The sequence below is a fragment of the Algisphaera agarilytica genome (assembly GCF_014207595.1).
Taxonomy (GTDB): Bacteria; Planctomycetota; Phycisphaerae; order Phycisphaerales; family Phycisphaeraceae; genus Algisphaera; species Algisphaera agarilytica.
On the sequence record NZ_JACHGY010000001.1, the window covers coordinates 1 to 57671 of the forward strand.

Below are 57671 nucleotides of genomic sequence, written 5' to 3' on the forward strand. Positions count from 1 at the left end.
AAAACAACTCCACACTGAAAAAGAATTGACCTGGATAACAGCGGCGAAGCATCACGCGGAGGGATCACCAAAAGGCGACAGAGCGTGGGGCGGGAGAAACTAAAAGCGATGTTGTTGATTGTTACCAATCAGGGGATTCTTAATACTTTAACTGCAAAAATGAGTTAATCCAAGTCTTTTCCGGCAAGTATTGACGCATATTGCTGCGCTGCTCAACGTTGGATCGATCCCACGCAGAGACAAACACCCATGCTGCGAAAATGCGCATAGCTGGATAGAAGACACAGCAAACTACTGCACCAGTATTGATACGTCGAAGAATCGTCACTCCGATCGCCCGTAGCACCTCAAGCAATACCTAAGTGTCTTCTCGACATATGCCTATAACGAGAGTCGCGGATTATCCCGCGACCTTTTGGCGTCCGGGCTTGGTTCAAGTCAAAAGACGACGAACCCAAGTCCGCAAAGACAAACTCTTAAACGAGAGAGGCAACCTCCGACTCAGTCCACCATCTGGGACACCAGGACCCGAGCAAGTCGCTCCCGGACCGCCTTGGATTCAGCGGTGTCGTCTTCAGGAAGAATGGGCTGCTGCTCTAAGCGGTCGGCCTTTGTATCGAACAAACGGCCGTCGTCATACAGTTTCCAACGGCAGTCCCGTGCCGAGACGTGCAAACGAAAACGGTCTTTACCCATCCCGGGGCGTGGATCGTAATAGCTGTAAATCCACTCCCGAGGTTTCGAAACACCCGTTGCGCCAATCAACTCACCGTAGAAGCTATGCCCGTCCAGACCGTTGAACGCCACCCCGGGCTGGCCCGCGGCTTCGAGGAGGGTGGGGATGAAATCGGTTGAATCCACGAGCGTGTCACTCACGCCCGGCTTAACCGTTCCGATCCAACGGGCAATAGCGGGCACATGCGTTCCAGCTGCGGTGGTTAGCCCCTTCCCGCCTCTGACCGGCCCGCTGATGGTTTGGGAGGTGTGGCGTTGGTCGGTGCCGTTGTCGCTGTAGAAGAGGATCAAAGTGTTTTCGCCGAGCCCGAGTTCATCGACGTGGTCCACGATACGCCCGACGCAGACATCCATGTATTCGACCATGTCCTTGAAGTAGAGGTTGTCGGAATCAAGACGCTTCGCAGGGTCTGCCCAATCCTTGCTCAACGGAGTCGGCACCATCGGCCCGTGGGGAAGGGCCATCGGGTAGTACACGAAGAAAGGCCCGTCCTTCTCGCGTTCAATAAAAGCGTTGATGTAGTCGACCCATTCGTCAGGTCCGTAGGAACCGGGCTTATGGACCAATTCACCGTCCTGCAGGTAGGTCGGGTCTGCGAAACGCGAGCCCTTGTCTTCGGTGTGAAGTGAGTGAAACAGGCTGTAGTGATCAAAGCCGGCATCTTTGGGGTGCATGCCGATACCCCGGAGCTGATCCGCCAAGGGGTCTGTCGGCCGTTCATAGCTCTGGAGTTGCCACTTACCCGCGATGCAGCTGGTGTAGCCCGCCTCGGCCATAAAGTGGCCGATGGTTTTTGCGCCGGGATCCAGGATGCCGAACGCGATCCAGTTGCGGTTGTTGTGGAGCCCGGTCATCAACTGAAGACGGGTGTTGGTGCACAGCGGCTGGGCGTAGGCGTGATCGAAACGCAGCCCCTCTGCCGCCAGACGATCCAAGTTTGGAGTGGCATAACCGGTTCCGCCGTATACGCCCAGTCCGTCCACCCCGATATCGTCTGCCATGATGAGGATGATGTTGGGCCGATCGGGCTCGGCAGCGATCGCCGTGGCGGTCGAAGCAAATGAAAGGACGCCAAGCATCACGGCAAACACATTATTCATACCGAATCTTCCTATTCAGAGAAATGACTGATGCGATAGACAATAGGTAACTTGAATATGCTTAAGCCACCGTGCTGGCGGCCTCGGAATCGCTCCGCACACTCTTGCGATACTGGCTGGGCGTGGTGCCGGTGTAGTCTCGAAACACACGGCAGAAATGCTGAGCGGTGCTGAAGCCACACCCAAAAGCGACATCGATCACTTTAGCGTCACTCTCGGCCAACTGCTGCTGGGCCCGCTGAACCCGCAGGCGGTTCATGAGCATCAGCGGGGTGTCGCCGGTGTGCTTGCGTACCAGGTCGGTCAGCCGAGCCCGGCCGAGCCCGCAGGCACTGGCCATGGACTCGACCGACCACGGCTCGTGGCAGCGGCTTTCCATCTGCTTGATAAAAGCCAACACTCGGTGGTCGGTCTCGAGCACACGGCTACGCGGAGTCGCTTGGGACTGTGCAATCCGCGCGAGCTCAACGAGAGTCTGTCCCGCAAGCGCTCGCCGCACCACACCCGTGCCAAGCCCGTCCGCACCACGTTGCCCCGCGATGCCACGGACTAGGTGCACCAGGTTCTCGGTGAGCGGAAGCGAACGCGACGGAGAGTCAACGAGAGCTTTTCTGATCTGACGGCCCTCGGTCGCGGTGAACGGCAGCTCCGGGTGCCAACCGAATCGATTGTTCGCCGGACGCTTCCTATAGACGCGGTCTAGGCCGATAACCGCGAAGCTCAGCTCCAGGCCGGGCGCGGTTTCGCAGGTGCTGCCGTGCCATTCCCAGGGAAACGTAAAAAACACCGAACCCGCCGGGACGCGATAGGCGCGGTCGTCCACCGACCACTCCGCGGTGCCGCCGGTGACGCAAACCACCTCTAGCCCGACGTTGCGGTGCCACGACAGCTTCCGTTGTTTGCCAGGACGCCAGACGCCAGTGACATCGATCAAATTCATGCAATCATGGTAACCCAAAAATTTATCTAAAACACCAATCGCCAATCTTGGAAGACATCGAAAAATTTATCTGTAATTTGTTTCTTGTCCCAATATCACTTCCCGTTATCCCGGAGTCTGCCACATGAAAATCGGTTGTTTTGCGTTGATCGAACCTTTTTCCGATATGGCCCGCCAGTTCCAGGCCATCGCGGAGATGGGCATCCAGTACGCCGACCTGACCGACAGCCACGACGGTGCGAGCCTGGGCTCGGAGTTTGGCTTCGCCGCAACCATCAGCCTCGACGGCCACCCGCAAGCAATCCGCCACATGATCGGCGACACGGGCATCCAACTCACCGCCGTGTGCGCCCACGCCAACCTCCTCGACCCCCCTTCCCCCGAGGCCTACGGCACCCCGCAGATCATCAAAGCGATACAGCTCGCCCACTTCATGGGCATCAAGCAAGTGGTCACCACCGAGGGCGATCCGAAGACCGCTTTCGGCGAATCGTTGGCCCCCGAACAACGCATCTTTGCGATCCGCGAGAAACTGCATCACCCCATCGCATGGGCCAAGGAACTCGGCATCGAGCTGCTGCTCGAACCCCACGGCATCGTCACCGACGACATCGACGCGCTGGACGAACTGCTCAACCAACTCGGCGAACCCGAAACCGTGGGCCTGAACCTCGACACCGGAAACCTCTGGCTGGGCGGCGGTGACCCGCTGGCGTTTATCGAACGCTTCGGGCCGCGCATCAAGCACGTGCACTGGAAAGACATGCCCGAGGAATGGGTTGAGAAACGCGGCACGATGTACGGCTGCGGCATGGCGGTGATCCCGCTCGGCGACGGCGTTATCGCGGTCAAGGAAGCGGCGGAGGAGCTCGTCCGCATCGGGTTTGATGGGCCCACGACGCTCGAGATCGCGGGAGCCGATGCGGTGAAAACGTCGGCCGAGCGCCTGATGGAGTGGACTTCGTGAAAACGGCTGCGGTGATTGGTTGCGGACGTGCCTGTGACGGCAACAAGGAAGGCTGGGCGATCGGTCACGCCCACGCCCATGGATTTCGCGCAGCGTTCCCGGACGTCGAGCTCTACGGCGTGGACATCAACGCGGACAATCTCGCGGCGTTCGGCGAAACCTTTGGTGTGCCTGAAGACCGGCTGTTTAATTCGACCGAAGCGCTCTACGCGGCGCTAACGCCCGACTGCGTGAGCATCGCGACCTGGCCGGGCCTGCATCACTCACAGGTGCTCGAAGCCGCCAAGCACGGCGTCCGCGCGATCCTCTGCGAAAAACCAATGGCCCTGGACGGCAGCGAGATCGACGAGATGATCGCCGCCTGCGAGCAATCCAACACACGCCTCGCGATCGCCCACCAACGCCGACACGACCCGTGGTTCACCAAAGCCCGCCAGCTCTTGGCCGGGGGCGTGCTCGGGGAGAAGCTCGTACTCACCGCGCACGTCGGAGAGAACTGGGACATGCTCTCGTGGACCACCCACTGGTTAGACATGGCCAGTTATCTGCTCGACGACCAGCCCATAGCGGTGCTGGCGGGCGTCGACCACACCGGCCAACGGCGATACCAGCACGCCGTGGAAGACAGCTCGGTCGTTCAGATCGATTACGCCAAGGGGGCCAAGGGCGTCTTCCTCACCCTCGATGCCGCCGGGCCGTTTGGTTATGGCATCCATATCGTCGGCACGAACGGGTTGATGCAGATCAGCGAGGGGCGAAATGAAATCCACGTCATGACCCAGGACGGCTTCACCGCATACCCCGTCGACGCCGAGGCCGAGCCTACCAGTTACGCCGGGCTCTTCGGCGAGTTGTGGCGAGGTGTCGAAGATTCCTCGACCACCGTGCGCTGCGGGGTTGAACACGCCGCCATGGCGACACGCATCGCTTTTGCCGCCCATGAATCGGCGCGGACGATGCGCCGTATCGCGCTGCCGCCGCGTGATCTGGGGTTTGCCCCCTTGGAGATCGCACAACACCCGCCGCGTCGCAAGCCGTTCCTGAAAAAAGCGGTACTCCTCGCCGACCCGCACCACTGCGACGAGAACGGCGAAGGCGGACGCGACGGCCTGACCGATGCGCTGCTGGCCGAGGTCAGCGATCAGGTACACGTGGTCCCGGTTGAACAGCGCGAACCTGTCGCCCGTGATTTCGATGGGGCCGACCTGCTGGTGATCTACCACATAGAGATGACCAGTTCGCCCGAGGTCCGCGCATTGATCGGCGATTGGATCAAAGCGGGCAAGCCGACGGTGATCGCCCACTGCGGCATCGGCGCGTATGCCGACTGGCCGTGGTTCCGCGAGCAGATCGGGCGCTACTGGGTTTGGGGAGGCGAAGCGCTCCCGCCTTCCGGCCACCCGCACGTTCCCTACAAACTTCAAGTGGTCGAGGGCAGCGGTTTCGACCCGGGTTACGACACGGCCTGGCTGCCGCGTGACGAGGTGTACATGGGGCTGGGCCTGGCCGCCCCGGTTCGTGAGCTCGTCACCGCCGAGACCTCAAAGGGCGAGGCTTACATCGCCTGGCAAGCCGAGGGCGTCGACAACGTCGCCGTGTGGGCCCCCGGGCACCGCCGTGAGATTTGGGCGCTGCCCGCGATGCGTTCGGGGCTGCGTGCCACCGCTGAGCTGGTGTGCAGTGTTGGTTTACTTGCCGACGTCAGCCGGTGACGCCCACTGAAAACGGCTTCTTTCTATAGGTATTGATTATGAATCCTTCACTTTCGCCATCGCTACGGTCCGCCCTGTTTCTCGTCGCCGCCGCTGCTTTGTTCGGCTTTGTCTTTGGCGTCATTGTTCCGTGGAACGCGAATACGGTTCAAGCAGAAGCCCAAGCCACGGCAGAGCCGGACGACTCCAACGATTCTCTCGGCCACGTTGTCTTGTTCGGCTCCATCCACTCGCACCCCGGCGATCGTTCCAAGCACCCCACCGAATCCGGGCGTGACGGGGTGCGTCATGCCCTCGAGGCGATCGGCGCCGAGTCGGTGAATATGGTTGCGATTGAGCAGCGTGGCCTGACCGCCGAAGACCTTGCCGAGGCCGACCTGCTGGTCATTTACCACAATTACCGCAAATCCACCCCGCAAGTCCGCGAGTTGATCAGCGAATGGGTCGGCAACGGCCGACCGATGGTGGTTATTCATGCGGGTCTTGGCGCCTACTCCGATTGGCCCGAGTTCCGTAACTGGCTGGGCCGCTACTGGGTCTGGGCCGACGAAGACGGTAACCCCCACCCCAAGTCACAACACCCCATCACCTCTTGCACCCTAAACGTCGCTCCCGACTCGGACTTTGAGGCCGACATCGATGGCAAGACCCTGCCCGTCGACGAGCTGTTTACCCGTCTCGCCGAGGTCAGCCCAACCGAAGACTGGGTCACGGCCGAGTCACCCAAAGGCCACCAGGCCTACATGGCCTGGGGTTCTAAGGAAACGCCGAACGTCACGATGATGAACCCGGGACACAACCGCGTGATCTGGGACGAACCCGCGATGCATGCCATGCTCAAAGAAGTGATCCGGAAGGCCAAACGCTGAAATCCTGAATCCACTGCCGCCATCGGTTTAGCCGCCCCATCCACCAATACTTAATTGCTCTCAATCTCGAATGGAGAACACCATGACCAACATTTCCCGACGTACCTTCCTTAAATCATCCGCCGCCGGTGCCGCCGCAGTGGGTTTCCCGACCTTTGTCCCCGCCACCGCGCTGGGCAAAGACGGGGCGGCCGCCCCCAGTGAACGCGTCACCGTGGGCGTGATCGGCTGTGGCTCACGTTCGAATAGTTGCTGGGCATACAAGGCAAACCCGGGGGCTCAAGTGCTCGCTACCTGCGACCCTTTCCTGAACCGCCGAGTCGAGAAAGCCGAGGCCTGGGGGGCCGAGTCGCACTACGCCGACTTCCGTGAGCTGCTGGAGCGCGACGACATCGACGCGGTACACATCGTGACCCCCGACCACTGGCACGTGCCGATCTCAATCGCCGCGGCGCGTGCGGGCAAAGACGTCTACTGCGAAAAGCCGCTGGGTGTCAGCATCGAGCAGAACCTCGCGGCCCGCGAGATCGTCGAGAAACACAACCGCGTGTTCCAGTACGGCACGCAGCAACGCTCGATGGATTCCTGCCGGCTGGGACTGGAACTCGTGCTCAATGGCCACATCGGCGAGGTCCAGGAAATCTATGTCTGGGCACCCCAGGGCGGCACCGGAGGTGACCCGACGCCCCAACCCGTCCCGGCCAACTTCGACTACGACCTCTGGCTCGGCCCCGCGCCCGAGAAGCCCTACTGCGACGCCCGCGTCGCCAACACGGGCGCCTGGTTCATCTACGACTACGCCATCGGCTTCATCGCGGGCTGGGGCGCGCACCCGCTGGACATTCTCCAGTGGTGGGCGGACGAAAACGACATGGGCATCCCCGTTGAGTACACCACCACCGGCACCATACCAACCAAGGGCCTTTTCGATTCGGTCACCCACTGGTCGATGCAGGCCACCTACGCCAACGGCCTGAAGATGCACTTCCTCGATCGCTCCACCGCGGTGAAGGGTGACATGACCTTGCCCGAAGGCATGACCAAGAGCCTCGAAAAGATTGGCAACGGCACAATCTTCCTAGGCAGCGATGGTTGGGTCAGTATTTCGCGTGGCGTGTTCACCGCCTCCTCCGAAGAACTCCGCCGTAAAGCCAAAGACCCCGGCCCGATCCGCCTCCCGGTCAGCCGACAACACATGGACAACTTTGTGGACAGCGTCCGGAGCCGTGAGCAGCCGATCTCCAACCTCGAGTCCGGCATCAAGTCCGACATCATCTCGCACATGGGTGACCTGTGCATCCGCACTGGCGAAACGCTTCGCTGGGACCCGGTCAACGAAACCGTCGTTGGCAGCGATGACGCCGTCAAGATGATGCATCGGCCGATGCGTGGGCCGTGGACGCTGTAGGAAAGGGCGATACGGTTGCTGAAAGCCGTCATAGTTCTCGTATTTGCACTGACAACCTCCGCCACCATGAGCCAGCCCTCGATCAACATCGTCGAATCGCCCGATTCCACCACGCTGGAGTTCGACGGCAAGGCCTTATGGACCCTGGTGCACGACCCGGAACAGGGCAAGCCGTACATTCACCCCCTCGCGTCGACCGGGGGGGTGGTCTTCACCGACCTGCGCCCCGAAGACCACCCCTGGCACCGCGGCGTGTGGTTCTCGTGGAAGTTCATCAACGGCGTCAACTACTGGGAAGAGGACCGCACCACCGGCAAGTCCAAGGGCGAGACGCGCCTATTGCAGACCACGGTTGACGCCCAGGACGAAGCGGTTTCAATCGCCATCGATCTCGCCTACGCCCCGGCGGGCAGCGACGAGATCGTGATGCGCGAGCACCGAACGCTCCACATCACCCACCCCGACGACGAGGGCATCTACACGGTCCACTGGTCGAGCGCATTCACCGCACAGGACAACGACGTCCACCTCGACCGCACCCCGATCCCCGGCGAACCCGACGGCAGGAAGTACGGCGGCTACGCGGGCTGGTCGGTCCGCATGAACCCGCAGATGCGCAAGGGCACCTTCATCAACAGCGAAGCCCAGGTCCTTGGCAACCGCGAACCCGCGCGGTGGCAGGCCTACCACACCCCGCAGGGGGCGAGCCTGCTGTTCATGGACCACCCCGACAACCTCAACGCCCCCGCCAAGTGGTACCTGGCCAAGGGCATGCCGTACTTCAGCCCCGCGGTCATCCACGACGGGCCGTACACCCTCCAAGCGCACGAAACGTTGGAGCTGCAGTACGCCCTGGTCGTCCACCCCGGACAGCTACAGCCCGACGCGGCGGAGCGCCGCTGGAAACAATGGGTTGCTGAATGACCCCGGCCGGCCCCGGTTCGGTCTCAACGAATCGGCAGGCGGGTTAAATCAGACCACCGGGCAGCCGGCCGCGCGGAAAATCTCGATCGCGGCTTTGGCTTGATCTGGCGTCGCCGCGGGGGTGTCGGCCAGGGGATAATCCAGGTCCAGCTTCTTCCACTTGTCCCGCCCCATCTGGTGGAACGGAAGAACCTCGACCCGCTCAACATTCGACATCGGGGCGACGAACTCAGCGAGTGCCTCGATGTCTTCTGCACCATCCGTCAGCCCCGGCACCAAGACGTAGCGCACCCAGGCCGGGCGCTGGCGCTCGGCCAGCCGGCGGGCAAAGTTCAGGATGTCGGTGTTGTCGTGACCCGTGACCACGCGGTGGTGCTCGGCGTCGAACGCCTTGAGGTCCAGCAGAAACAGATCGACATCCTCGAGGTCTTCATCGCTGAGGCGATGCCCGAGGTAGCCGTTGGTATCCATCGCGACGTGCAGCCCCAACTCCGTCTTCATGGCACGCAGCAGCTCAATCGCAAACGGGGCCTGGACCAGGGGCTCCCCACCCGACACGGTGAACCCGCCCTTCGTCGCCTTCAGAAACTGAGCATACTTGGCGACGTCCGCCACGATCTGCTCGACGGTGTGGGGCTGGCCTCGATTGACAGGCCAGGTGTCGGGGTTGTGGCAGTACTGGCATCGCAGGTGGCAGCCCATGAGCCAGACGACGTAACGGAACCCCGGCCCATCCACCGTCGACGCGTTCTCGTAGCTGTGCAACAACCCGGTGCGCGGCGAAACGCCCCTGCCGGGCTGGAGCGGGGCGGGCTCTAGCGTCGGCAGGGGCACATGCGCAGCGTCGCCCTGGGTTTCGGATTGGGAGACGTCGTGCGGGTCGTTCATGGGTTCAAGCCGATTCAGCCCGTGGGGAGCGGCTTACAGCTTGTTGTGGAACGTGCGGTTGACCACGTCCTGCTGCTGTTCACGGGTCAGCTTGATGAAGTTTACCGCGTAGCCGCTCACGCGAACGGTCAGTTGCGGGTAGTTTTCGGGGTTCTCCATGGCATCGATCAACGTCTCGCGATCGAGCACGTTGACGTTCATGTGGAAGCCCGAGGCTCCGAAATACCCGTCCAGGCAGGCGGCGAGGTTGCGGATCTGGTCCTCACGGTTCGAGCCCAGAGCGCTTGGCAGGATGCTGTTGGTGAGGCTGATGCCGTCTTGAGCGGCCTCGTAGGGCAGCTTGGCCACCGAGAGCGCCGAGGCCACATAGCCGTTCTCGTCGCGGCCGTGCATCGGGTTGGCACCGGGGGCGAACGGCTCGCCGGTCTTACGCCCATCGGGGGTCGCGCCGGTGGACTGGCCGTAGACGACGTTGGACGTGATCGTGAGCACGCTCATGGTGTGGTCCGCGTTGCGGTACGTCGGGTGCTTGCGGAGTTTTTCCATGAAGGTCTCGACCAGCCAGGTGGCGTAGCCATCGACATCGTCGTGATTGTTGCCGAAGGCGGGGTAGTCGCCCTGGACCTCGTAGTCGACCACGAGGCCGGTGTCGTCGCGGACGACCTTGACGCCCGCGTTGCGGATGGCAGACAACGAGTCGGCGACGACCGAGAGCCCGGCGATGCCGAAGGCCATCGTGCGGCGCGGCGAGTAGTCGTGCAGCGCCATCTCGATGCGTTCGTAGGCGTACTTGTCGTGCATGAAGTGGATGCAGTTCATGGCGTTGACGTAGACACGGGCCAGCCAGTCCATCGCCTTGTCGTAGCGCTCCATGACCTGGTCGTAGTCGAGCACGTCGCCCTCGATGGGGTCGAACTCGGGCATGACCTGCTTGCCGGTGAGTTCATCCCGGCCGCCGTTGATCGCGTAGAGCAGGCACTTGGCCAGGTTGACGCGGGCGCCGAAGAACTGCATCTGCTTGCCGACTTCCATGCCGCTGACGCAACAGGCGATCGCGCTGTCGTCACCGCCGCCGTCCCGCAGCAGGTCGTCGTTTTCGTACTGGATGCTGGAGGTGTCGATACTGACCTTGGCGCAGAACTGCTTAAAGCTCTCGGGCAGCGCCGTCGACCAGAACACGGTCAGGTTCGGCTCGGGCGCGGGTCCGAGGTTGTACAGCGTCTGCAGGAAGCGGAACGAGTTCTTGGTGACCAGCGGCCGGCCGTCTTCACCGACGCCGCCGATAGATTCGGTGACCCAGGTCGGGTCGCCGCTGAACAGGTCGTTGTACTCCGGCGTCCGCAGGAAACGCACGATACGCAGCTTGATGACGAAGTCGTCGATCAGTTCCTGGGCTTGCTCTTCGGTGAGCTTGCCGGTTTCCAGGTCGCGCTGGATGTAGATGTCGAAGAAGGTGCTGACCCGGCCCAGCGACATGGCCGCGCCGTTCTGTTCTTTCACCGCGGCGAGGTAGGCGAAGTAGGTCCACTGCACGGCCTCGCGTGCATCCTTGGCGGGCTGGGAGATGTCGAAGCCGTAGGCCTCACCCATCTGCTTGAGTTCTTTCAGGGCCTTGATCTGCTCAGAGATTTCTTCGCGGTCGCGGATGACGTCCTCGGTCGAATGGAGCTCGGCAAGCTGGAGTTTCTCGGATTCTTTCGCTTGGATCAGACGATCCACGCCGTAGAGGGCTACGCGGCGGTAGTCACCGATGATCCGGCCGCGGCCGTAGGCGTCAGGTAGGCCAGTGACCAGGTGGGCGCTACGGGCCTTGCGGATCTCGGGGGTGTAGACATCGAAGACGCCGTCGTTGTGCGTCTTGCGGTAGTTGGTGAAGACCTTGGCGACCTCGGGATCGGGTTTGTAGCCATAGGCTTCGAGCGAGCCGACGACCATGCGCCAGCCGCCGTTGGGGAAGATCGCGCGTTTCAGCGGGGCGTCGGTCTGCAGGCCGACAATCAGCTCGAGGTCCTGGTCGATGTAGCCCGGCTCGTGGGCGGTGATGGACGAAGGGATCTGGCTGACATCCAGCACGCCCTTCTCACGCTCGATCTTAAAGAGCTCTGACAGCTTTTCCCAGACCTTCGTCGTGCGGGGCGTCGGACTGGCAAGGAAGGCCTCGGTGCCCGAGTACGGCGAGTAGTTACCACGGATGAAGTCGCGGACATCAATGGATTGCTGCCATGGGCCGGGCGTGAATCCGGTGTGCGGATCGAATGCACCGGAGCTGGCTTCGGGGTGAAGAGTGGTGGGTCGGGGCGGGATGGCGGTGCTCATGGCAAGTGCTTCCGGTAAAGAGGGCTGATCGTTTGGATTCTAATTTACGGATAAAAAGGGGTTTTAGTCTTCTTTTAAGATCCTAGCATCAATCCGCTCCTCCGTAAACCCATATCGGCAAGATGTGAATCTCGACTTTTCTATTATATCGGCAGTAATTTCATGCGAATTCGGTGAAATGTAGATCGCCAAAAATTTCACAATATTTCTTCTGGCCGGCCGTGGCGACGTGCCGATACTTTTGTTATTCTGGAGTTTTATATCCACTATTTAACAGCCGAGCGGCCACCGTGGTGTGCCCGGCCTCAGAGTTCTTTGAACGAGAAAGTGCCCCCATGAACACCTACTCCACGCAAGCAACTTCGGTACGTATCTACGATGGCGACGGCGACGCGCTGTTCCTGGAAACCGGGCTGGCCGACAAGCTGGTCCTGGCTCCGGAGGGTCGTCCGATTGGCAGTGCCGACAAACAACCCCGCCTCCGCCTGATGTGGGGCCAGTACCTGCTCGACGACCTGCTGGCGGGCCGTTACAGCTCGCTGGTGTGCGCCGCCAACGCCGAGGACAACACCGAGGGGATTCTGGGGCAACTCGCGACGATGCTGCCCGGCAGCCAGTGGACCCCCGAGAGCGTCACCGCCCACGCCCGGCAGTTCGCCCAACGCGACGACGTCACCGTTCTGAAATACGACATGGGACTGGTCGAGGTCCTCGCCCTGCTCCGCCCGTCGCATCGGGAGGTCATGACGATGGAAGACCTCAGCCACGGGTTTGAATTGGTGTCGCAACTCCTGCGTCACCACACCCAGTGGCGGCCGACCGCGACCGTGTCCTTCCTCGAAGGCCGGGCCAACCGGCTCGAAGATGCCGAAGGCAACGAGCCGAGCTTCGAATCGATCCTGCAGGTCATGCACGAAGCGGGCTACGACGGCGACGTGTATCCCTCCCCGGCGATGTTCGAAGCGGCACCCACCGCGGTGTTTAGCCGATACCCATTCCCCGACTCGCTGGAAGCGATGCGCAGCGGCGGCTTCTGATTCCGGGGCCACCTCGGTTCGAGCCGGCCGGGCGACCGTGGGGGGTAACGCCCGGCCGGCTTTCTTTTGTGCCACACCCCACCCGACGTCAGGAAAACCATGTCCGCAAACCGCAACCGTTGGCTCGTCGCCCTCTCCGGCGTCGGCATCCACATCTCAATCGGCTCGGTCTACGCCTACAGCGTGATGACCTTGCCCCTCAAAGAAGCCCTGGGCTGGCAGAAGTCCGACATCACCATGGCCTTCTCCGTGGCGATAGTCTGCCTGGGCCTCTCGGCCGCGTTTCTCGGGCACTTCGTCGAGAAGCACGGGCCGCGCGCTTCGGGGATGCTCGCAGCGATCTGCTACGGCCTGGGCACGATCGGGGCAGGCCTCGCGGTGCGGTTTGAATCGCTGCCGATGTTCATCGCGGCCTACGGCGTGCTCGGCGGCATCGGCCTGGGCGTGGGCTACATCACCCCCGTCTCCACGCTGGTCAAGTGGTTCCCCGACAAGCGCGGCCTGGCCACGGGCATGGCGATCATGGGCTTCGGTTTCGCGGCGATGATCTTCGGCCCGGTCATGCAGAAGCTCTTCTCCACCGTCGGCCCGTCGAACACCTTCTTGATCCTGGGCAGCGTTTACTTTGTGGTGATCTTCTGCAGCGCCCTCTACATCGCCCCGCCGCCCAAAGGCTGGAAGCCCGCCCAACTCGACGAAACCGAAGGCGTTTCCAAACCCAAGCGAGTTCAACGCGAAGACCTCGCGCAGCTCACCGTCTTCGAAGCCATCCGCACCAAGCGGTTCTACTTCATGTGGACGATGCTGTTCATCAACATCACCTGTGGGATTGCGTTGATTTCGGTGGCCTCGCCTATGGCCCAAGAGATGGCGGGCATGTCCGCCGCCGCCGCCGCTGCGATGGTCGGGTTCATGGGGCTGTTCAACGGCATCGGCCGGATCGGCTGGGCCTCGCTGTCGGACTACATCGGCCGACCCGCAACTTACGCCGCATTCTTCTCGATCCAGATCGTGGCATTCTTCCTGCTCACCAAGTCGCCAGCGCCCTGGCAGTTCCAGGCGCTGGTGCTTCTGATCCTCACCTGCTACGGCGGAGGATTCGCCTCCGTGCCCGCGTTCCTCGGTGACCTGTTCGGCACCAAGCAGCTCGGGGCGATCCACGGCTACACGCTGACCGCCTGGGCCGCCGCGGGCCTCGTCGGCCCGACACTGGTCACCCGCGTGCAGGAAGCCACCGGCAACTACGCCACGACGCTCTACGTCTTCGCCGGCCTCTTCGTCCTCGCCCTGGCCGTCACCGGCCTGATGGCCTTAGACATCCGGGCCAAGCGCGCAGCCATGGGCCACACACCCCCCACCGCAGGCCCCGGCGTGATGGGTCAACCCGCAGCGGGATGAGGCGTTTCACCCAACACCGCTCGGACGCTTAGCGCGTTGGCGTTTGGGTAAACACCCGCATGGTGACGGTGGTGAGGTGGCCGCCGGGCTTGTCGAACTCGACCTGCACCTCGTTCTCGGTTTTCATCAAGTCTTCGGGCACCGGGATTTCGAGGACGCCGAAGAAGCTCGCCCGGGTACGTTGGTCGATGCCTCGCCAGTCGTTGGGCACATCGAGCGGCTGACCGTTGAAGAGCACCGTGGGCTGCAGGGCCATGTCGTGTTCGCGCGAGATACCAATACGCAGCGAGCCGCTCGAACCGTCCTTGCCGGGAATCTTGAAGGTAAGCGGTTGCTCGCCGATTTCGTGCAGGTAGCTGTCGCTGTATTGCTTGGTTTCTTGCACCAAGGCTTTGGGCGAAGGGGCCTGGTCGTAGTGGAGTTCGAGGATGGCGGTGGCTTGCGCCCCGATCTCCAGCTCCGCGGGGACAGCATCGAGATCGATCTCATCGAAAACCGGCTTACCTTTGGGGGCGTGGAGGTGGCGGAGGGTGACTTTCTGCGGCTGGGCATCGACGGGCAGGTTGATCTGCACCGGCACCGGCTTGAGGTCGAGGCTGTTGACCACGAGGTGGATCGTGTTGCCATCCACAAACGCGGCGGTCTGGATGTCGGGGTCGCTGGCTTGGGTCCATAGGCGTTCGCCGTTGACACGCGACCACAGCTCGTAGAAGTGGGCGAGTTCGGTGTAGATCCATTCACCGTTTTCCTCACGCAGCAGGCGGGTGCGGTAGGGATTGCCGGCTTCGTGGTTCCACCACAGGGCCTTCATAATCATGAACGGCATGCTCTTCTCGACGATCTGAGGGCGTTCCATTAGTCCCATCGTGTAGCCCGAGTAGGCATTGAGCTTGTGCCAGTCGCGCTCGGGGCTCCACGCGTCCAGCCGGGAGTCGACACCGGTCATGCCAAACTCGGAGATGAGCAGCGGCTTGACTTCACCGAGCTCGATAAGCGATGCCTGTTCGAGCATGTCGAGGACGGCTTCCATGCGGGCCCCCTTGGTTCGGTACTGCAACCCGCGGTCCCAGCCCTTGTCATAGAAGTGAACCGCGAAGAAGTCCATGTTGTCCCCGGCGATCTCCATGAAGCTGCCCCAGGTGCGGTCCCACTCCTCGAAGTTGTCTTCTTCCGGGTCGGCCGAGGCCTGGCAGAATCCGCCGATTTTCATGTCCGTGCCGGGGTTGAGCTCCCGTACCTTGTCGGCGACCACGTTGTGGAAGCGGAAAATATCCTCGCGAGTGACATCCTCTTTGGCGTGAGCGGAATCAACGAGGTCCCAGAGCGGCTCGTTAAGGACTTCGAAGTACTCGGGCATCGGCGGGCCGGGCTGGTCTTCGGATTGTTGATAGAAGTGTTTGAAGTAATGCCCCGTAAACGTCGCACTGGCTTCCATGTTGGCGAAAGCCCAGCCCATATCCGTGGGCGTGCCATCGGGGAAGAACGGATGAGGGTGCATCGCAACGATCAGCTCGGTTCGATCTTCGTACTGGTGGATGGCGGTGTTTTCTTCGTAGGCTTCACGCAACTCCAAACCGAACTGTTCGATGTGTTCGACCGAGGGGTAGCCGGGTTTGTCTGGGTCTTCCGGGGTCTGGTCGACGTAGAGTCGCGGCTGACCCGCTTCCCGGCCGAGATAGACATCCCAGCCGTTGAGGAACTGGTCCATCATCTCCGGGCTGTCCCACTCGCCTTCGGTGGGCGAGGAGTGCATATTGATGTATTTGGAGCGTTCGAATCCGGTGACATCCCCGATGTGGTGGCGGACCGTCGGGTCAACTTCAACCACAACGGTGGATTGCTGAGCGCAAGACACCAAAACCGGAGACAAGACCATCAGCGAGCAAGCAGCGGACAGTTTGGGGCTTTGAAATGAGATCATTTTTTTCATGGGATATGCTTTCGATTCTGGATCACGGCCAAGGCGGCAGTACGAAATCGTTCAAAAAAACTGAGTTAACGGCAATACGAATCAATCAAACCAATCAGAGGACACCGCATCGCGTTGCAACTCGAGAAGCTCGTCGATCAGAGCATCCGTGTCGCCAACCGAATACGTCAGCGGGTCGGTCAACAGCGCCCGGCGAAGCAGGTCGCGGTCGGTGTGGAACGCGGCGGCGGCGGTGAGTTCGTGGGTGTCGAGCACCTGCTCGCAGAGCCCGCGGATGCCGCGGGGCATCTCGGGATACGGCAGCGGACGCGGGCCGTCCATATCGACCTCGCAGAGCAGCTCGAGGAAGGCGTCGTCCGCCATATTCGGCACCGCCCCACCGTTAGCGGTATTGATGTGCATGGACTTGCCCAGGCCCGCCCACATGTTTTCGATCAGGTCGGTCGCGGGGTCGGGGCCGAACTCGGTGTCGAACTCGGCGATATCAACGCTGCCCGAGACGTAGTCGTCCACACGTTGCCAGACCTCGTCGGTCCACTTCAAGCGATCAGGGACTTCGAAGATCTTCAGCGGCGGATGCGTGTCACGGCCGACGGTGCCGGGGCGTTGGTAGAAGCGGACGTATTCCTTGGTGTGGGCGATCACGGCGGGCAGGTAGCCGAAGGCGTCGTGCAGCTCGACCGCGATACCGTTGTTGAGCCAGCCCTTGGCCTGCGTGGCATAGCCTTGGGCCTGTTGGTTGAGGTCGTCGTCCGCGTTCTTTCGCACGTGGTCGACGATATCGGGCAGGATGTCTTTGCCGTCGTACGACGCTTCGAGCAGCCAGGTGAAGTGGTTCGGCCCGCCGCTGCGCAGCTTGAGCTTGTCGTCGAACGGGACGCCGGCGGCCTTGGCGTAGTTCTCGTGCAGCGTGAACTGCGCATCGCAGAGAGCCATTGACTTCAAGTCGGGGAAGAACCGGGCCAGGCCCATGCCGTGGACCGCAGCGGGGTTGATGTAGTTGATCACCCAGGCGTCCGGGCAGAGCTCGAGCACGTCGCGGGCGCTGCCGGCGATCTCCGGCCACTCACGCAGCGTGCGGAACACCCCGCCGGGCCCGATGGTGTCGCCCGAACACATGCGGATGCCGTACTTCACCGAGGTGTCGCAATCCACACCGCGGAAGTGAGCGTTACGGTCGGCAAACGAGAACACCACAAAGTCGGCGTCCTTGAGCACCTCGCGCCGATCGGTCGAGGCTTCGAGCTTCAGCGGCGCATCGTTGTGCGCGATGGCTTTCTCGGCCAGCGTCTTCATCTTCGCCAGGCGATCCGCATCGGTATCGACCAGGGCGAGCGTGCCGGTACGGAGGTGCGGGGAGTGGATCATCTGCCACACGGCCTTGCGGCCAAAGAACAGGCTGCCTGCTCCGAGGATGACGACTTTGGGGGAATGAGCCATGAAGGAATCTCTGGGGCGGGGGCGCAAAAGAGGGTTCGAGACAGATTGCAGGGACATGGTAGTTTGCTAATTGTCTACAATTTTGGCATTTCAGGCCAACGTCAACCTATTGTGTCCGGCTTGGATAAATCTCCGTTCAACTTTAAGAAGTAGCATGCGCGTAAGGGGTTAGTACTCGAAGAAATGCTTTGCACCGAGAAAGCATCCCCCCCGCCGTTTCACTTTCACCCCCCGGATAAACCCATGAACACCCTCCTCGTCGGCACCGGCGAATACACCACCGGCTACGTCCACGGCCAGGAAAGCCAATCCGACAAAGGCGCGGGCGTCATCGGCCTGAGCGCGTTTTACCAGCGTGCCCTCGGCCAGATCGACCGCGTCCTGATGGCGGGGACCAACGGCACCAAGTTCCCCGGCATCCGTGAACACCTGGGCCGGGTGCTCGGCGAACGCTACCGGGACCTCAGCACCGACTTCGAGAGCTTCCCCGCCGACGACTGTGCACGTGACCCCGAAGCCTATCTCAAGGCGATGGACGAGCTCTCACCCGGCGACACCGTGATGGTCTTCACCCCCGACGACACCCACTTCACCATCGGCATGGCCGCGGTCGAGCGTGGGCTTCACGTCTTGATCGCCAAGCCGATCGTGCAGACGGTCGCCGATCACAAGGCGTTGATCGAGGCGGGCGACCGCAAGGGCGTGCTCGTAGCGATGGAAGTTCACAAGCGTTGGGACCCGATCTACGCCGACGCCCGCGACAAGATCCGCGATCTGGGCGACTTCAGCTTCTACAACGCCTACATGAGCCAGCCCAAGTCACAGCTCGAGACGTTCCGCGCCTGGGCGGGCAAGTCCAGCGACATCAGCTACTACCTCAACGCCCACCACATCGACTTCCACAACTGGTCGGTCGGCCACCGCGCCCGGCCGGTGTCGGTGACGGCGCTCGGCGCGACCGGTGTGGCACAATCGAAAGACATCGACACCGAAGACACCATCACGCTGGCCGTCAAATGGGAAAATACCGAGAGCGGCAACCTCGGCACCGCGCTCTACACCTCGTCATGGATCGCCCCCAAGAGCGACGTCCACTCGCAGCAGCGCTTCCACTACATGGGCCACGAAGGCGAGATCCAGGTCGACCAGGCCCACCGCGGCTACCAGATGGCGACCGACGCCGACGGCTTCCGCTCACCGAACCCGCTTTTCATGAAGTACCTGCCCAACGACGAAGGCAAGTTCGCCGGGGCGTCGGGCTACGGCTACCTGAGCATCGAAGCGTTCATCCAGGCGGCCCACTCGGTCAACGACGGCAAGACCACCGCCGTCGACTGGGACGGCAAGCTGGCCACCGCCCGCCAGACCCTCCCCGTCACCGCGATCCTCGAAGCGGGCCGACGGAGCCTCGACGCCAACGGCGCAACGATCCAGATCGACGAGCTCTGAGGGTTGGTGATGGATTAGACTAAGCCGGTCGTCGCGATCACGAATCTTTTTTCGTAAGGCTTGTCTATGTCTGTTCACCTCAGCGCCGCTTCCAAACGCGCAGCGTCGTACCCCGCCCGCGGCCCGGAGTGGTCCACCAGCTTCAGCTTCCAGACCGTCACCGGCATCGGGCATGAGGCCGGGGTCAACCGACGCGACCCCAGCAGCATCCTCCGCATCGACGATCTTTACTACGTCTGGTACACCCGCTCCGAGGGGCCGAGCTCGTGGCGCAAGCCGGGCTATGACCCCGCCCAGCGGATCTTCTCCTGGGACATGGCCGAGATATGGTATGCCTCTTCACCCGACGGCTACGACTGGACCGAACAAGGCTGCGCCGTCGACCGCGGTGAAGCCGGGGCTTACGATAGCCGGACCGTGTGCACGCCGGACGTGATGCACCACGACGGGCGTTTCTATCTCGTTTACCAGGCGGCGACCGAGCCGTACGGCGGGAGCGAGGAAACCGTGGGTATGGCGGTGGCCGAGTCGGTCGATGGCCCGTGGGAGAAGACCCCCGAGCCGATCCTCCGGCCGATGAAAGGCGGCGAGTGGTTCGGCGACCCCGACAACTACAACAAGGGACACTTCCGCGGCCTGAACCACGACCCGATGCTCCTGTTTTTCAAAGGCAAGTACCACCTGTACTACAAGTGCGGCAGCTCGCATCATCCGGGTAAACCCAACGAGAAATACGCGGGACGTGACACACGCTGGGGCGTGGCGATCTCTGACAACCCCACCGGGCCCTACGATCACTCGCCCTACAACCCCGTCACCAACAGCGGCCACGAGACGCTGCTCTGGCCCTACAAAGACGGCCTCGCCGCCCTTCTCAACCGCGACGGCCCGGAACGCGACACCGTGCAGTACACCACCGACGGCGTGAACTTCGAGCCCATGGGCACCGCGTGGAACACCCCCTGGGCCGGGGGTGCCTGCCGTTGCGAAGATACGGACGCGCACCCGCTCAAGGGGATAGAGTGGGGCCTGGGCCATATCGACGAAGGCGGGTCGGAGTGGAACTACATCGTCCGCTTCGATGCCGATCCCCACAACAGCTCCACCTGCCCGTCGTACTACCCGCGCAAGCTGTAATGGCTAGGTGAAACCAACTCCCTGTATTCCCTGGATTCAGCCGTAGCTCAGACTGGTCTCGGAGAGTTGGAGGTCATCCTCTAACGCACGGCGCGGCGCGAGTCCGGCCTGGGTGAGCCGGTCGTGATACAACCGCACGGCTTCTTCGGGAGCTAAGCCTTCGCCCACAATCAGACGCAGGCATCGGATGAACTCCAAAGGCGCTTCCGCGTCCTTGATCTTCCGGCCGAACAAGGCCACGCGGGCACCGTATTTCTGCGCCTGCGACAGGAGCGTGAATGCGTCGCAAGTGGTGCCGCTGGACCCGCCGAGGACGCCGACGATCAGCGACGGGTCGTAGGCGACGAGTTCTTCTAGCGCCGCCGGCCCGAGGAAAGGTATTTTCAAGAACTGCGGCCGCTCATCCAGCGCCACGCCGGCCAGAGATCGGCAGATCATGTCGTTGACGTAGGCGGGGATCTGGTCGGCCGGGATACCGCAATCCACATTGGGCGCAAAGACCTCAAGGAAGTAATCGAAGTCGGCCTCGGCAGCCCGGGCGCGGAACGCGTGGAACGCTTCGAGGTTGGCCAGGTCGAGCTCAAGATTGTTATTGAAAGTAATCGAATACAGCCCGAGGTTCACCGCGGGCTTTGTGCCGAGCTCGGGGTGGAGCGTGCCGTACTGCGCCTCGGTGATGTAGCAGGAGCTGAAAGCGCGCGACGGCTGCTCGCAATACGAACCCCCGCGCACCGCCCAGACGTCGGTGGTGTCGTTGGCACGGATGGCGGGCGTAACGTTGCTGGACTCGAACAGTTGTTCCTGGTGCGCCAGCCGGCTCATCGCCGAGACGGACGAGAGCATGATGTCCACCTCGCCCTGCTCGACCACCTGTCGGACCTCGTCGAGGAACGTGGGCATCGAGCGATACGGCGTATCGTCGCCGCTGGGCCAGCCGCGGCCCGGGCTGGGCACGCCCCAAGCCATGTCGGCGTCCTTCGCATCGGCCAAGATGAATTCGCCGCACATCAGGTCGCCGCGCAGGGCTTCGAGCTTGTTCTTCAATCGTTCATGCATGGCAAGTGTTCCGCAGGTGGTTCAGTAAATCCGCCGAGGTTTTCGACAATTCCGACTCGGCCATTTCTTCTCGCGTGGGCAAGGCGGTACGTCCGCCGAGCTGAGTAGCGACGTGGGCCGCCACCAATGCGGCCATCTCCAAACGCAGCTCCAACGACAACCCGTCGAGCAACGCGCTGGCATAACCCGCGTGGAACGAGTCGCCGCAGCCCGTGGTGTCCACCGCCTCGACAAGAAACGCGGGCTGATGGATCACGCCCTTGGGTGTCAACGCCCAGCTGCCGTGCGTGCCGTCGGTCACAACCAACTGGCCGTCGGTCGATTGAGCAAGGCGGCGCATCGCGGCGTCTGGTTCGCTTTCACCGCTGAGTTGCTGTGCCGCGACCAGCGGCAGGATGCAGTCCGTGCCAAGCTCAATCATCTGGCGCATCACCGCGGGGTCACCCGCTTCGATGTCGAGCACGCTCTGCACCCCCGCTTCGCGTGCCGCTTCAAGACCACGCAGTCCAACGTCGGGCTCGTAACCATCGGTCAGCAGCAGCCGGGCGTTCTGAATCGCCTGGACCGGAACTTCATCGGGCTCCAAAGGAAGATAGCCTTCGAGCGAGTAGAACACCGTGCGTTCACCGTCGGCCGGGTCGATCTGCACCACCGCCGCGGCGGGCTGAGCGTCGGGGGTGTGGACGAACAGGTCGGGCTGAACGCCGTAACGCTGGAGGTCTGCCCGGGCGGTCGCGCTCAGGGCGTTGTCGCCCAGCCGTGTGGCGAAGCCGGTGCGCCAACCCAGCCGTGCCAGACCACACGCCGCGTTGCCGGCGGGCGCGCCGCCCTGGATGACCAACTCGTTGACTTGGTGTTTCTCACCAGCCTGAACCTCGCGTGGCAGACGTACCAGCACGTCGACGACGTTCAAGCCCAGCACCACGACATCCAGCGGTTTGGAGAGCGTTTCGGAGGTCATCGCGCTGCTCCGTTGGTATGCGCTTCAGCGGGGCCGAAACCCGAGAGGCGGTGGTGCTTGGAAACCTCCAGGGTCTGCACGCCCAGGAAGAAGTTGAGCATCGCCAGGTCTTCGTGCCAGTGGCCGTAGCCCAGCGACCAGTGGTGGTCGAGCCCGCCGCTGAGGATGGTGCCCATGATCTGCGACGCGGTGGCCCGGGCCTTGGGGATGAGTTCGCCATACACCCCGCGGAACGGCATGGTGCAATCCGCCATCTCGCCCTCGAACGCAAACATCCGCCCCGCGTCGGGAGACTGATACCGAACCAGCGTCGCTGGCCCGAGAGCTAACGGGAACTCGACCATCATGCCCACTGCGGTCTCGGGGTCAGCGTTTTCGAGGATGGAGTGCTTGCGCAGGTCGAAGTTGTGGCCCGCGTGCAGCAGCCGGGTGGGCGAAGCGCCGCAGTGCCAGATGCCGATGCGGTTGGCCTGCGGGTTGACCGCCGAGAGGTCCATCATCGTGGGGATCGCGTCGCCCTCGGAGAGCAGGTGCATCGTCAGCGACGAGATCAGCCCGTTCATCTCGCCTTCTTCGGTGGTGCACAGACCCCAGTCGTTGAGCATGGACACCGAGCCGTCGCAGGCGCAGCCGTACTGATTGAACAGCTCCGGCCAGCTCTTGATCGTGCAGCCGATGTATCCGCCCTCGGCGGCCATGTGCGCGATCGCAAGGCCCAGCCGCAGCGTCTGCATGGCCTGCTCGTCGGGGACATCATTGACCGCGCACCGCGACGACCGCGTGATCGATTCGAGAAGGCTGCGGATGGCGCGGTCGTCGAGTTTGCGCGAATAATCAAACGCCGCTTGGAGGTCGATGCGGTCGAAGCGTAAGCCGAACTGCCGGATGACCGAGAGTTCATCGGTCTCGCCGTCGTAAAACGCGATCACGCGCGAGCCGCCGACGTGCAGCGCCTTGCCGAACCGCAGTCGTTGCCGGGCGCGGGCCACCCGGCAGAAGCGGGCGATCTCTTCGGGCAGCGTGTCGGTGACTTCTTCGTGGAGCCAGGCGTAGCGGACGTCCAGCCGGTTGAGCATGTTCAGCAGAAAGTTCTGGCAGCACAAGCTGTTGGCGCTCAAACGCTCGGCGGGCGGGTCGGGGAACGACCAGCTCATCAGCGGCAGCCCCTGCTCGGTCAGCCAACGACCGAGGTACGCGCCGATCTCACCCGCGGTGTAGGCGGCGTGGAACAACAGCACGCCGTGAAGTTCGTGTTCGGATTCACGCGACAGGAAGCGGATCAGGGCGTCGGGATCTTCGAAGGGTTCATCAGCCCGGACGATCTCGAATTGTTCGGCCGGCAGGGCGCTGCCGAGCAGGTCTAGCACTTGCTCGTAACGCTGACAGGCCGGCTCCCAGGGGAAGTGGATATGAAGGCCACACGCCACGACCGCGATCCGGGTCGGCGCGGCTGTGGGCAGCGGCGGAGCCAATTCGCGGAGGATCTGGGTAGTGACCCCTTGATCAGGCAACGCTTGGGGGGGTGAAGGAGCAATCATCGCAGTGGTCTCCTAAAAAAGAGGGAGGCTTTGACTACGACGAAATTGTCCGACGACGAGCAATCCCGGACTACATCCAAGACCGCCATTATTGATACTATTATGATATAAAAAGGTCCCCATCCACCCAGGCTGGCATTATAAAACCATATGCAGCCCTCTTTCGAACATGTCGTATATCCCGAAGACGCCTCGTTCGCTGCCCTGCATTTTGACGGCGAGGCGTTCGATTGCCCCTATCACATCCATCCTGAAATCGAGTTGCTGTGGATCGAAAGCGGCCGGGGCCGGCGATTGGTCGGCGACCACGTGGGACGGTTCGAGGAGGGCGAGCTCTACCTCTTCGGCCCCGACCTGCCTCACATGTTTTACAGCGACCCGCCGCGCGACCAGGCGGTGCCAGCCAAGTCGCGTTACGCCCAGTTCCGCCCCGACTGCCTGGGCGAAGACTTCTTTGATCGTCCCGAAATGAAACGCCTCAGCGAATTGCTGAAGCGTGCCGATTCAGGAATCGTGTGGCCACGCCAAGCACACCAAGGCGTTGCCGAACGCCTCGGCGAGATCCAGGAAATGGATGCTGCGCCCCGCGTGGTTGCGTTGCTTGAGATGTTGATCCTCGTCGATGCGCAGTCCGCGAACGGGATCGCGTTGGCAAGCCGTGACTACACCGCACTCGCCACGGCCAACTCCGATCGGATCAGCCGGGCCATCGATTACGTCCACCGTCAACTGGAGGGCGAGGTCACGCTGGACGGCGCCGCCCGCGCCGCCAACCTTTCCCCCGGGGCTTTCAGCCGCTTCTTCCGCAAACGTACCGGGCAGCGATTTATCGACTTCGTCATCGACCAACGCCTCGGCGAAGCCTGCCGCCTGCTGGCCGAGAGCGACGAAGCGATCGGGCAGATCGCTTTGCAGGTGGGTTTCAACAACCTGTCCAACTTCAACCGCCAGTTTCTGAAGCGTAAAGGCCTGTCTCCATCGGTGTTTAGAAAAAACCTCGTGGAGGGCTGAAACACGGCCAAACCCTGGCTCACCCTCCCTGACGGGCGACCTAAATCAGCGTGTTGGCTTGGCCGATAACACTGGGGACTACCTATCCACCCATTCAGGGGAATCACGCATGATCGTCCACCCGCTCGCCTCGCCGTCGCTGACCTCCACCGTCCCGGTGATCTGCATGCCTGGGCCCGATGGGGACGGCCAAGCGATGCTCGACCGTGTCTTGCCCTACGCCAAGCGGCTCCTGGCTTTCCCCGCGTTGCTGGTGTGCCCGGATATGAGCAGCGTCGAGAAACCCAAAGTCTGGGCGCAGACATTGGCCGAGGCGGCACGCACCTACAACCTGGCCGAACGCGCCTTGGTGTTCGGCTACAACCACGGCGCGGACATGGCCTGCCGCTTCACGTTGGAATACCCCTCGGATGTGCAGGCGTGCGCTGCGTTGTCCGCACAGAATTGGTTCGAGCCCACCACCACGAACCTGGCGGCACTTTGCGAGGTCCCCTGGATGATTGGATGCGGCGACCAGGATGCGGAGTTCCTGATCCGTGATGCACGGGCGTTTCAGATTGGATTGGCCGAGCAGGGCTGCCAGGTCGACCTCCTGGATTGGGAAGGCGGCCACGACGACCTGCCCGAACACGCCCTCGAAAACGTGATGCACTTCTTCAACGACACGCAGAGCCAGCAGCGACTCGCCGCCTAAGACCGCCGAACCGGCAACACACGGTGCGATGGGCGAGTTGTTTGACCACGCCAAGAAACCTTGAGGCCCCCGGAAGATACCAAGGGCCAAGCCCAGGCAAATACGGCAGATGTCGTATAGGCCAGAATAATACGCGCATAAAACAAGGGATCTCGCTCACGCGGATCCCCAATCCAATACCCCAATATCCTTAGGCCCCCGGAAGATACCAAGCGAAAAGCCTTGGCGAATACGGCATATGTCGTATACTGTTCCAAGCTGATCCTCCTGGGATGCCAACACCTTGTCTGAACTTAATTTAGACCAATGGAATCAGGTCCACCGGGCCACCCAGGAGGTGGCACGGGTGGCCGAAGTTGACGATTTCCACCAGCATGCGATCGGTGCGGTGAAGATGCTGATGTCGCACACCCTGATCTCCTCGGAGCTGCACGACCTCTCGCTGATGCAGCTCGTCTCCTCTGCCCAGACCCGGGAAGACGACGAGTTCCAGTCACGGATGCCCGACTTCGCCGACCACCTCCACGAACACCCGTGTGTCGAAGCTGCCCTGAACACGCGGTCGCTGAACATCATGGGCGTGCTGGACAAGATGTCTTCCCGCGATTTCGAAAAGCTCGGGCTTTACAACGAGTTCTACCGCTACGTCGATATCCGCGACCAGATCATCATCGCCCGCTCGCAGGGCTTCCCCTCGCTGCTGGCCCTGGCGATCTCGCGCGACAAGCAGTTCTCCCCATCTGAACGCCAGATGTTGGAACTCTTCGCCCCGTCCCTGGCCAACGCCCACACGACCTGGCAGGCAATCCGGCGGGCCAAGGGGCACCACGCCTGGGCCCTGGGCGCTCTCGAACACCTGAACTGCGGCGCACTCCACGTCTCCACGGACGGACGCATCCTCGATCAGAACCCGTTGGCGAAGCGGCTCATCGAAGACTACTGGCCCGGCCGAAACTACGGCGACCGTCTCCCCCAAGCGTTGCATGCCTGGCTCAAGGTCAGCACCCAGGACCCGCTCAACAAACGACACCCGCTTGTGCGGCAGAGCCCGGCGGGCACGGTTTCGTTCCGGTTGGCCCAAGACATCGCCAGCGACGACTGGCTCATCCTCGGCCGAGAGAACCCCGCCGTGACCGACCTGACTCCCCTGCTGGAACTGGGCCTCACCGAAAAACAAGCCGAGGTCATCAACGTCGCCCGCCACGGCCTGACCTACTCTCAGATCGCCGAGCAACTCGGCAAGTCGGCGGGCACCGTCCGCAAGCAGATGGAGCAGATCATGGCCAAGCTCGATGTGCACGACAAAGCCGCCGCCGTCGCCAAGGCCACGCAAGCGCTAAACACCCCCGGGCTTTAACCCTCAACTCCCCGCTTCCGGGCAGACGTAATAACACCCAGCATCCTCCAAGGGATACTGGGCGCTCAAGGATATCGATGGGATTTAGAAGCTCACCACCGCGGAGAGTGTCCAGCGGTAGCCGAACAGGTCTTCATTGCTGGTGATGGGGAATTCGTAAGCGGCGCGTAACCCAACATTGCTCGCGGGCCGAACCTCGAAACCCGGAGCGAGAGTCACCACGTCTTCGCCTTCACCGCCGCCGATGTTGGCCACGTCCACCGCCGAGAACGGCAGCGGCGCGTTGTCGCCATCGTCCAGCGTCACGTATCCGTTGACCTCGGCCACGGCAGAGAACCACTCGCACAGCCAGTAGTCGGCGTGGAGGTGCCAGGTCAATCGATCCGAGTCCCCGAGGGCTTCTTCGTTGTCCGTGGGCAGCAGCAGGTTGATCGTGCCGCCCAAATGCAGGGCTTCGAAACCCTTGTTGAACGACGCCCAGAGACGCAGCTCGTCGTCGCCCTGCAGGACATCGTCGTCGCCGATGCCGAGTTGGTAACCCAGGCCGACCGCGGCGTGCATGTCGGTTTCAAAGTCCTGGAGGAACGCCCACTTCACACCCGCCGCGAGGTCGTTCCAGCCGTCGTCTTTCACAAGGCCCGAATCGAAGTCGGTGTAGCCGTCCTTGTAAGCGACGAACTGCAGCGACTCGGTCAACGCCGCGCGGATCTGCAGGGCGTAGACCTTGGCGTTGCCCCCGCCGATGGCGGACGACTTGGGGAAGTCGTGATACAGGAACCAAGCGCGGACATCGGTCGTGACGAACGAGTCTTCGTGGTAGTACGGCGAGGTCACCGGGTGCACCGCCTTACGCATCGGCTCGACCTCCGCGGCGGCGGGGTTGGGATCGCCGAACAACACGAGTCCCGCGTGCTGCGAAACGGCGGCGGGCGTCAACGCCGCCACACACAACACGGCCAATAGGGTCTTGAAACTGAGGTTCATCGAAACGGTCTCCTGAAACATGAGTCAGCGTCGACACGACGCTTTTTTAGATTTATGGATAGATTTATCTATTATTTGAGCATAGCAACGTCTCGCCGTCAATACGTGGCGAGGAAAAAGGATTGAGATCACCCGATCAGCGACGTTCGATCGGCATCAACCCGGGCGGGTCATGCTGTCGTAGTCCATCAGTTCCGCCAGGCGTTCTTCGGGCATCAGGTTCAGCTCGCCAACGAGCTGCTTGATGGTCTTGCCTTCCTTGTGGGCCTGCTTGGCGAGCGCGGCACACTTGTCGTAACCGACTTCGGGAGCGAGCGCGGTGATAGTCATGAGCGAGGCTTCGAGTAGTTCGGTGCAGCGTTCTTCATTGACTTCCAGGCCGTCGAGCAGCTTGTCGACGAAGACGTTGGAGACGTTGGCCAGGAGATCGACCGATTCGAGGAAGGCGTCGATCATCACGGGCATCGCGACGTTGAGCTCGAAGATCGACCCGACGCCGCCGAGCCCGGCGGTGGTCACGGTCGCGTCGTTGCCGATGACCCGGCAGCAGACCTGCATGACCGATTCACAAATCACGGGATTGACCTTGCCGGGCATGATCGACGACCCGGGCTGGATCGCGGGGAGGTTGAGCTCGCCGATGCCACAGCGCGGGCCCGAGCCGAGGTGGCGGATGTCGTTGGCGATCTTGGAGAGGGAGACGGCGATGGTTTTGAGGTCACCCGACGCATGGACGAACGAGTCTTTTGCCGCCTGGGCCTCGCAGCGGTCGCTGGCTTCTTTAAATGGCGTGGAGGAAAAACCGAGACGCTGGGTGAGCGTCTCGCAAACTTTGGCGGCAAACTCGGGGTGTGCGTTGATGCCGGTGCCAACGGCGGTGCCACCGATCGGCATATTTGCCACCATGTCGGAAAGCGCGTGTTTCGCACGGTGGATGCCGTGAGAGACCGCCGAGGCGTAGCCGGCAAAAACCTGCCCCAAACGGATCGGCGTAGCATCCATCAAGTGGGTGCGCCCCGTTTTTAGAATCTTGTCGTAGGCATCGACTTTGGTTTGCAGGGCTTCATGCAGATACGTCAGTGCCGGGATGAGCTGCCCGGCAATCGTTGCCCCCCCGCCGATGCACATCGCCGTGGGGAACGTGTCGTTGCTCGATTGCCCCATGTTGACGTGGTCGTTGGGGTGGACGCCGCCCTCAGCCTTGGTGGTCGCGCCGAGGCCGAGCTTCTCGTTGGCCACCGCGGCGATGACCTCGTTGGCGTTCATGTTGGTGCTGGTGCCGCTGCCGGTCTGGTAGACGTCGACGGGGAAGTGGGCGTCGTGCATGCCCTGAGCGACTTCATCGGCGGCGGCGATGATGGCGTCGGCGAGCTTGGCGTCGAGCTTGCCGAGGTCTTTGTTGGCCTCGGCGCAGGCGGCCTTGAGGTGGCCAAAGGCGTGGATGACCGCGGGGGGCAACGGGCGGTTGGCAATCGGGAAGTTGGCGACGGCCCGGGCGGTGGAGGCGCCGTAGAGGGCGTCGGCGGGGACGGGCATCTCGCCCATGGAGTCTTTTTCGATGCGGGTGGCCATGAGGGTCCTTCCGGGGTTGCGTTACAGCGTTGCAGATCACGAGGCTGGAGCGGGGAGCGTATAGCGCCCCGGGCGGGCGTGCCAGCGGGACCGGATGGGTGCGGATTTGCGAGGCGGCTTCATAGAGCTCATCAGCCGGTCGGCTACGCCGCCCCGGTCGCGCCTTGCAATAGACAGCCGCGACGCGTGGCGTCGCAGCGAGGTTCCGGAGTGTGTGGCGTTGCACTCGGGGATACGTCAAGCCGCGCGGCGGTCGGCGTCATCGACACTCGGGTCGTCCTGCAGCTTCGAGGCCGCAGCGGACATCTGATCCAAGAGCGTGGTGGCCCGGTCGCGCAGCTCCGTGAGGATCTGGTCCGCCTGGGACTCGAACAACTCGGCCAACCCCGTCATCGACTCGTCCAGCCGCTGAGCCCGGACCTGCATCTCGTTGTCGGCGGCATCGGTGAGGTTGTCCAGGAACTCGCGGTGCCGGCCCTGCTGATCATCGAGCTGAGCCTTGAACGCTTCCTGCGTTTCGTGAGCGTGGGACATAGCCTCAACGACCTGCTGACGGATGCGCTGCATCGCCGCGTCGGCCGCCGACTCGGTCCGGGCGAGGATGCCGTCGGCCTTCTCGTGGAGTGAGTGGGCGAGCTGATCAAACTTCTCCACGATCTCACGCTCGGCGACCGCGTGAGCCTCCGCAAGTTGCGTATCGAGTCGCATCCGTTGCTGGCCGAGCTCGGCCGACATCTCCCCGAGCATGGCCTCACGCATGGTCTCGAGCTGCTTCTCGAAGGTATCCCGCCCCGCCGACTGATACGCCGCGAGGTGGGCGTCAAAACGCTCGAGTTGCTCGGTGACGTGGTTTGCCAGCCCCTGCGCCTTCTCGGTCGCCTGCGCGAGGTCGCCATGGATCATCCGGCCATCGGCCAGGGCCTGGCCAAGCGGTTTCACGACCGCGGTCAGCTTGGCGTCGAGTTGTTCGAGGCGGGCGAGCTTCTCGTCGGTGATGGTGTTGACACGGTGGAGCTTGGCATCGATCTGAGCGTCGAGCGCTCCGAGCTTGGTAATCAACGCCTGAAGTTTCTGGGTGGTCTCGGCGGTGTTTCCCTCGGCTTCAACGGCCGGCGTCTCGGCCACGGTCATCGTGGTGGGCTCCGCCTCGGCCTGTGGCTTGGGCGGCTGGGTTTTCTTCAGCGTGACCTCGACCTCGGCGCGAGCTTCCTTCAGCATCTTCAGCAGGCGGAAACGCTCATCCCGGGCACGATCGAGCAGGCCGGACAGGTCGGCCTTGGTCGCCGCCGTCGGGGACGAGGCGCGAGAACTCGCGGAAGCAAACGGTTTGGCGGGGTTGATCATGCAGCTGCTCCAAGATGCGATGGAGGGATCCGAAGGGGCGTGTCCTGCGGACAAACGCACTTCAGGCGCAGGTTGGATATCGACGCTCTGCGCTCTTCGGGGAGAGGCGATGGTTATCGGGCCGCAGCAACCCGCCGGTTACATCCGATAAATTCCTGCTTCACCGGGCTGTTCAAAACGGTGGACTCCCTAGATTCGCACGCCCGCCACGTTGCCGTGAGCGATAAAAACCGCTAAAACGCTCGTCCTACATTCAGCAATTCACCGTGCAGGAGGCACCATGGCCCGTAGCAAGAACCCCGACGAACACTACTTCTTCACTTCCGAGTCCGTTTCGATGGGCCACCCCGACAAGGTCAGCGACGCGGTCAGCGACGCGGTCCTCGACAGCCTGCTGGCGGTGGACAACCGGGCTCGCGTGGCCTGCGAAACCATGTGCACCACGGGCCTGGTCGTGGTCGGCGGCGAGATCACCGTCCACAACCAGAAGGCCATCAACGCCCTGAACAACGCCGAAGAAACGATCCGCGACATCATCCGCAAGATCGGCTACACCGGCGACATCGGCATGAAGTTCGACGCCGACACCTGCGCCGTCATGCGGGTCATGCACAGCCAGTCCGATGACATCTCGATGGGTGTCAGCGAAGGCGAAGGCCTGCACAAGGAACAAGGCGCCGGCGACCAGGGCCTGATGTTCGGTTTCGCCTGCCGCGAGACACCTGACCTGATGCCGCTGCCGATCGACCTCTCCCACAAGCTGGTCGAGCGCCACGCCAAGGTCCGCCAGGACAACAAGCTCATCAAGGGCCTGCGTCCCGACGCCAAGTCGCAGGTCACCGTCGAATACGACATCAACAACAAGCCGGTGCGCATCGACACCGTCGTGCTCTCGACCCAGCACACCGAGGCGTGGAACGGCAAGGCCCAGCAGGCCAAGCTCAAGAAGGCGGTCATCAAGCACATCATCGAGCCGTGCATGCCCAAGAAGCTGTACGACCCCAAGAACGTCACCATCCACGTCAACCCCACCGGCCAGTTCGAGATCGGCGGCCCCCACGGCGACGTCGGCCTGACCGGCCGCAAGATCATCGTCGACACCTACGGCGGCCGCGGCCGTCACGGCGGCGGCGCATTCTCCGGCAAGGACCCGTCCAAGGTCGACCGCAGCGCCGCCTACATGGCCCGCTACATCGCCAAGAACCTCGTCGCGTCGCGCATCTGCGACGTCTGCGAAGTCCAGCTCTCCTACGCCATCGGCGTCGCCGAGCCGACCTCGATCCACGTGGACACCTACAAGACCGGCAAGCTCCCCGAGCCCGAGATCACCCAACTGGTCCGCGACATCTTCCCGCTGACGCCCGACGGTATCCTCAAGCACCTGAAGCTGCGCAACCCCATCTTCTCCCCCACCGCCAGCCACGGCCACTTCGGCCGCAAGCCCGGCAAGGTCAAGGTCAACGGCAAGAGCTACGAAACCTTCACCTGGGAAAAGACCGACCTCGCCGCGAAGATCAAGAAGGCCGCGGGTATCTGATTCGGCTTAACCCAAATCCCTCGAATGACTCGCAACGCCGCGGCCCCACCCGCGGCGTTGTGCTTTAACAATCGATAACCGTTTAGCGGTTATCCTATTCGTATGCTCGTGAAGAAAGGCATCGCGGTTTCGCCCGGCGTGGCGATCTATAAGGCGGTGGTCCTCGACAATGAGGACCGACCGGTGCCGCGCCGTACGATCCCCGTGGCGTTGATCGACCACCACATCCGGCGTGTCGATAGCGCATTGGAAGAATCGATCAAACAGATCACCGAGGTCCACCAGCAAACCACCGAGACGCTGGGCGAAGAGCTCGCCAAGATCTTCTCGTTCCACCTGGGCATGCTCGCCGACCCCGCGCTGACCGATCAGTTCCGGGCGATGGTGCGTAAGGAGCGGGTCACCGCCGAGTACGCCGTGTACTCGGTGATGACGACCTACGCCCAGACGTTTCTAGCCCACGAGAACAGCTACTTCCGCGACCGCGTCGGCGACATCTACGACCTCAAACGCCGTGTCCTGCGTCAGCTCATCACCTCGGGCACCAACGACCTGTCCAAGGTCGATGCGCCCTCGATCGTGATCGCCCAGGACCTCACGCCCAGCCAGACCGCGGCGCTCGACAAATCCAAGATCATGGGCCTGGCGACCGACGTCGGGGGCCGCACCAGCCACACCGCCATCCTCGCCCACGCCCTGGGCATCCCCGCCATCGTCGGCCTCGAAGACCTCACCCAACGCGTCGAATCCGGCGACACCGTCATCATCGACGGCCACCGCGGCGTCATCATCGTCGAACCCGACGCGGGACAGCTGCTCGAATACAAGCAGGAAGTCCGCCGGATCAAAAAGCTCGACGCCGAGCTTGGCAAGCTCCGCGACCTGCCGGCCGTCACCAAGGACGGCACCGAGATCTCGCTGCTGGGCAACATCGAGTTCCCCACCGAAGTCCCCGATGCCCTGGAAAAAGGTGCCGTGGGCATCGGGCTCTACCGCACCGAGTTCCTCTACCTCTCGGCCGAGCACGAACCCACCGAAGAGCAGCAATACGACAGCTACGTCGAAACGATCCGCAACCTCGGCGGCAAGCCGTTGACAATCCGCACCCTCGACCTCGGGGCCGACAAGATCCCCGAGAGCGCCGAGCTGGCTGCGCCCATGCTGAACGAACGCAACCCGTTTCTGGGCCTGCGTTCGATCCGGCTGTGCCTGCAAAACCTGCCGATGTTCCGCACCCAACTCCGCGCAATCCTGCGGGCGAGTGCCGAGGGGCCGGTGAAGATCATGTTCCCGCTGATCTCCAGTGTGATGGAGCTGCGGCAGGCGAAGATGATCCTCCAGGATGTGAAAGAAGACCTCGACGACCAGGACATCCCGTTCGCCGAGAACATCCCCGTCGGGATGATGATTGAGGTGCCCTCCGCGGCCCTCCAGGCCAAGACGTTCAGCAAGGAAGTCGACTTTTTCAGCATCGGGACCAACGACCTGATCCAGTACACCGTGGCCGTTGACCGGGCCAACGAGCGGATCGCCAACCTCTACTCCGCGGGCCACCCGGCGGTGATCCAGCTGCTCAAGGACGTGATCCGCGCAGCCGATAGAAGCGATACAGACGTCAGCCTCTGCGGCGAGATGGCGGGGCAGCCCGAATTCATTATGCTGTTGCTGGGTTTGGGGCTCCGCAGCTTCTCGATGACCCCCCCGGCGATCCCGGAGGTCAAGAGACTGATCCGGAGCGTCAGCCTCGACCAGTGCCGACGCGTGGCCCGAAAGGCCGTCGGCTTTGATTCCGACCGTGAAGTGTTGAACTACCTCAGGGATGAGGTCAACAAAGTCATGCCCAAGGCGTTCGATGGACGTTCCATCGGATTCTGACCTCGCCCCGCGAGCAGAACACGCCGAACATTAAAACTGCCAAGCGTTTCGATCGCCGGGCGAACCTGCCCGAGGCTCGAGCGAAACCAAGGCCCAAGACAAGGAAGTCGACGCGTTTCAGTGATGAATGAACAGTTCCGCGTGATTAGTAAAGATCATTCTGCGCTTGCGATGCAAATCGCGGTGTTATGTCTTTCCACTCGTCACTGATCACTGTTTACTCATCACTGGATCGCGTCGCGATCCCCGATGCCTACAACCGAAATGCTCATCAACTACGTCCCCGGCGAGGAGTGTCGCATCGCCATCGTCGAGGACGGCAAGCTCGAGGAGTTCTACCAGGAACGCGCCTCGACCGAGTCCCACGTCAGCAACATCTACAAGGGCCGGGTTACCAACGTTGAACCCGCCATCCAGGCCGCGTTTGTCGACTTCGGCCTCGAGCGCAACGGCTTCCTGCACATCTCCGACCTGCACCCGAAATACTTCCCCGGCAAAGACCGCGAAGAGTTCGAGAAGGTCGGCCACAAGACCGCCCGCCACGAACGCCCGCCCATCCAGAAGTGCCTCAAGCGCGGCCAGGAAGTCCTGGTCCAGGTCCTCAAAGAAGGCATCGGCACCAAAGGCCCCACCCTCACCAGCTACCTCTCCATCCCCGGACGCTTCCTGGTGATGATGCCCGACATGCAGCGTCTGGGCGTCTCCCGCAAAGTCGACGACGACGACGCCCGCAAGGAGATGCGCGACATCCTCAAAACGCTGAACCCGCCCAAGGAGTTCGGCTTCATCGTCCGCACCGCCGGCATCGGCCAGACCAAGACCGACCTCAAGCGCGACCTGTCGTACCTCCAGCGTCTGTGGAAGAACATCGAACGAAAGCGCAAGCAGCGCGGCAAGTACGGCGAACTCTACGCCGAGTCGGACCTGGTCATCCGCACCATCCGCGACGTGTTCAGCAGCGACATCGACCGCATCGTCTGCGACGACCTCACCGCCGCCCGCCGGGCGCGGGACTTCCTGGCCGTGGCCAACCCGCGGACCAAGTCCAAGGTGGTGCACTACGACGACCCCGTGCCGTTGTTCCACCGCATGGGCATCGAGGAACAGCTCGACAACATGAACTCACGCGAGGTGCCGCTGCCCTCGGGTGGTGCGCTGGTCATCGACCCGACCGAAGCTTTGGTCGCCATCGACGTGAACTCGGGCAAGTCCCGCGCGGCGAAAGATGCCGAGACCAACGCCTACAAGACCAACCTCGAAGCGGTCGACGAGATCGCCCGGCAACTCCGCCTGCGCGACCTCGGCGGGCTGGTGGTGCTCGACCTGATCGATATGCGGCCGATGAAAAACCGCAAGGCCGTCGAGTCGCGGTTCCGCAACAACCTCAAGAAAGACCGGGCCCGCACCCGCATCGGGCCGATCTCGCAGTTCGGCCTGCTGGAGATGACCCGCCAACGCATGCGGCCGTCGCTGGTAAAGTCGATCTACCAGGAGTGCAGCCATTGCAACGCCCGTGGCTACAGCATGAGCCCCGAATCGGTCATCCTCAGCGTGATGCGCCGCCTGGCCCTGGTCATGCACCGCGATGATGTGGCCAGCATCGAGCTGACGATCAGCCCGGACGTGGCCTTCCACATCCTCAACCGCAAACGCGGCGAGCTCGTCCAGCTCGAAGCAAAGTACGGCAAGACCGTGATGGTCCGCGTCGGCGGCAACACCGTGGACTTCGTCAAGATCACGGCGATGAACGAAAAAGGCGTCGTGCTCCCCACCGACCCCGAAACCTACAAGCAGCGGCTCAAGCCGACCACCGACACCAGCTTCCGCGAACTCGCCGAGGCCGAAGTGGTGGAGCTCGAAGAGTTCGAGGAACTTGAGGAAGAATCGGCAGAAGAATCCAACGCCGAGTCTGGCAAAGCTTCGACCGAGACCGAATCGGATGCCGCCGAGGAAGACGGCGAAAAGAAATCCTCCGGCAAGTCGTCCCGCCGGCGCCGCCGCGGCCGCAAGAAGAAATCAGAGCAAGCCGAGGAATCTACAGAGTCCGAAGCCCAGGCCGATACCCCAGTCGAAGCCGAGGCCGACGATTCAGCCGGTGAAGCGGGTGACGATTCGGATGGCGAAACCACCGAGAAGCCCAAGCGCCGACGCCGTCGTCGCCGCGGAGGCCGGGGACGGAACAAGAATAAGGACGCACAACCTTCCGCTGAAGACGACGCGCCGACGGAAGATGAAGCCGCCGAAACCTCAGAATCCGAGGCCGTAGCCGACGAGGCGGAACAGGCCAGCGAGTCCCAAGACGCCGAAGGTTCCGAAGAAGAAGCCGCGCCCAAGAAACGGCGTCGGCGTCGCTCGCGGGGCAAGAAAAAATCCGCTTCGACGGACGCCCAAGCCAATGAAGGCGACGAGGCGACTTCGGACGAAGACCAGCCCGACCCTCCGCAGCCGGACACCAATGAAAACGCTTCGGAAATCATGGTCGACGGCGAGCCCACCAAGAAAAAACGCAGCCGTCGAACCCGAAGCAAGAAATCCAGCAAGGCGAAAGAACCCGCGCTGCCCCTGGATGAATTCGGCGACGTCAACGGCAACGTGAAGGTCGCCGAGGATGGCAAGCCCGTCGCAGCCGCCTCCGAAGGCAACGCCAAGTCCAAGGGTTCGATGAAGTCCACCAAGAAGAAAAAACCCCTCAAGCCCGGCCGGGGTTACGCCAACCGTATCGTCAGCGGATAACTCCGCGTCCACGGTTGATCAACCGACAGCCCGTCGAAATCCAACACCCCTGATCCGTCAGCCCGGACCCGTATGGCCCAACCCCACCCGCCGACTTCTGCTCAGGACCCCCGCCCCGCCGACGCGTCCCCGCGTCGCGTGGTTGTGTTGGGCTCCACCGGCTCAATCGGCGTGAACACCCTGGCGGTCATCGAACACCTCACCCGCACCGGGCGGTGCCCGTTCGAAGTCGTCGGCCTCGCGGCGTCCCGCAACGCCAAGCAACTGGCCGAGCAGGCCCAGCAGTTCGGCTGCCCCGCGGTGGCCATCGCCGACCCGCTCAAAGCCTCGGCACTCTCCGCCGATCACGTCTTCGCCGGCGCCGACGCCGCTCAGCAACTCGTCGAGCACGCGAAGCCTGATCTGGTCGTCTCGGCGATCGTTGGGGCCGCAGGCCTGCCCGCAACCGTGGCCGCCATCAAGCAGGGCTGCACCGTCGCGCTGGCCAACAAGGAAACGCTGGTGGCCGCGGGTGACTGGGTGATGCCATTGGCCCGGGAGCACGACGCCGCCCTGCTGCCCATCGATTCCGAGCACTCGGCCATCTTCCAGGCCCTTGGTCAAACCACCGACACCACCGGCGTCCGCCGTGTGGTCCTCACCGCCTCGGGCGGCCCCTTCCGGGATTGGCCGGCCGAGAAGATGCGCGACGCTACACCCGAGCAGGCCCTGAACCACCCCACCTGGGACATGGGGCCGAAGATCACCATCGACTCGGCGACGATGATGAACAAGGCCCTGGAGATCATCGAGGCCCACCACCTCTTCGACCTGCCCCCGGAAAAAATCGAGGCGGTGATCCACCCCCAATCGGTCGTGCACAGCTTCGTCGAGTTTGCCGACCACAGCGTGCTGGCCCAGCTCGGCCCGCCGGATATGCGGACACCGATCCAGGTCGCCCTGACACACCCCGAACGTCTGGCCGGATGCTCGGACCAACTCGACTGGAACAAGCTCCGCCAACTCGACTTCCATCCCCCCGACGGCGAGCGATTTCCCGCCCTACCATTGGCTTACCAGTGCATCCGTGCAGGCGGTACCGCTGGAGCGGTGTTGAACGCCGCCAACGAAGTCGCGGTTCAGGCGTTTTTGGAACACCGCATCCGCTTTGGGCGTATCGTAGAGCTGGTTGGGGAAGCGTTAACCGCGATCCCCGCAGTGCCGATCAAGACCCTGACGGATGTGTTTCAGGCCGACCAGCAGGCCCGTGATTTCGTCTCCGAACAACTCAAGGCCCCCGCCACCTCCGATTCCTGATCCCCCACGCGACCCACCTCCATGATGAGCGCCATCTTCAGTAACAACATCACCGCCGTCATCGCCCTGATCCTGGGCTTCGGCTTCCTGATCTTCGTCCACGAACTGGGCCACTTCGCCGTCGCCAAGTGGGTCGGCATCCGTGCCACCCAGTTCGCCATCGGCTTCGGCAACGCGATCGTGTCGTACCGCAAAGGCATCGGCTTCCGTGCCGGCGGCACCGAGAAGGAATACATCGCCCGGGCGCTCGATGCGCTCAAAGAAGAAGGCAAGTCGATCGACGGACTAGACGAGCACAAACGCAACCAGATGATCATGGAGAAGGCCGACGAGCTCGGCCTGGGCGAAACCGAATACCGCTGGAACACCCTGCCCCTGGGCGGCTACGTGAAGATGCTCGGCCAGGAAGACATGGACCCCTCGGCCCAGTCCGACGACCCCCGATCGTTCAACCGCAAATCCATCGGCGCCCGCGCCGCGGTGATTTCCGCCGGCGTGATCATGAACCTGATCTTCGGGTTGATCTTCTTCATCATCTGCTTCCAGATGGGCGTGAAGTTCCCCGCTGCGGTGGTGGGCGGCGTTGAGATGGATAAGCCGGCCAACACCACCTATGCCGAGGGGCACGAAGGCGATCCGGCCTACCGTGGACTTGAGCCGGGCGACGTGATCACCCACATCAACGGCAAGCCGATCACCGACATGGCTGAGGTCCGCATCGCCACGGCCCTGGGCAAGGGCGGTAAGCCCGTCGAGATGACCGTGGACCGCGAGGGCGAAGCCGCACCATTGACCTTCAACATCACGGCTGTCGCTTCCGAAGCCAACGAAGGCCTGTTGTCGGCTGGAATCGTGCCAGCGGATACGCTCACCGTCGGCGAAAGCCGTGACTCAGATCGTGTCGGTGAAGCTGCCGTCACGAAGGGAAGTGTTTTCGATGGCATCGGCATTGAGCCGGGCATGGTCGTTGCATCGATCAACAGCCAACCGGTAGAAAACTACGGCCAGTTCCACCGGGCATTCCAAGGATTGGAGAGCCCGCAGGTCGAAATAGGCTTCGGGAATTCCGCGGGCAACGCGGTCGTGATGGCCAATACCTTGGCCCGTCCTTCGTTGGTCCGCACCAAGGTCGGTGAAGATCAGGTACGCAATCTGCTGGGATTGCGCCCCGTCACGAGTATTCCAGGCGTGTCCGATGACAAGCCCGCAAAGAAGGCCGGGGTTGAACCCGGCGACCAGCTAGCCCAACTCGGCTCACTAAACTGGCCCGCCGTTGAAGACATCGAGGATGTCGTGAAAGGCGCCAACGGCGAGGCGCTGGATATCGTGGTGCAGCGCGACGGAAAGCTCGTTGACCTCGGTCAGGTACAACCAAGACGCAACCTGATCGGTGTGAATTTAGCTCCTGCGACCAGCCTCCCGCGGGTTGCTTCGGTGATCCGTGGATCGGTTTTCGATCGTGCCGCAACGGACCGCCCGCTCCCACCCGGCTCGCGGCTGATCGCTGTGAACGACCGCGAGGTTGCAAACTGGACCGAGTTCCAACACGCCGTATCCGATTCGCTCCGCGCCGAGGGGCAACCGGCCAACATCGAACTGACTTTCGCGATCAACCTCGGCGACCAACAGTCGACCGAGACCTACAACCTCGCGCTCACCGAGACAGAACTCGGCACACTCCGTGAGACGCTCGCCTGGCTGCCCCCGAGCGGGTTCGCCCTCGAGCCGTTGATGACCACCGTCAAGGCAAGCAGCCCTATCGAGGCCACCCAGATCGGCATCGATAAAACCGGGCAGTTCATCCAGCAGACCTACATCACCCTGCTTCGCCTGATCCAGGGCACCATTGGCGTCAAGAACCTCCGCGGCCCGGTCGGCATCGTCGACGAGGGCTCCAAAGTCGCCAAGCAGGGCATGGCGTACTACCTGTTCTTCCTCGGGCTGATCAGCGTCAACCTCGCGGTGCTGAACTTCCTGCCGATCCCGATCGTGGACGGCGGGCTGATGGTGTTCCTGATGATCGAGAAGATCAAGGGGTCGCCGGCGAGCCCGAAGGTGCAGACCGCGGTGGCCCTGGTGGGCCTGGTCGGGCTGGCGTGCGTGTTTCTCTACGTCACGTTCAACGATATCTCGCGGATCGTGACCGGCTGAGACGCTCATTTCGGATTTCGGAGTGTGGATTTCCGACTAACCCGCCGCTCGTGGCCGGGCGCGGCTGTGAAATTCGCAATCCGAAATCCCAAATCCGAAATCGCTCCTCAGGTATACTGCCCCGCTTCACCAAGCTCCCCTGAGGTTTTGATTGATGAGACTGCTGGTCCCGATCGTTGCAATCCTGATTGGCCTCGCGTTCGCGTTTGCGATCGCCACCGGCCGCTCGGGCACCGACGCCCCGCCGATCCCCGCCGACGACGAAACGACCGAGCAGGTCGCGTCCGCCGAGGACGCCCCCGAAGCCGCCGATCAGCCGGAAGCCGACCCCGGCGACCAGCCGGAGCAGGCCGCGCCCACCGAAGGCGCGACACCCGACCCGGCGGTGGAACTGGCCGGACTCAAGGCCGTGCCGACCGACTCCCCGCAGGCCCCTGCGCTGGGCGCTACCAGCGACGAGAGCCCGTTCAAGTTCCGCATCGAGTTCACGTCCTACGGCGCGGGCCTCAAGAAGATCACGCTGACCGACTACGACCAATTCGTCGATCCGCCCAAGGAAGGCGAAGCCAAACCCGCCTACCACCTGATGGACGTCAACCAGGGCGTCGCGGAAGGCGCCGCCCCCGCGTTCTACCCCTACGCCGCCCAGGCCGTGACGATCAACGGCCAGAGCGTTCGCCTCGACGGCGTGCAGTGGGCCGCCGACGACGTGGTCCGTGGCGACGCCAGCCACTCGGTGACCTACCGCCTGCCCGTCGTGGGCGCCGACGACCAACTCGTCGCCGAGGTCGTCCGCACCTGGACCGCATCGGCCGACAGCTACGACCTGTCGCTCAAGCAGCAAATCCTTAACCACACCGACGCCCCGCTCGAGGTCAGCTTCCAGCAGTACGCTCAGGGCGATGTCCTGACCGACCTCGGGGCCTACCTAGGCGACCGCCGGATGTTCATCACCGGGCACTTCCGCGACGAGAAGCCGCCCAAGTTCGGCATCTACGTCGACGACAGCTTCATCCCCCGCAACGACCTGATCAAGCAGAAGCGCACGCTCTGGCCCAACGAAGACCTGCCGGTCCGCAAGAACCCCCGGCTGGCCTGGCTCGCCGCGGAGAACCGCTACTTCGCGGTGATCACCCACGCGCCCGTTCCCGAAAGCGCCACCGTCACCGCCGACGTGCCCGAACTCGACGGCACGTTCCCCGCGGTGTCCTACCGCGTGCTCGATCAAGAGATCGACATGCCCCAGGCCGACAAGCAGCGCATCGCGGTGCAGCTCGGCAGTGCGGCCCACACGGTCGCCCCCGGTTCGTCGCTCGCGCTGGACCTGGCGGTCTACGCCGGTCCGCGGAAGAAGGCCGTGCTCGACGAGGCGCCCTACAGCCTGATGCACTTCGACAAGCTCATCCGCTACGAGCTGGGCTGCACCTGGTGTACGTTCCAGTGGCTGGCCAAGGGGCTCTTGGGCTACCTCAAGGGCCTGAACTGGCTGGTCAAAGACTGGGGTATCGCGATCATCATCCTCGTGCTGACCGTGCGTCTGCTGCTGCACCCGATCACCAAGCGGGCGCAGACGAACATGATGAAGATGAGCAAACAGATGGGCAAGCTCCAGCCGGAGATGGCAACGCTCAAAGAGAAGTACAAAGACGACCCCACCGCGCTCAACCGCGAGACCATGAAGCTCTACCGCGAGGCAGGCATCAACCCCGCGAACATGCTCGGCTGCCTGCCGATGCTGCTCCAGACGCCGATCTGGATCGCGCTCTACGCCATGCTCTACTTCGCCATTGAGCTCCGCCACGAGCCGGCCTTCTACGGCGTCTTCCAGTCGATTTCCGGCGGTGCTTGGCACTTCCTTGAAGACCTGTCGGTGAGCGACAACTTCATCCGCTTCATCCCCCCCGAACAGCCCGCCTACAAGCTGACTTGGCTGCCCTTTATCGAGCCGGAGTTTCGTAGCCTCAACGTCCTGCCGCTGCTTATGGCCGTGGTCTTCTTCTTCCAGATGAAGCTCACCACCCCGCCGCCGCAAACCGATCAGCAGCGTCAGCAACAGATGATCATGAAGTTCATGCCCTTCATGTTCCCGATCTTCCTCTATTCAGCGCCGGCGGGCCTGACGCTGTACATCTGCTGCTCCACCTTTGCGGGCATCGTCGACAGCTACATCGTCCGCAAACACGTCCGCGAGCAGGAAGAGGCCGGCACGCTGTTCGAGAAGAAGCCGGTTAAGCCCGGCGGCTTCCGCGACCGCATGCAGAAACGCTTCGAGATGGCCGCCCAAATGGCCGCCGAGCGCCAGGCCGAGATCGAGAAGCAGAAGAAAGCCAGCGGCGGCGGTAACAAGAACTACAAGAAGCGGAAGTAACGGCGGCCTTTGGCCTTCAGTGATGAGTGAATAGTAAACAGTGATGAGTACGCAGCCGACTAAGGCCAATGATTCTGGCTCCCAGCGACTTCACTCGTCACTCGTCACTCGTCACTCGTCACTCTCGAACGACACCATCGTCGCAGTGAGCTCGCCGCCCGGGCGCTCGCCCCGGGGACTGGTCCGTCTCGCGGGACCCGAGGCGCTTGCGCTGTTAGAACAGTTGATCGGCTCGCTGCCCGAGCCCCGGCGTATTGCGTCACAGACTCTCAGCCACGCTGATCTGCCCGCAATCCCCGTAATGGCCATGACTTTTCCCGGGCCACACAGCTACACCGGCGGCGATGTCGCCGAGCTGCAACTGCCCGGCCACCCCGCCCTGCTCGACCGTGTGATCCATTCGGCGCTCGGCCTGGGCGCTCGCCTTGCCGAGCCGGGCGAGTTCACCTTCCGGGCCTACGCCGCCGGCAGACTGGACCTGACCCAGGCCGAGGGCGTCGCCGCGACGATCAACGCCATCAGCGACGGCCAACTCGCCGCCGCCACCCACCTCCGTGAGGGCGAGCTGGCACGGTTCTCCACGAAGCACGTCGATCGGCTGGGCAATCTCCTGGCTCTGGTCGAAGCGGGCATCGATTTCGTCGACCAGGAAGACGTGGTCCCGATTGCGCCGCGTGATCTGGCCCGACACCTCGGCGAACTGCAAACCGAACTTTCAAGCTTGCTGCAGCAAAGCCGATCGTGGGGCGCAGTCGAAGCGCTGCCGCGCGTCGTGTTGGTCGGCCCGCCGAGCGCGGGCAAGTCCACCCTGTTCAACTCCCTCTTGGGCCACCCCCGCGCGGTGATCGACGCCGATCCGGGCACCACGCGCGATGTGCTGGCCGAGCCGATGGACCTTGGCGGTAGCGAAGTGATGCTGGTCGATGTCGCCGGGCTGGAGTCGGCCGAGTCGTCGCTGGATCGCGATGTGCAGCAGCAGGCCCGAGACGCCATCCGCACCGCCGACCTGCTGCTTGTCGTGGGCGAGGCTGCGGAACTGGACCACGCGAACTGCCCGCAACTGAGGATTCAAACCAAGTGCGACCTCTCCCCCGAACCGATCTCCGGCAGACCAGACACGGACATGCTCCGTGTCAGCGGCATGACCGGCGAAGGTCTCGATGCGCTGCGACAGGCGATCCAACAACGCCTCGGCGAACGGGCGGTTAGTGTGCAGGCCAACATCCTCGCACTCCAGCCACGTCATGAGTCCGCGCTACGTGACGCGCTCGCCGGGCTCGAAGATGCGCTCCTGCACGTCGCTCCTGAAGCCCACGCGCTCGACGAGATCGAACTCGTCGCCGGCTCGATGCGGCAGGCCCTCGACCTGCTCGCAGGCCTCGGCGGACAGCTCACGCCCGACGACGTCATCGGCCGGGTGTTCTCAACGTTCTGCGTCGGGAAGTAACCCAATCCTCTTGTTCCCGCTCAAGGTAACGATGTTTCGGGGGCGGGTTGTTCTTCTAGCAACCAAAGCACCGCTTCTTCCAATTTCTCGGGGTGTAGCCCCACCGCGCGGATGACACCTTTGCGATCGACCAACGCATAAGTGGGCATCCACATCACACGCCACCACTCACCAAACGCGCCCGAAGGGTCCCGCGCCGTGGGGTAGTCCATCGGGTGCTGGTTCAGCACCTGGTCATATTTGTCCTGGCCCCGCTTTGATCCGCAAACACCCACGATCATCACGCCTTGATCGCCGTACTTCGCCAAGAGCGCATGGCGTTTAGGCAGCGATTCGAAGCACGGCACGCACCACGTCGCCCAGAAATCCACCAGCACAATCTTGCCTTGAAGGTCTTCCAGCGTCGGCTCGCCGTTCCGCCAGTCCTCAACCCACAGCGGCGGCATCGGCTGGCCCACCAACTCGTCCTGCAAGGCTCGTTGCTTCTCCGTCCCAAAGAAAAACGCTTGGGGCATCGACTCGACCGCGATCGGCGTCACCAACGCAGGCATCGTGGGGGTTTGTGGTGAGGGCTCCTCACACCCCGGCATCAGAAACAACACCAGGAAAATCAAGATCGTGACACGGCTCATCATGCGTAAGCGGATCGTAGCAGGCCGAACCTGTCTCCGGTGATTTGGTCCATCCTCAGGCTCCCCCTACACTCCTGCCATGCCTCTTGAACTCCTCTTTCTCGGCTCGGGCACCAGCGCGGGCATCCCCATGATCGGCTGCGGCTGCGCGGTCTGCCGGTCCGACGACCCGCGTGACAAGCGGGACCGCCCCAGCGTGCTGATCCGCTACGACGACCCGTCGCTGACCGTCGAAGACACCCACACCGAATTCAACCCCAAACAGACCGGCCGACGTCAGATCCTCATCGACACCGCCCCGGACATGCGGCAGCAGATGATGCGCGAGTCCATCAGCCGACTCGACGCCGTGATCTTCACCCACGCCCACGCCGACCACACGTTCGGCCTCGACGACCTGCGCCGCTTCAACGCCGTGATGAACACCGCCCTCGATGTCTACGCCGAGCCCGACGTCATCCATCAGCTCCAATCCACGTTCCGCTACATCTTCGAGCCGCACACCAACGTCAACAAATCCTTCATCGCCAACCTCATCGCCCACCCGATCGACGAACACGAGCCGCTGAACTTCTTCGGTGCGACCTGGACGCCCCTGCGCCTGATGCACGGCAGGCTCCCGGTGCTCGGCTATCGCATCGACTTCGCCGGACGCTCGATCGCGTACTGCACCGACGTCTCGACCATTCCCCCCGACACCTACCCGAAACTGCAGAACCTGGACGTCCTCGTCCTCGACGCCCTCCGCTACCGCCACCACCCCACCCACCTCACCGTTGACCGCGCGGTTGAGATCATCGAAGAGCTCCAACCCAAGCAGGCGTATCTCACACACATCGCCCACGACATCTCCCACGCCGAGCTGTCGCCGCGGTTACCGGAAGGCATCCAACTCGCTTTCGATGGGTTGTCGGTCCAACTCGATTAGGTGGATTCCCATCTTTGACAAAGTCGGTTCATCCTTCGAACTGAGGTGAGTGCCATCCCGTAACACGAGTGGGCAACACGCCGTACTTCAAGTTGTTGAACAGCTCAGATCACTCCGCCACGCCCACGCCGTGGGCGCGATGGTTATAGCCTTCCAACACCAGGGGCTCACATGCAAGTCAAGATGATTCTTCCGGCACTGACCGAAGCCAAGAGCCCGTACTGGCGGCCCATCAAATACTCGCTGTTTCCCCCGTTGGGTCTGGCAACCCTCGCCGCTTTCCTCGATGAAGAAGATGAAATCACTCTGATCGATGAACACGTCGAAACGCTGACGTTGGACGACGAACCCGACCTGGTCGTCATTCAGGTCTACATCACCAACGCGTTTCGCAGCTACGCCATCGCCGATCACTACCGATCCAAAGGGATCCACGTCTGCCTCGGCGGGTTGCACGTTACGTCGTTGCCCGATGAAGCCGCCGCCCATGCCGACACGATCTTCCTCGGGCCGGGGGACCACACGTTCGCCGAGTTTCTCAAGGACTTTGGTGCCGGACATCCGTTTCCTCGCTACGAAGACCGCCGGCGTTCGATCGTGGAGCTTCCTCCGATCCGCCGGGACCTGATCAAGCGATCGCGGTACCTCGTGCCCAACTCCATCGTGGTCACCCGCGGCTGTCCGCACCACTGCGAGTTCTGCTACAAGGACGCGTTCTACCGGGGCGGACGATCGTTTTACACCCAGACCGTGGACGATGCGTTGGCGGAGATCGATCGCCTGCCGGGTCGGCACCTCTACTTCCTCGACGACCATCTTCTGGGCCATCCCAAGTTCGCCCGGGAACTGTTCGAGGGGATGCGTGGGATGAATCGGGTGTTTCAGGGGGCCGCCACGGTCGACTCGATCCTGCGCGGCGACCTCATCGAGCGGGCCGCCGACGCGGGGTTGCGCAGCCTGTTCGTCGGGTTCGAAACGATCAACGAAAGCAATCTGCACCTGAGCAACAAGCGGCAGAACCTCGGCCGGGACTACGACGCCGCGATCCGTCGACTCGACAGCCTGGGCATTATGGTGAATGCGAGTTTCGTCTTCGGTTTGGATGACGACGGGCCGGACGTCTTCGACCGCACCGTGGATTGGGCAGTCAGCCAAGGTGTCACCACCAGCACCTTCCACATCCAGACGCCTTACCCCGGCACCGATCTTTTCGCTCGCATGGAGCGCGAAGGCCGAATCTTGCACCGCGAGTGGGACCGTTACGACACCCGCGAAGTGGTGTACGAAACCCGGGGCATGTCTGCGGAAAAACTCAAAGCCGGTTACGACCGGGCCTACCGCGACTTCTACAACCTGCCCAACATCTGGGAGGCCAGCCGACACCACGCCACGCTCAAGCACCGCGCCAAGCACTTTGCTTATGCCGCGGGGTGGAAACGTTTTGAGTGGTTCTGGAATTTCCTGATCAAGACCGGCACCGTCGGTGCGATGCGACCGGCGTTGGAAGGCGTGCTGTCGGCCGTTCGGCGGGACGGCAAAACGCCAGCCGTTCCGATCCGCGACCTGGTGCAACTCACGGTCAGCCGATGACGGCCGCCCTCGTTAGGCCGACTCGCCGATGAGTTCTCGGAGGGCTTCTCCGACATCGGGCTGACGCATGAGGTGCTCGCCCACCAGCACGCGGTGGACGCCGGCCTCGGCGAGGCGTTGTATGTCCTCGTTGGTGCGGATGCCCGACTCGCTGACGAGGATGTCGGTGTTGGGGACTTCTTTGAGCAGCTCCATCGTGTGGCCGATGTCGGTGGTCATGGTCTTGAGGTTGCGATTATTAATGCCCAGGAGCTGGTAGCCCGGATGGGGGAAGCCGACGTGGGACTGGACCTGGATGAGCGACTCGTAGTCGTGGACCTCGACCAGCGCGGTGAGCTTGAGCTCGGTGGCGAGGATGAGCAGGTCGATCATCTGCGCCTCGCCCAGGCACTCGGCGATCAGCAGAATCGCGTCGGCACCGGCGGCGCGGGCTTCGTAGATCTGATACGGGTCGACGATGAAGTCCTTCCGCAGAACGGGCAGCGGGACCACCTTCTTGATCTGCTGGATGTATTCGAGCTTACCCTGGAAATACTTCTCGTCGGTCAGGCAGGAAAGCGCCGCCGCTCCGTTCTCGTGGTAGGCCCGGGCGATGGCGACCGGGTCGAAGTCCTCGCGGATCACGCCGGCCGAGGGGCTGGCTTTCTTGACCTCGGCGATGACGCGGAGCTTACCCTTGGGGCGGGTCACGGCGGCGAAGAAGTTGCGCGGCGGTGCGGCGTCCTGGGCCGCGGCCTTGACGTCTTCCAGCGGGCGGGACCGGCGGGTGGTCTCGACTTCGAGGCGTTTGTCGTTGACGATCTGGGACAGCATGTCACTCATGGGCCGCACAGGATAGCCGATCCCCGCCGGGCGATCTCCGATCCGGTATCTTCCACGGATGGCCAAAGCGAAATCCCAATTCATCTGCCGCAGCTGTGGCGCGATCTCCCCGCGATGGATGGGCAAATGCCCTGAATGCGGGGAGTGGGACGGCCTGGAGGAAGTCAAAGCCACCGGCAAGGGCGCCGGGCTGGACCCCCACCGCGGGATCGCCCCCGCCACGGACGGCGAGCAGGCCCAGGCCAAGCCGATCACCGACATCGTGGACGAGGACGAGGCGGGCCCGGGCCGGATCGCGACGGGCATCGGCGAGTTCGACCGCGTGCTGGGCGGGGCCGAGTCGATGCGGGGGATCGTCCCGGGCAGCGCGACGATGCTGGGCGGCGACCCGGGTATCGGCAAGTCCACCCTGATGCTGCAAGCCGCGATCGTCTTGGCCCGACGAGGCCAGACCGTGCTGTATGTCACCAGCGAGGAATCGGCGGGCCAGCTCCGTCTGCGGGCCGAGCGGTTGGCGGCGGCTCCCAGTGGCCGCGAGGGGGAAACCGGACTACCCCCCGAACTGTTTGTCCTGGCGGACACGAACCTCGCCCGCATCGCGGCGCAGGCTCAGAAGATCAAGCCCGCGTTGCTGGTGATCGACTCGATCCAGATGGTGTACAAGGGCGACCTACCCGCGGCCCCGGGGAGTGTGACGCAGCTTCGGGCGTGTTGCCTGGAGCTGGTGTATCACGCCAAGTCCACGGGCAGCGCGTTGATGCTGGTTGGTCATGTCACCAAACAGGGCGCTTTGGCTGGCCCACGCTTGCTCGAGCACATGGTCGACACTGTGCTCTACTTCGAGGGCGACCGCTACCACAGCCACCGTGTGATGCGCGGCGTGAAGAACCGCTTCGGCAGCACGCTGGAAGTCGGGCTCTTCGAGATGACCGACCGTGGCCTGATGGAAGTCCAGGACGGCGCGGGCCTGCTCGCGGCGGAGTACCAGCCACGCAGCGGCAGCGTCGTCTGCCCGGTGTTGTCGGGCACGCGTTGTCTGCTCATCGAGATGCAGGCCCTCACCGCCACGGGGTTCCTCGGCTCGGCCAAACGGAAGGTCTCCGGGCTCGACCGGTCGCGGCTGGACATGCTCATCGCAGTGCTCGAGAAACGCGGCGGGCTGCGGCTGGCGGACCAGGACGTCTTCGCCTCCAGCGTCGGCGGGGTCCGGGTGGGTGAGCCCGCAGCGGACCTGGCGGTCGCGCTCGCCATCGCCGGTGCCCACCTGGAACGGCAACTCGATCACGGCACGTGCGCCGTCGGGGAGATCGGCCTGGGCGGGGAGATACGCGGCGTGCAGCAGGCCGAGCGTCGCATCGTGGAGGCGACGCGGATGGGATTCAAACGGATTATCTGTCCGGACGCCCGTTGGCCGAAGGTAAAGGGAGCCGAGCTGGTGCCGGTGAAGACGCTGGACCACGCGTTGCAGCAGCTAAACTAATCCCGGCGATGATTCGCACCTAGACAGGGGCACGACGATCAGGAATCAGGCGAAGAATCGAGTTTGTGCGATGGGCTTGCTTGCGATGCTGGTGGGCTTGTGGTGCTTGCCGGTGGCGGGCCAGTTTGTGGCGGGCGATTGGGTTCAGCGTGGCGAAGCCCGTATCCAGAAGTACCGCATGACGCCGGTGTCGTTTCTGGTCTTCGACGCTCAGGGCAATCTCGCCCCGAAGGCCGAGATCCACATCGAGCAACTCCAGCACGCGTTCACGGTCGGCTTTGTTATCTACGATGGATACCCGGAGCACTACGACGCCGAGGCCGAGGGCTGGCGGGTGTTCAACGCGGTGTCGTTGGAGGGCATAACCTCGTGGCGGAAGATGCAGCCGACGGGGCCGGAAGGACTATTAACCGAATCGGTGGGCGAAGCGATCAAGGCGGCCCGGGACGCGGGGATGCATGTGCGTTGGGGGGCTTTGCTGTCGGCCGACGCGTTTGATCTGCCCGAGTGGGTGGTGCCGCTGCGTGGGGAAGCATTGTTTGAATCGGCCCGGCAATACCTGCAACAGGTCGCGGCGGCTTACGGCGAGACCTTGGACGACCTCGACATCGCTGAGGAAACCCTCGACCACGACCGGCTGACCCCGGCCATGCTCCGCGTTCTTGCGATGGACGCCCAGAACGTGTGGCCCGGCGTTGCGTCTCGCTTGCAATACGACGACGCGTTGTCCGGGCCGCGCACTTTCGACTTGGTCCGTGAGATGGATAGCGTGATCAAGCAGCAGCTGAATATCGCCGGCTTCACGATCAACCAAACTTTCCCGCCCCGCCCGATTCAGCAGGACCTGATGGAGCCCGCCCTGCAACGCCTGGCCAACCAGCATCAACCGCTGCTCATCGGCTCGCTGGAAATCGCAGGGTCTCACGCCATCGAAACCGCGGTAAATACCGAAACCGTCCTGCGGACGCTGTTTGCCCAGCCCATGGTTCAGGGCGTTTACTTCTCCGGCCTGTACGCCGACGACACCGCCGATCCCTCGGCTGCTTTGTTCGACGACGAACACCAGCCCACGCCCGTTTCTCGAACGGCCGATCGCTTGTTTCGTGACACCTGGTGGACCGACGTGACGGTCCGATCCGACGAGCTGGGCCAGGCCAAGGCACGCGTGTATCTCGGCAGCCACCGAGTCACCGCGACGCTGGCCGACGGCAGCAGCGTGAGCGTCACCATCGATCTGTCCGAGAGACGAGACGATGCGCCGCAGATCGTGCTTATGCCGATTGCGGAGTGAATGAGCGTTTCGTTGGGGTTCGCGGTGGGATCAAACCGCGTGGCTGCGAGCGTGGAAGATGGCATCGATGATTGCATCCAGGCCGTCCAGGTGCTTCACGCTGCCCATGACCAGCGGCCCCTCGCCACGCATCTTCACCGCGTCGCTACGCATCACCTCCAGGTCAGCCCCCACGGCCTCGGCGAGGTCGATCTTGTTGATGACCAAGAGGTCCGACTGCGTGATGCCCGGGCCGCCCTTACGGGGCACCTTGTCGCCGCCCGCGACGTCGATCACGTAGATCGTGAAGTCGGCGAGTTCCCGGCTGAAGTGGGCCGCGAGGTTGTCGCCGCCCGATTCGCAGAGCAGCAGTTCGGGGTCGTGCTCGGCGGTGAGCTGTTCGAGTGCGACCAGGTTGGGCGTCACGTCTTCACGGATCGCGGCGTGCGGGCAACCGCCGGTCTCCACCGCGCGGATGCGGTCGGCGGGGAGCGCGCCCTGCCGGACTAGGAACTCGGTGTCTTCGCGGGTGAAGATGTCGTTGGTCACCACCGCCATGTTGGTCCGCTCGCGCAACGCTTCGCAGAGCCGCCAGACCAACGCGGTCTTGCCCGAGCCCACCGGGCCGCCGATGCCCACGGTGAACGCCCGCTGGGTGAAGTCGCGGCCCGAGAGCGCGGCTTCGCGTTCCTCAAACCGGCCGGGGTAGTCCATGGGTTCGTGGGTGTGGTCGGCGTGCATGTGCATAGGAATCAACTTTCACTGAAAAGAGGCGGAGCAGGCGGTCAGCTCTGGAACAATCGAGAATACAACCGATCTTGCCCCGACTGCAACACGTCCAGCAGCGGGCTGGCCTGACACAGATCGTCCAGCGTCGCATCGAGCGAAGCCGACACCCTCGAACGTGCCTCGGAGATCAACGATTGCTGGATCGCCTGCGACTCGAGCGGGCCGATCGCCCCCAGCCGCACCGCGGCGGACAGCGCCGAGCGAACCGTCATGAACAGGAAGAGCTCGGCGGAACGCAGGCCGTCCATGCCCAGCATCTGCGCGAGGTAGCCGAACACCGAGGCAAAATGCCCGGGGGTCCGCTCCGCCCGGCAGGCCTTGACCCACTGGGCAACCTCGGCCTGTTCAAACACACGCGTCGATGCAGAAAGCAACGCCTGGCCCTGGGCCACACTGGCCCGGTGGGCGACGTGGTTGGTCAGGGTCGCTTCGAGGCGTTGCTCTGCCTCGTGGAACCGCTCCGGCTCGCTCGCCACCGTCAGCACCGCCGGCAAGGCTCCCACCACAGTTTGGTTGATCAACGCTTTAGTCGCGGACTCCAGACTCGCCCGGTCGCGGATCAGCCCGGCCTGCACCGCCGCCTCGAAACCCGAGGAGTGGGCGAACCCGCCTGCGGGGAACGCCGAGTCAGCCAGTTGCCAGGTCGTCCAGTCCAAGTCCAGCATGGATGAGGTTATACACGCAATCCGCTGGACAAATGAGGCGGGAGAATATTTTGCGGATGCGCTTTTTTTAGGCACTCATGGTCCGGGTAACAACCCCCTGCCTGAAATCAGGGCACAAAGTCTCTCCACCCCGTTCAGCTCTGAATATTCTTCAACAAAAACTAATCCGGAACCTCAAAACGAGAAAAATAGCTGCGCTTCATAGCTAATTCTGCGTTAACTGGTTTCATCGGCCATCCCCAAGCTCCGGATAAATCAACGCGTTATCGGCTCACACCTCGCAACTGGCACATGCTTTGCCATGTGTGAGTTACGCAGTGCTTCGTTGCAAGCCCAGCGTACCGCTAGATGTTGCGTGAGCACCGTGCCACGCACAGGTTTCGAGCTGTGACACAGAACGGTCTTTGGTTGGCCGGCCACAGCATTACACACACTTATTCGGTGTTTAGGAGAGTCTTTTAGATGGGTAATCAATCTCAATATCGCTTCGTGGGCAAGGGTCTGGCAGCTGCTGCCTTGTGTGTCTCGCCGATGGCTGTCGCTCAAGAGGCCCCCGAGTCGCGCGTGAGCGGCGTTGTGGGTGCCGACATCAACTCGCACTTCGTTTCGTACGGCTTGGACGTCTGGGCTGAAGGCGACGCCTTCTCGGGCTCGGATACCTTCAACCCCTACGCCGAAGTCTCCATCGACTTTGACGCCTTCAGCCTCACCGCGGGTGTTTGGGCCGACATCAACGACAACGCCGGCGGCGGCCTGGGTGGCGACATCCAGGAAATCGACGGCTACATCGGCGTCGGCTTCGGCTACGAAGCATTTAGCTTCGGCGTGACCTACCAAGAATGGGCCTTCGCCAGCCAAACCGAAGATATCCTCGATATCTCCATCGGCTACGACGACACCGGCCTGATCTCGGACGACTTCGCCCTGAGTCCCTCGATCGTGATCCACAACCGGGTCGACAACGGTCTGGGCCTCTCGAACGGCACCATCATCGTGGCCGGCATCGAGCCCGGCTTCACCATCGTCGATTCCGAAGAATTCGCCATCGACATGTCCGTGCCCGTTAACTTCGGCTTCGCCCTCGATGACGGCTACTTCATCGCCGGCGGCGACGACGGCTTCGGCTTCTTCTCCATCGGTGCTGCCTTCGGTATGCCCCTGGACATGATCCCCTCCGACTACGGTGCCTGGGCCCTCAACGCCGGCGTCACCCTCTACTCCACCGAGAGCGACGTCTACGCCAACCCCGATGACACCTTCGTCACCTACAACCTCGGCCTCAGCCTCGCATTCTAAATTTTTGCCTTACCGACGCCTGCCCCACACGGATGTTGTTTGAACGAGCTACGGCTTCCATTCAAAACAACGTTCCGTGTGGGGTTCGGCGTTATACGGGGGCCAAAGTTTCATCAACCGACAAGTTGAATCACGAGGGGAAAGGCTCCCACCACACATTTGATTTTAACCCCTGATGTCTCTGCGCCGGTGTGGCGTAGACATTGCAAGCCGGAATTTGAGCTCGGCATTCAGCTCAAAGCCATATATGTATCTGGAGAGATGACATGAAAAGCAATCGCATTAAATCCCTGGCCAAACGGGTTTCGACCCTGGCTGTTGCGGGCACCCTGGGCCTGCTCCCCGCCATGACCCAAGCCGAAGAGACCGTCAAGATCGGCGTGCTCCACTCGCTGTCGGGCACCATGGCGATCTCGGAGACCTCGCTGCGTGACGTGGTCCTGATGGCTTCCGAAGAAATCAACGCGGCCGGCGGCGTGAGCGTCGGCGGCAAGTCGTACATGATCGAGCCGGTCGTCGTCGACCCCGCCTCCAACTGGCCCCTCTTCGCCGAGAAGGCCAAGCAGCTGATCACCCAGGACGAAGTCGCCGTGACCTTCGGCTGCTGGACCTCGGTCAGCCGTAAGTCGGTCCTGCCGGTCTACGAAGAGTACAACGAGCTGCTGTTCTACCCCGTGCAATACGAAGGCGAAGAGCAGTCGCTCAACGTGTTCTACACCGCCGCTTCGCCCAACCAGCAGCTGGTGCCCGCCGCCCAGTACGCTCTGGACGAACTCGAAGCCAAGAAGTTCATCCTCCTCGGCACCGACTACGTCTTCCCCCGCACCGCCAACCGCGTGCTCAAGGCCTTCCTGCTGAAGAACGGCATCCCCGAAGAAAACATCTACGAGGACTACACCGACTTCGGTCACAAGGACTACCAAACCATCGTCAACAACATCAAGACCCTCGCCGCCAGCGGTGACGCGGTGGTGCTCTCGACCATCAACGGCGACTCGAACGTCCCGTTCTACACCGAGTTCGCCAACCAGGGCCTAACCTCTGACGACTGCCCCATCATCGCCTTCTCGGTCTCCGAAGACGAACTGCGTGCGATGGACACCTCCAAGCTCGTCGGCCACCTCGCGGCATGGAACTACTTCATGTCGGTGGATACCCCCGAGAACGCCGCTTTCGTCGAAGCGTTCCAGAAGTACTGCGCCGACAACAACCTGCCCGGTGGTTCGGCCCGTGTGACCTGTGACCCGATCGAAGCCGCCTACTACGGCGTGTATGTGTGGAAGGCCGCGGCTGAGAAGGCTGGCTCCTTCGACGTCGACGCGGTCCGCGAAGCTGTTTACGGCCTCGAGTTCGACGCCCCCGGCGGCAAGAAGAAGATGCACGAAACCAACCAGCACACCTACAAGCCGGTCTACATCGGCGAGATCCTCGAAGACGGTCAATTCGACATCGTCTGGGAATCCGAAGGCCTCGTCGAGCCCGACTCCTACAGCTCGCTGCTGTGGGAAGGCAAAGAGTTCCCCGCCCCCTCCGGCGGCCCCAAGTAAATCCACGACGGGACTCGGCCTCGGCTGAGTCCGACGTGTAAAGAACAACGCCGAGGTGTGGTTAACGCCGCACCTCGGCTTTCCCCGACCATCGCCCCACTGTTTCACTCTTGCCGGCACGCCGGCTCCACACGGATCACGATTTGAAGTTCTCCACGGCCCCCCACCGCCTTGCGACCCGGACCCACTCGCAACGCAAAGCTGGCGTCTATTCGCTGTTGCTCCTGCTCGTCGCAACCGCCCTGTTCGTGTTCAGCGGCACGTACTCACCGACCGCGACCGCGCAGGACACGCCCGCTGAAGAACCCGCTGCCGCCGAGGCGTCGACGGATGAACTCAGCGACGACGAGCTGCTCGAGCTCGCGGTTAACCTCGGCAGTAGCAAGCTCGCCTCCGAAACCGTCGAACAACTCATCGGCATGGGCGATGCCCGGGTGCTGCGGCTCTTTGAACGCCTGATGGCCAACGAGCTCCGCACCGTGGGCGACCGATTGGTCTGGGAGCCGCCCGCGTTGGAAGGTGAATCCCCCGCCGAGGCCGGGGCACCGCTGCTGCTCAACGCGGTGGCTGCCGAGCGTGAGCTGCTGGACCTGGAAACACTCAAAGTCGACGGCGAGCTGCCCAAGTCCAAGAGCTTCCGTGGCAACCGTAAGGCCCGGAAGGTCATCCAACAGCGTCTTTCACTGATGGGGCTCGACCTCAAAGACCCCGTGATCCGCGAAGAGTCGGCCCGCAACGTCGGCAACAAACGCCAGCTCGAAGCCCTGCCCAAGCTTCTCGAGCTGGCAGAGAACGATCCGGAAAAAGCCATCCGCCGTACCGCGGAAGAAAGCGCCAACCTCATCGTCGCCAGCGGCACCGACCCCGAAGCAGACGAAGCCACCCGCGTCGCCGCGATCGCGGGACTGGGCGAGCTCAAGAGCATCCGCGGCCTGGACGTGCTCAAGGAAGTCATCAACAGCGACGACTCCACCCCCGCCATGGTCGCGGCGGCCGAGAAATCCACCGACCAGATCAACCGCCACATCTCGGTGACGAACTGGATCAAGAACGCCTTCTTCGGCATGTCGGCCGGCTCGATTTTTGTCCTCGTCGCGCTCGGCCTGGCGATCACGTTCGGCCTGATGGGCGTGATCAACATGGCCCACGGCGAGATGCTCATGATCGGAGCCGTCGCGACCTGGGCCTGCTTCGAGTTCCTCAGCACCAACCCGTTCTGGAGCGGCGACCCGATGGCCGCCCTCGGCCTGAGCCCGAACTGGGCGTACGTCGTCGCGTTCTTCATGGCGTTTACCATCGCGGCGATCACGGGCCTGCTGGTCGAAGTCTCGATCGTCCGCTTCCTCTACAAACGGCCGCTCGACTCGCTGCTCGCCACCATCGGCGTGAGCTACATCCTCATCCAGCTCGTGCGGAACTGGAAAGGCGACAACCTGCCGCTCACCCGCCCCGACTGGTCGGCGGGCGGCTGGGAGGTCTATCCCGACATCGTGCTGGGCTACAGCCGGATGTTCATCATCGCCCTGACCGCTTTCTGCCTCGCGGCGGTGGTGGTCATCTTCCGCTTCACCAAGATCGGGCTCATGGTGCGGGCGACCGTGCAGAACCGGGCGATGGCCCAGACGCTGGGCGTCAATACGCGTGTCGTCGACATGTTCTGCTTTGCCTTCGGCGCCGGGCTGGCGGGGCTCGCGGGCTTTGGGGTCTATCTCATCGGCAACACCACCCCGCAGATGGGCCAGGGCTACATCGTCGATTCGTTCCTGGTCGTCGTGGTCGGCGGCGTCGGCAAGCTGCTTGGCGTGGTCATCTCCGGGTTGGGGCTCGGCACGCTCGAAAAAATCCTCGAGCCGATCGTGCTGATCGAAGAACCTATCCGCCTGTTCGATTCGACCTGGGCGAAGGTCGCGGTGCTGTTGCTAGTGGTGCTGTTCATTCAGCGCCGGCCGTCGGGCCTCTTCCCCGAGAAAGGGCGTGCAGCCAGCCAAGCCACCGGCAAAGACGACATGCCCTGGCTCGGCCGACCGACTTGGCGGACCGACGCGATCCTCGGCGGGCTGCTTGTCATCGTTGGCTTGGTCGTGATCCCGGCTCTGTATCTATCGGGGAACATGAGCATCGACACGCTCAACCGCTACGGCTACTTCACCTGTTTCGCCATCTGTGCGGTGGGCCTCGACTTGATCTGGGGCTACATGGGCGTATTGAGCCTGTGCCAGTTCCTGTTCTTCGCATTTGGCTCGTATTGCATGGGCTTCTATCTGATTAACATCGGGCCCAAAGACGTGAACGGCATCCCCGAATGCCTGGCCTACGTGATGTCCGATGTGGCCAACCCCACGCCGCCTTGGTACCTGGCGTATTTCCAAAACCTCGGCGTGTCGTTCCTTTTGGCGATGCTGCTCCCCGGATTGGTCGCGGCCGTCATTGGCGTGATGATGTTCCGCAGCCGGGTCAAGGGCGTCTACTTCGCCATC

Annotated in this window: 42 protein-coding genes (1 of these 42 running past the window's edge); 26 read left to right on the forward strand and 16 right to left on the reverse strand. The window is 62.8% G+C overall.

Going from position 1 to position 57671, the window contains the following annotated elements; translation table 11 throughout:
* Positions 1-501 precede the first annotated feature (501 nt).
* On the reverse strand, positions 502-1827 hold the full coding sequence (locus tag HNQ40_RS00005) for a sulfatase-like hydrolase/transferase (protein WP_221435305.1): 1326 nt from the start codon (positions 1825-1827) through the stop codon (positions 502-504).
* A 70-nt stretch (positions 1828-1897) separates the two neighbouring features.
* A complete protein-coding gene (locus tag HNQ40_RS00010) occupies positions 1898-2776 on the reverse strand; it encodes a helix-turn-helix domain-containing protein (protein WP_184675133.1) in 879 nt (292 codons plus the stop codon).
* 124 nt (positions 2777-2900) lie between these two features.
* Between HNQ40_RS00010 and HNQ40_RS00015 the strand changes: the two genes are divergently transcribed.
* The 5 genes from HNQ40_RS00015 to HNQ40_RS00035 all read left to right on the forward strand — a co-directional run bounded on the left by HNQ40_RS00015 (position 2901) and on the right by HNQ40_RS00035 (position 8656).
* Complete coding sequence (locus HNQ40_RS00015) at positions 2901-3743, forward strand: sugar phosphate isomerase/epimerase family protein (protein ID WP_184675134.1); 843 nt, start codon at positions 2901-2903, stop codon at positions 3741-3743.
* Positions 3740-5455, forward strand: coding sequence for a Gfo/Idh/MocA family oxidoreductase (locus HNQ40_RS00020; RefSeq protein WP_184675135.1), 1716 nt, complete (start codon positions 3740-3742; stop codon positions 5453-5455). Before HNQ40_RS00015 ends, HNQ40_RS00020 begins: the two co-directional genes overlap by 4 nt.
* A 38-nt stretch (positions 5456-5493) precedes the next feature.
* Positions 5494-6324, forward strand: coding sequence for a ThuA domain-containing protein (locus HNQ40_RS00025; RefSeq protein WP_184675136.1), 831 nt, complete (start codon positions 5494-5496; stop codon positions 6322-6324).
* An 82-nt stretch (positions 6325-6406) separates the two neighbouring features.
* The gene (locus HNQ40_RS00030; protein ID WP_184675137.1) at positions 6407-7732 is read left to right on the forward strand and encodes a Gfo/Idh/MocA family protein; all 1326 of its coding nucleotides are present in this window, start codon (positions 6407-6409) and stop codon (positions 7730-7732) included.
* 66 nt (positions 7733-7798) lie between these two features.
* On the forward strand, positions 7799-8656 hold the full coding sequence (locus HNQ40_RS00035; protein WP_184675138.1) for a DUF6807 domain-containing protein: 858 nt from the start codon (positions 7799-7801) through the stop codon (positions 8654-8656).
* 48 nt (positions 8657-8704) lie between these two features.
* Here HNQ40_RS00035 and pflA read toward each other — a convergent pair whose 3' ends face one another.
* Both pflA and pflB read right to left on the reverse strand, forming a co-directional pair.
* The gene (gene pflA, locus HNQ40_RS00040) at positions 8705-9544 is read right to left on the reverse strand and encodes a pyruvate formate-lyase-activating protein (RefSeq protein WP_184675139.1); all 840 of its coding nucleotides are present in this window, start codon (positions 9542-9544) and stop codon (positions 8705-8707) included.
* Positions 9545-9577: 33 nt separating this feature from the next.
* The gene (gene pflB, locus HNQ40_RS00045; RefSeq protein ID WP_184675140.1) at positions 9578-11860 is read right to left on the reverse strand and encodes a formate C-acetyltransferase; all 2283 of its coding nucleotides are present in this window, start codon (positions 11858-11860) and stop codon (positions 9578-9580) included.
* A gap of 335 nt (positions 11861-12195) precedes the next feature.
* On the opposite strand from pflB, the gene HNQ40_RS00050 reads away from it, so the two are divergent.
* Positions 12196-12897, forward strand: a complete 702-nt coding sequence (locus HNQ40_RS00050; protein ID WP_184675142.1) for a hypothetical protein — start codon at positions 12196-12198, stop codon at positions 12895-12897.
* Positions 12898-12996: 99 nt separating this feature from the next.
* Entirely contained in the window at positions 12997-14295 is a 1299-nt protein-coding gene (locus tag HNQ40_RS00055; RefSeq protein ID WP_184675144.1) for an L-lactate MFS transporter, read from the forward strand.
* A gap of 28 nt (positions 14296-14323) precedes the next feature.
* Here HNQ40_RS00055 and HNQ40_RS18560 read toward each other — a convergent pair whose 3' ends face one another.
* Both HNQ40_RS18560 and HNQ40_RS00065 read right to left on the reverse strand, forming a co-directional pair.
* Entirely contained in the window at positions 14324-16123 is a 1800-nt protein-coding gene (locus HNQ40_RS18560; RefSeq protein WP_221435306.1) for a hypothetical protein, read from the reverse strand.
* A gap of 183 nt (positions 16124-16306) precedes the next feature.
* Positions 16307-17665, reverse strand: a complete 1359-nt coding sequence (locus tag HNQ40_RS00065; protein WP_184675147.1) for a family 4 glycosyl hydrolase — start codon at positions 17663-17665, stop codon at positions 16307-16309.
* 243 nt (positions 17666-17908) lie between these two features.
* Here HNQ40_RS00065 and HNQ40_RS00070 point away from each other — a divergent pair, with 243 nt between their 5' ends.
* Positions 17909-19114, forward strand: a complete 1206-nt coding sequence (locus HNQ40_RS00070) for a Gfo/Idh/MocA family oxidoreductase (protein ID WP_184675149.1) — start codon at positions 17909-17911, stop codon at positions 19112-19114.
* Positions 19115-19180: 66 nt separating this feature from the next.
* Positions 19181-20251 carry a glycoside hydrolase family 117 protein gene (locus HNQ40_RS00075; protein ID WP_184675151.1) on the forward strand — a complete coding sequence of 357 codons (1071 nt, stop codon included), beginning with the start codon at positions 19181-19183 and terminating at the stop codon, positions 20249-20251.
* Positions 20252-20287: 36 nt separating this feature from the next.
* Here HNQ40_RS00075 and HNQ40_RS00080 read toward each other — a convergent pair whose 3' ends face one another.
* From HNQ40_RS00080 to HNQ40_RS00090, 3 genes are read right to left on the reverse strand one after another with little or no spacing between them, the layout of a single operon-like run.
* Positions 20288-21307 (reverse strand): hypothetical protein, encoded by a 1020-nt coding sequence (locus HNQ40_RS00080; protein ID WP_184675153.1) that lies wholly within the window; start codon positions 21305-21307, stop codon positions 20288-20290.
* Entirely contained in the window at positions 21300-22268 is a 969-nt protein-coding gene (locus HNQ40_RS00085) for a carbohydrate kinase family protein (RefSeq protein WP_184675155.1), read from the reverse strand. Before HNQ40_RS00085 ends, HNQ40_RS00080 begins: the two co-directional genes overlap by 8 nt.
* Entirely contained in the window at positions 22265-23806 is a 1542-nt protein-coding gene (locus tag HNQ40_RS00090) for an L-fucose/L-arabinose isomerase family protein (RefSeq protein WP_184675157.1), read from the reverse strand. Before HNQ40_RS00090 ends, HNQ40_RS00085 begins: the two co-directional genes overlap by 4 nt.
* Before the next feature lie 150 nt (positions 23807-23956).
* On the opposite strand from HNQ40_RS00090, the gene HNQ40_RS00095 reads away from it, so the two are divergent.
* The 3 genes from HNQ40_RS00095 to HNQ40_RS00105 all read left to right on the forward strand — a co-directional run bounded on the left by HNQ40_RS00095 (position 23957) and on the right by HNQ40_RS00105 (position 26868).
* A complete protein-coding gene (locus HNQ40_RS00095; protein WP_184675159.1) occupies positions 23957-24817 on the forward strand; it encodes a helix-turn-helix domain-containing protein in 861 nt (286 codons plus the stop codon).
* A gap of 109 nt (positions 24818-24926) precedes the next feature.
* Positions 24927-25511 (forward strand): hypothetical protein, encoded by a 585-nt coding sequence (locus HNQ40_RS00100; protein ID WP_184675161.1) that lies wholly within the window; start codon positions 24927-24929, stop codon positions 25509-25511.
* A gap of 283 nt (positions 25512-25794) precedes the next feature.
* Positions 25795-26868: a helix-turn-helix transcriptional regulator gene (locus HNQ40_RS00105; RefSeq protein ID WP_221435307.1), complete on the forward strand. Its 1074-nt coding sequence runs from the start codon at positions 25795-25797 to the stop codon at positions 26866-26868.
* A gap of 84 nt (positions 26869-26952) precedes the next feature.
* On the opposite strand, the gene HNQ40_RS00110 is transcribed toward HNQ40_RS00105, so the two are convergent.
* The 3 genes from HNQ40_RS00110 to HNQ40_RS00120 form a co-directional block, all read right to left on the reverse strand.
* A complete protein-coding gene (locus HNQ40_RS00110; RefSeq protein WP_184675164.1) occupies positions 26953-27852 on the reverse strand; it encodes a hypothetical protein in 900 nt (299 codons plus the stop codon).
* Positions 27853-28008: 156 nt separating this feature from the next.
* Complete coding sequence (locus HNQ40_RS00115; RefSeq protein ID WP_184675166.1) at positions 28009-29424, reverse strand: class II fumarate hydratase; 1416 nt, start codon at positions 29422-29424, stop codon at positions 28009-28011.
* Between the two features lie 237 nt (positions 29425-29661).
* Positions 29662-30768 carry a hypothetical protein gene (locus HNQ40_RS00120; protein WP_184675167.1) on the reverse strand — a complete coding sequence of 369 codons (1107 nt, stop codon included), beginning with the start codon at positions 30766-30768 and terminating at the stop codon, positions 29662-29664.
* A gap of 280 nt (positions 30769-31048) precedes the next feature.
* Between HNQ40_RS00120 and metK the strand changes: the two genes are divergently transcribed.
* The 7 genes from metK (at position 31049) to HNQ40_RS00155 (ending at position 44175) form a co-directional block, all read left to right on the forward strand.
* A complete protein-coding gene (gene metK, locus HNQ40_RS00125) occupies positions 31049-32305 on the forward strand; it encodes a methionine adenosyltransferase (protein ID WP_184675169.1) in 1257 nt (418 codons plus the stop codon).
* A 102-nt stretch (positions 32306-32407) separates the two neighbouring features.
* Positions 32408-34180, forward strand: coding sequence for a phosphoenolpyruvate--protein phosphotransferase (ptsP, locus tag HNQ40_RS00130; protein ID WP_184675171.1), 1773 nt, complete (start codon positions 32408-32410; stop codon positions 34178-34180).
* A gap of 249 nt (positions 34181-34429) precedes the next feature.
* Positions 34430-36913, forward strand: a complete 2484-nt coding sequence (locus tag HNQ40_RS00135) for a ribonuclease E/G (RefSeq protein WP_184675173.1) — start codon at positions 34430-34432, stop codon at positions 36911-36913.
* Between the two features lie 72 nt (positions 36914-36985).
* Complete coding sequence (gene dxr, locus HNQ40_RS00140; RefSeq protein ID WP_184675175.1) at positions 36986-38209, forward strand: 1-deoxy-D-xylulose-5-phosphate reductoisomerase; 1224 nt, start codon at positions 36986-36988, stop codon at positions 38207-38209.
* Positions 38210-38230: 21 nt separating this feature from the next.
* Entirely contained in the window at positions 38231-40360 is a 2130-nt protein-coding gene (locus HNQ40_RS00145; protein ID WP_184675177.1) for a site-2 protease family protein, read from the forward strand.
* A gap of 154 nt (positions 40361-40514) precedes the next feature.
* Positions 40515-42728: a YidC/Oxa1 family insertase periplasmic-domain containing protein gene (locus HNQ40_RS00150; RefSeq protein WP_184675179.1), complete on the forward strand. Its 2214-nt coding sequence runs from the start codon at positions 40515-40517 to the stop codon at positions 42726-42728.
* A gap of 43 nt (positions 42729-42771) precedes the next feature.
* Positions 42772-44175 (forward strand): tRNA modification GTPase, encoded by a 1404-nt coding sequence (locus tag HNQ40_RS00155; RefSeq protein ID WP_246402724.1) that lies wholly within the window; start codon positions 42772-42774, stop codon positions 44173-44175.
* Between the two features lie 20 nt (positions 44176-44195).
* Here HNQ40_RS00155 and HNQ40_RS00160 read toward each other — a convergent pair whose 3' ends face one another.
* Positions 44196-44810, reverse strand: a complete 615-nt coding sequence (locus HNQ40_RS00160; protein WP_184675187.1) for a TlpA family protein disulfide reductase — start codon at positions 44808-44810, stop codon at positions 44196-44198.
* 76 nt (positions 44811-44886) lie between these two features.
* On the opposite strand from HNQ40_RS00160, the gene HNQ40_RS00165 reads away from it, so the two are divergent.
* Positions 44887-45735: an MBL fold metallo-hydrolase gene (locus HNQ40_RS00165; protein WP_184675189.1), complete on the forward strand. Its 849-nt coding sequence runs from the start codon at positions 44887-44889 to the stop codon at positions 45733-45735.
* A gap of 171 nt (positions 45736-45906) precedes the next feature.
* On the forward strand, positions 45907-47325 hold the full coding sequence (locus tag HNQ40_RS00170) for a B12-binding domain-containing radical SAM protein (RefSeq protein ID WP_184675191.1): 1419 nt from the start codon (positions 45907-45909) through the stop codon (positions 47323-47325).
* 12 nt (positions 47326-47337) lie between these two features.
* On the opposite strand, the gene trpC is transcribed toward HNQ40_RS00170, so the two are convergent.
* A complete protein-coding gene (gene trpC / locus HNQ40_RS00175) occupies positions 47338-48147 on the reverse strand; it encodes an indole-3-glycerol phosphate synthase TrpC (RefSeq protein ID WP_184675193.1) in 810 nt (269 codons plus the stop codon).
* Between the two features lie 58 nt (positions 48148-48205).
* On the opposite strand from trpC, the gene radA reads away from it, so the two are divergent.
* Together radA and HNQ40_RS00185 are read left to right on the forward strand one after the other, a co-directional pair.
* Complete coding sequence (gene radA, locus HNQ40_RS00180; RefSeq protein WP_184675195.1) at positions 48206-49627, forward strand: DNA repair protein RadA; 1422 nt, start codon at positions 48206-48208, stop codon at positions 49625-49627.
* 70 nt (positions 49628-49697) lie between these two features.
* On the forward strand, positions 49698-50918 hold the full coding sequence (locus HNQ40_RS00185) for a hypothetical protein (protein ID WP_184675197.1): 1221 nt from the start codon (positions 49698-49700) through the stop codon (positions 50916-50918).
* 30 nt (positions 50919-50948) lie between these two features.
* Here HNQ40_RS00185 and ureG read toward each other — a convergent pair whose 3' ends face one another.
* Both ureG and HNQ40_RS00195 read right to left on the reverse strand, forming a co-directional pair.
* Entirely contained in the window at positions 50949-51644 is a 696-nt protein-coding gene (ureG, locus tag HNQ40_RS00190; RefSeq protein WP_184675199.1) for an urease accessory protein UreG, read from the reverse strand.
* A gap of 38 nt (positions 51645-51682) precedes the next feature.
* Positions 51683-52351: an urease accessory protein UreF gene (locus tag HNQ40_RS00195; protein ID WP_184675201.1), complete on the reverse strand. Its 669-nt coding sequence runs from the start codon at positions 52349-52351 to the stop codon at positions 51683-51685.
* 462 nt (positions 52352-52813) lie between these two features.
* Here HNQ40_RS00195 and HNQ40_RS00200 point away from each other — a divergent pair, with 462 nt between their 5' ends.
* From HNQ40_RS00200 to urtB, 3 genes are all read left to right on the forward strand, one after another.
* Positions 52814-53647: a hypothetical protein gene (locus tag HNQ40_RS00200; protein ID WP_184675202.1), complete on the forward strand. Its 834-nt coding sequence runs from the start codon at positions 52814-52816 to the stop codon at positions 53645-53647.
* A gap of 266 nt (positions 53648-53913) precedes the next feature.
* A complete protein-coding gene (urtA, locus tag HNQ40_RS00205) occupies positions 53914-55194 on the forward strand; it encodes an urea ABC transporter substrate-binding protein (RefSeq protein ID WP_184675204.1) in 1281 nt (426 codons plus the stop codon).
* Between the two features lie 143 nt (positions 55195-55337).
* Positions 55338-57671, forward strand: the 5' portion of a protein-coding gene (urtB, locus tag HNQ40_RS00210; RefSeq protein WP_184675207.1) for an urea ABC transporter permease subunit UrtB. The gene runs 696 nt beyond the window's last position; 2334 of the gene's 3030 nt are visible here — the first part of the coding sequence; it begins with the start codon at positions 55338-55340; its stop codon lies beyond the right edge, outside the window.

Coding starts and splice junctions, on each gene's coding strand:
- HNQ40_RS00010 (WP_184675133.1), bottom strand. CDS start 2,776: ATGAATTTGATCGATGTCACTGGCGTCTGGCGTCCTGGCAAACAACGG.
- HNQ40_RS00015 (WP_184675134.1), top strand. CDS start 2,901: ATGAAAATCGGTTGTTTTGCGTTGATCGAACCTTTTTCCGATATGGCC.
- HNQ40_RS00025 (WP_184675136.1), top strand. CDS start 5,494: ATGAATCCTTCACTTTCGCCATCGCTACGGTCCGCCCTGTTTCTCGTC.
- HNQ40_RS00030 (WP_184675137.1), top strand. CDS start 6,407: ATGACCAACATTTCCCGACGTACCTTCCTTAAATCATCCGCCGCCGGT.
- HNQ40_RS00035 (WP_184675138.1), top strand. CDS start 7,799: ATGAGCCAGCCCTCGATCAACATCGTCGAATCGCCCGATTCCACCACG.
- pflA (WP_184675139.1), bottom strand. CDS start 9,544: ATGAACGACCCGCACGACGTCTCCCAATCCGAAACCCAGGGCGACGCT.
- pflB (WP_184675140.1), bottom strand. CDS start 11,860: ATGAGCACCGCCATCCCGCCCCGACCCACCACTCTTCACCCCGAAGCC.
- HNQ40_RS00050 (WP_184675142.1), top strand. CDS start 12,196: ATGAACACCTACTCCACGCAAGCAACTTCGGTACGTATCTACGATGGC.
- HNQ40_RS00055 (WP_184675144.1), top strand. CDS start 12,997: ATGTCCGCAAACCGCAACCGTTGGCTCGTCGCCCTCTCCGGCGTCGGC.
- HNQ40_RS00065 (WP_184675147.1), bottom strand. CDS start 17,665: ATGGCTCATTCCCCCAAAGTCGTCATCCTCGGAGCAGGCAGCCTGTTC.
- HNQ40_RS00070 (WP_184675149.1), top strand. CDS start 17,909: ATGAACACCCTCCTCGTCGGCACCGGCGAATACACCACCGGCTACGTC.
- HNQ40_RS00075 (WP_184675151.1), top strand. CDS start 19,181: ATGTCTGTTCACCTCAGCGCCGCTTCCAAACGCGCAGCGTCGTACCCC.
- HNQ40_RS00080 (WP_184675153.1), bottom strand. CDS start 21,307: ATGCATGAACGATTGAAGAACAAGCTCGAAGCCCTGCGCGGCGACCTG.
- HNQ40_RS00085 (WP_184675155.1), bottom strand. CDS start 22,268: ATGACCTCCGAAACGCTCTCCAAACCGCTGGATGTCGTGGTGCTGGGC.
- HNQ40_RS00090 (WP_184675157.1), bottom strand. CDS start 23,806: ATGATTGCTCCTTCACCCCCCCAAGCGTTGCCTGATCAAGGGGTCACT.
- HNQ40_RS00095 (WP_184675159.1), top strand. CDS start 23,957: ATGCAGCCCTCTTTCGAACATGTCGTATATCCCGAAGACGCCTCGTTC.
- HNQ40_RS00100 (WP_184675161.1), top strand. CDS start 24,927: ATGATCGTCCACCCGCTCGCCTCGCCGTCGCTGACCTCCACCGTCCCG.
- HNQ40_RS00110 (WP_184675164.1), bottom strand. CDS start 27,852: ATGAACCTCAGTTTCAAGACCCTATTGGCCGTGTTGTGTGTGGCGGCG.
- HNQ40_RS00115 (WP_184675166.1), bottom strand. CDS start 29,424: ATGGCCACCCGCATCGAAAAAGACTCCATGGGCGAGATGCCCGTCCCC.
- HNQ40_RS00120 (WP_184675167.1), bottom strand. CDS start 30,768: ATGATCAACCCCGCCAAACCGTTTGCTTCCGCGAGTTCTCGCGCCTCG.
- metK (WP_184675169.1), top strand. CDS start 31,049: ATGGCCCGTAGCAAGAACCCCGACGAACACTACTTCTTCACTTCCGAG.
- ptsP (WP_184675171.1), top strand. CDS start 32,408: ATGCTCGTGAAGAAAGGCATCGCGGTTTCGCCCGGCGTGGCGATCTAT.
- HNQ40_RS00135 (WP_184675173.1), top strand. CDS start 34,430: ATGCCTACAACCGAAATGCTCATCAACTACGTCCCCGGCGAGGAGTGT.
- dxr (WP_184675175.1), top strand. CDS start 36,986: ATGGCCCAACCCCACCCGCCGACTTCTGCTCAGGACCCCCGCCCCGCC.
- HNQ40_RS00145 (WP_184675177.1), top strand. CDS start 38,231: ATGATGAGCGCCATCTTCAGTAACAACATCACCGCCGTCATCGCCCTG.
- HNQ40_RS00150 (WP_184675179.1), top strand. CDS start 40,515: ATGAGACTGCTGGTCCCGATCGTTGCAATCCTGATTGGCCTCGCGTTC.
- HNQ40_RS00155 (WP_246402724.1), top strand. CDS start 42,772: ATGAGTACGCAGCCGACTAAGGCCAATGATTCTGGCTCCCAGCGACTT.
- HNQ40_RS00160 (WP_184675187.1), bottom strand. CDS start 44,810: ATGATGAGCCGTGTCACGATCTTGATTTTCCTGGTGTTGTTTCTGATG.
- HNQ40_RS00165 (WP_184675189.1), top strand. CDS start 44,887: ATGCCTCTTGAACTCCTCTTTCTCGGCTCGGGCACCAGCGCGGGCATC.
- HNQ40_RS00170 (WP_184675191.1), top strand. CDS start 45,907: ATGCAAGTCAAGATGATTCTTCCGGCACTGACCGAAGCCAAGAGCCCG.
- trpC (WP_184675193.1), bottom strand. CDS start 48,147: ATGAGTGACATGCTGTCCCAGATCGTCAACGACAAACGCCTCGAAGTC.
- radA (WP_184675195.1), top strand. CDS start 48,206: ATGGCCAAAGCGAAATCCCAATTCATCTGCCGCAGCTGTGGCGCGATC.
- HNQ40_RS00185 (WP_184675197.1), top strand. CDS start 49,698: ATGGGCTTGCTTGCGATGCTGGTGGGCTTGTGGTGCTTGCCGGTGGCG.
- ureG (WP_184675199.1), bottom strand. CDS start 51,644: ATGCACATGCACGCCGACCACACCCACGAACCCATGGACTACCCCGGC.
- HNQ40_RS00195 (WP_184675201.1), bottom strand. CDS start 52,351: ATGCTGGACTTGGACTGGACGACCTGGCAACTGGCTGACTCGGCGTTC.
- HNQ40_RS00200 (WP_184675202.1), top strand. CDS start 52,814: ATGGGTAATCAATCTCAATATCGCTTCGTGGGCAAGGGTCTGGCAGCT.
- urtA (WP_184675204.1), top strand. CDS start 53,914: ATGAAAAGCAATCGCATTAAATCCCTGGCCAAACGGGTTTCGACCCTG.